At 71.7% G+C, this 44921-nt stretch carries 61 protein-coding genes and 1 pseudogene; 34 read left to right on the top strand and 28 right to left on the bottom strand.

The annotated features are described in order from the left end of the window. Window positions 1-139: 139 nt before the first annotated feature. The 17 genes from ABTZ17_RS17770 to ABTZ17_RS17690 form a co-directional block, all read right to left on the bottom strand. Window positions 140-568: a type II toxin-antitoxin system HicB family antitoxin gene (locus tag ABTZ17_RS17770; protein ID WP_352196565.1), complete on the bottom strand. Its 429-nt coding sequence runs from the start codon at window positions 566-568 to the stop codon at window positions 140-142. Then, complete coding sequence (locus tag ABTZ17_RS17765; RefSeq protein ID WP_352196564.1) at window positions 565-1764, bottom strand: recombinase family protein; 1200 nt, start codon at window positions 1762-1764, stop codon at window positions 565-567. Before ABTZ17_RS17765 ends, ABTZ17_RS17770 begins: the two co-directional genes overlap by 4 nt. Then, the gene (locus ABTZ17_RS17760; RefSeq protein WP_352196563.1) at window positions 1764-2258 is read right to left on the bottom strand and encodes a hypothetical protein; all 495 of its coding nucleotides are present in this window, start codon (window positions 2256-2258) and stop codon (window positions 1764-1766) included. Before ABTZ17_RS17760 ends, ABTZ17_RS17765 begins: the two co-directional genes overlap by 1 nt. Beyond that, window positions 2255-2443 (bottom strand): hypothetical protein, encoded by a 189-nt coding sequence (locus tag ABTZ17_RS17755; RefSeq protein ID WP_352196562.1) that lies wholly within the window; start codon window positions 2441-2443, stop codon window positions 2255-2257. The genes ABTZ17_RS17760 and ABTZ17_RS17755 overlap by 4 nt, the downstream gene beginning before the upstream one ends. Before the next feature lie 101 nt (window positions 2444-2544). Beyond that, window positions 2545-3354, bottom strand: coding sequence for a hypothetical protein (locus ABTZ17_RS17750; RefSeq protein WP_352196561.1), 810 nt, complete (start codon window positions 3352-3354; stop codon window positions 2545-2547). 84 nt (window positions 3355-3438) lie between these two features. Continuing rightward, complete coding sequence (locus ABTZ17_RS17745) at window positions 3439-4377, bottom strand: hypothetical protein (protein WP_352196560.1); 939 nt, start codon at window positions 4375-4377, stop codon at window positions 3439-3441. Window positions 4378-4552: 175 nt separating this feature from the next. Continuing rightward, window positions 4553-5278, bottom strand: coding sequence for a hypothetical protein (locus ABTZ17_RS17740; RefSeq protein WP_352196559.1), 726 nt, complete (start codon window positions 5276-5278; stop codon window positions 4553-4555). Between the two features lie 127 nt (window positions 5279-5405). Continuing rightward, window positions 5406-6467 carry a hypothetical protein gene (locus ABTZ17_RS17735; RefSeq protein ID WP_352196558.1) on the bottom strand — a complete coding sequence of 354 codons (1062 nt, stop codon included), beginning with the start codon at window positions 6465-6467 and terminating at the stop codon, window positions 5406-5408. A gap of 44 nt (window positions 6468-6511) precedes the next feature. Continuing rightward, on the bottom strand, window positions 6512-6805 hold the full coding sequence (locus ABTZ17_RS17730) for a hypothetical protein (RefSeq protein ID WP_352196557.1): 294 nt from the start codon (window positions 6803-6805) through the stop codon (window positions 6512-6514). 2 nt (window positions 6806-6807) lie between these two features. Then, complete coding sequence (locus ABTZ17_RS17725) at window positions 6808-7428, bottom strand: hypothetical protein (RefSeq protein WP_352196556.1); 621 nt, start codon at window positions 7426-7428, stop codon at window positions 6808-6810. Then, on the bottom strand, window positions 7415-7672 hold the full coding sequence (locus ABTZ17_RS17720) for a hypothetical protein (protein ID WP_352196555.1): 258 nt from the start codon (window positions 7670-7672) through the stop codon (window positions 7415-7417). Before ABTZ17_RS17720 ends, ABTZ17_RS17725 begins: the two co-directional genes overlap by 14 nt. A 139-nt stretch (window positions 7673-7811) precedes the next feature. Next, window positions 7812-8642 (bottom strand): hypothetical protein, encoded by an 831-nt coding sequence (locus ABTZ17_RS17715; protein ID WP_352196554.1) that lies wholly within the window; start codon window positions 8640-8642, stop codon window positions 7812-7814. Window positions 8643-8735: 93 nt separating this feature from the next. After that, the gene (locus tag ABTZ17_RS17710; RefSeq protein WP_352196553.1) at window positions 8736-9587 is read right to left on the bottom strand and encodes a hypothetical protein; all 852 of its coding nucleotides are present in this window, start codon (window positions 9585-9587) and stop codon (window positions 8736-8738) included. 88 nt (window positions 9588-9675) lie between these two features. Continuing rightward, on the bottom strand, window positions 9676-10464 hold the full coding sequence (locus tag ABTZ17_RS17705; protein ID WP_352196552.1) for a hypothetical protein: 789 nt from the start codon (window positions 10462-10464) through the stop codon (window positions 9676-9678). Between the two features lie 195 nt (window positions 10465-10659). Continuing rightward, window positions 10660-10815: a hypothetical protein gene (locus ABTZ17_RS17700; protein ID WP_352196551.1), complete on the bottom strand. Its 156-nt coding sequence runs from the start codon at window positions 10813-10815 to the stop codon at window positions 10660-10662. Between the two features lie 128 nt (window positions 10816-10943). Further along, the gene (locus ABTZ17_RS17695) at window positions 10944-11549 is read right to left on the bottom strand and encodes a hypothetical protein (RefSeq protein ID WP_352196550.1); all 606 of its coding nucleotides are present in this window, start codon (window positions 11547-11549) and stop codon (window positions 10944-10946) included. Window positions 11550-11767: 218 nt separating this feature from the next. Beyond that, window positions 11768-12457 carry a hypothetical protein gene (locus tag ABTZ17_RS17690; protein WP_352196549.1) on the bottom strand — a complete coding sequence of 230 codons (690 nt, stop codon included), beginning with the start codon at window positions 12455-12457 and terminating at the stop codon, window positions 11768-11770. 263 nt (window positions 12458-12720) lie between these two features. Here ABTZ17_RS17690 and ABTZ17_RS17685 point away from each other — a divergent pair, with 263 nt between their 5' ends. The 17 genes from ABTZ17_RS17685 (at window position 12721) to ABTZ17_RS17605 (ending at window position 23258) form a co-directional block, all read left to right on the top strand. After that, entirely contained in the window at window positions 12721-13074 is a 354-nt protein-coding gene (locus ABTZ17_RS17685; protein ID WP_352196548.1) for a hypothetical protein, read from the top strand. Between the two features lie 179 nt (window positions 13075-13253). Then, the gene (locus tag ABTZ17_RS17680) at window positions 13254-13604 is read left to right on the top strand and encodes a hypothetical protein (RefSeq protein ID WP_352196547.1); all 351 of its coding nucleotides are present in this window, start codon (window positions 13254-13256) and stop codon (window positions 13602-13604) included. Window positions 13605-13974: 370 nt separating this feature from the next. After that, window positions 13975-14598: a hypothetical protein gene (locus tag ABTZ17_RS17675; protein WP_352196546.1), complete on the top strand. Its 624-nt coding sequence runs from the start codon at window positions 13975-13977 to the stop codon at window positions 14596-14598. Window positions 14599-14718: 120 nt separating this feature from the next. Continuing rightward, window positions 14719-15237 (top strand): hypothetical protein, encoded by a 519-nt coding sequence (locus ABTZ17_RS17670; RefSeq protein WP_352196545.1) that lies wholly within the window; start codon window positions 14719-14721, stop codon window positions 15235-15237. Window positions 15238-15407: 170 nt separating this feature from the next. Then, window positions 15408-15659 (top strand): hypothetical protein, encoded by a 252-nt coding sequence (locus ABTZ17_RS17665; protein WP_352196544.1) that lies wholly within the window; start codon window positions 15408-15410, stop codon window positions 15657-15659. 134 nt (window positions 15660-15793) lie between these two features. Beyond that, window positions 15794-16858 carry a hypothetical protein gene (locus tag ABTZ17_RS17660; RefSeq protein ID WP_352196543.1) on the top strand — a complete coding sequence of 355 codons (1065 nt, stop codon included), beginning with the start codon at window positions 15794-15796 and terminating at the stop codon, window positions 16856-16858. Window positions 16859-16953: 95 nt separating this feature from the next. Continuing rightward, on the top strand, window positions 16954-17214 hold the full coding sequence (locus ABTZ17_RS17655) for a hypothetical protein (RefSeq protein WP_352196542.1): 261 nt from the start codon (window positions 16954-16956) through the stop codon (window positions 17212-17214). Further along, window positions 17211-17843 carry a hypothetical protein gene (locus tag ABTZ17_RS17650; protein ID WP_352196541.1) on the top strand — a complete coding sequence of 211 codons (633 nt, stop codon included), beginning with the start codon at window positions 17211-17213 and terminating at the stop codon, window positions 17841-17843. The genes ABTZ17_RS17655 and ABTZ17_RS17650 overlap by 4 nt, the downstream gene beginning before the upstream one ends. A gap of 841 nt (window positions 17844-18684) precedes the next feature. Continuing rightward, window positions 18685-19236, top strand: coding sequence for a hypothetical protein (locus tag ABTZ17_RS17645; RefSeq protein WP_352196540.1), 552 nt, complete (start codon window positions 18685-18687; stop codon window positions 19234-19236). A gap of 109 nt (window positions 19237-19345) precedes the next feature. Then, window positions 19346-19771, top strand: a complete 426-nt coding sequence (locus ABTZ17_RS17640) for a hypothetical protein (RefSeq protein ID WP_352196539.1) — start codon at window positions 19346-19348, stop codon at window positions 19769-19771. A 65-nt stretch (window positions 19772-19836) separates the two neighbouring features. Beyond that, window positions 19837-20292 carry a hypothetical protein gene (locus tag ABTZ17_RS17635; RefSeq protein WP_352196538.1) on the top strand — a complete coding sequence of 152 codons (456 nt, stop codon included), beginning with the start codon at window positions 19837-19839 and terminating at the stop codon, window positions 20290-20292. Window positions 20293-20343: 51 nt separating this feature from the next. Further along, window positions 20344-20847, top strand: a complete 504-nt coding sequence (locus ABTZ17_RS17630; protein WP_352196537.1) for a hypothetical protein — start codon at window positions 20344-20346, stop codon at window positions 20845-20847. 53 nt (window positions 20848-20900) lie between these two features. Beyond that, the gene (locus ABTZ17_RS17625) at window positions 20901-21158 is read left to right on the top strand and encodes a hypothetical protein (protein WP_352196536.1); all 258 of its coding nucleotides are present in this window, start codon (window positions 20901-20903) and stop codon (window positions 21156-21158) included. Window positions 21159-21213: 55 nt separating this feature from the next. Then, complete coding sequence (locus tag ABTZ17_RS17620) at window positions 21214-21756, top strand: hypothetical protein (protein WP_352196535.1); 543 nt, start codon at window positions 21214-21216, stop codon at window positions 21754-21756. Window positions 21757-21871: 115 nt separating this feature from the next. Beyond that, on the top strand, window positions 21872-22300 hold the full coding sequence (locus tag ABTZ17_RS17615) for a DUF4262 domain-containing protein (RefSeq protein ID WP_352196534.1): 429 nt from the start codon (window positions 21872-21874) through the stop codon (window positions 22298-22300). A 48-nt stretch (window positions 22301-22348) separates the two neighbouring features. Further along, window positions 22349-22747 carry a hypothetical protein gene (locus tag ABTZ17_RS17610; protein WP_352196533.1) on the top strand — a complete coding sequence of 133 codons (399 nt, stop codon included), beginning with the start codon at window positions 22349-22351 and terminating at the stop codon, window positions 22745-22747. Between the two features lie 94 nt (window positions 22748-22841). Beyond that, window positions 22842-23258 carry a hypothetical protein gene (locus tag ABTZ17_RS17605; protein WP_352196532.1) on the top strand — a complete coding sequence of 139 codons (417 nt, stop codon included), beginning with the start codon at window positions 22842-22844 and terminating at the stop codon, window positions 23256-23258. On the opposite strand, the gene ABTZ17_RS17600 is transcribed toward ABTZ17_RS17605, so the two are convergent. Both ABTZ17_RS17600 and ABTZ17_RS17595 read right to left on the bottom strand, forming a co-directional pair. Further along, on the bottom strand, window positions 23218-23610 hold the full coding sequence (locus ABTZ17_RS17600; RefSeq protein WP_352196531.1) for a DUF3307 domain-containing protein: 393 nt from the start codon (window positions 23608-23610) through the stop codon (window positions 23218-23220). The genes ABTZ17_RS17605 and ABTZ17_RS17600 overlap by 41 nt on opposite strands. A 439-nt stretch (window positions 23611-24049) precedes the next feature. Then, on the bottom strand, window positions 24050-24532 hold the full coding sequence (locus tag ABTZ17_RS17595; protein WP_352196530.1) for an XF1762 family protein: 483 nt from the start codon (window positions 24530-24532) through the stop codon (window positions 24050-24052). 156 nt (window positions 24533-24688) lie between these two features. Here ABTZ17_RS17595 and ABTZ17_RS17590 point away from each other — a divergent pair, with 156 nt between their 5' ends. From ABTZ17_RS17590 to ABTZ17_RS17560, 7 genes are all read left to right on the top strand, one after another. Then, window positions 24689-25720, top strand: coding sequence for a hypothetical protein (locus tag ABTZ17_RS17590; RefSeq protein WP_352196529.1), 1032 nt, complete (start codon window positions 24689-24691; stop codon window positions 25718-25720). 405 nt (window positions 25721-26125) lie between these two features. Continuing rightward, window positions 26126-26611, top strand: coding sequence for a hypothetical protein (locus ABTZ17_RS17585; RefSeq protein ID WP_352196528.1), 486 nt, complete (start codon window positions 26126-26128; stop codon window positions 26609-26611). Between the two features lie 115 nt (window positions 26612-26726). Further along, a complete protein-coding gene (locus ABTZ17_RS17580) occupies window positions 26727-27119 on the top strand; it encodes an HNH endonuclease (protein ID WP_352196527.1) in 393 nt (130 codons plus the stop codon). Then, a complete protein-coding gene (locus ABTZ17_RS17575) occupies window positions 27116-27571 on the top strand; it encodes a hypothetical protein (RefSeq protein WP_352196526.1) in 456 nt (151 codons plus the stop codon). Before ABTZ17_RS17580 ends, ABTZ17_RS17575 begins: the two co-directional genes overlap by 4 nt. Before the next feature lie 235 nt (window positions 27572-27806). Next, window positions 27807-28829, top strand: coding sequence for a hypothetical protein (locus ABTZ17_RS17570; RefSeq protein ID WP_352196525.1), 1023 nt, complete (start codon window positions 27807-27809; stop codon window positions 28827-28829). Window positions 28830-29077: 248 nt separating this feature from the next. After that, a complete protein-coding gene (locus ABTZ17_RS17565; RefSeq protein ID WP_352196524.1) occupies window positions 29078-29410 on the top strand; it encodes a hypothetical protein in 333 nt (110 codons plus the stop codon). A gap of 53 nt (window positions 29411-29463) precedes the next feature. After that, window positions 29464-31230: a hypothetical protein gene (locus tag ABTZ17_RS17560; protein WP_352196523.1), complete on the top strand. Its 1767-nt coding sequence runs from the start codon at window positions 29464-29466 to the stop codon at window positions 31228-31230. 9 nt (window positions 31231-31239) lie between these two features. Here the strand turns inward: ABTZ17_RS17560 and ABTZ17_RS17555 are convergent, their stop codons facing one another. Beyond that, window positions 31240-31413, bottom strand: coding sequence for a hypothetical protein (locus tag ABTZ17_RS17555; protein WP_352196522.1), 174 nt, complete (start codon window positions 31411-31413; stop codon window positions 31240-31242). Window positions 31414-31548: 135 nt separating this feature from the next. Between ABTZ17_RS17555 and ABTZ17_RS17550 the strand changes: the two genes are divergently transcribed. Both ABTZ17_RS17550 and ABTZ17_RS17545 read left to right on the top strand, forming a co-directional pair. Continuing rightward, window positions 31549-32154, top strand: a complete 606-nt coding sequence (locus ABTZ17_RS17550; RefSeq protein ID WP_352196521.1) for a hypothetical protein — start codon at window positions 31549-31551, stop codon at window positions 32152-32154. Between the two features lie 946 nt (window positions 32155-33100). After that, window positions 33101-33958 carry a site-specific integrase gene (locus tag ABTZ17_RS17545; RefSeq protein ID WP_352196520.1) on the top strand — a complete coding sequence of 286 codons (858 nt, stop codon included), beginning with the start codon at window positions 33101-33103 and terminating at the stop codon, window positions 33956-33958. 26 nt (window positions 33959-33984) lie between these two features. On the opposite strand, the gene ABTZ17_RS17540 is transcribed toward ABTZ17_RS17545, so the two are convergent. Both ABTZ17_RS17540 and ABTZ17_RS17535 read right to left on the bottom strand, forming a co-directional pair. After that, complete coding sequence (locus ABTZ17_RS17540; protein ID WP_352196519.1) at window positions 33985-34800, bottom strand: aminoglycoside phosphotransferase; 816 nt, start codon at window positions 34798-34800, stop codon at window positions 33985-33987. Window positions 34801-34811: 11 nt separating this feature from the next. Beyond that, window positions 34812-34961: a hypothetical protein gene (locus ABTZ17_RS17535; protein WP_352196518.1), complete on the bottom strand. Its 150-nt coding sequence runs from the start codon at window positions 34959-34961 to the stop codon at window positions 34812-34814. Window positions 34962-35199: 238 nt separating this feature from the next. Between ABTZ17_RS17535 and ABTZ17_RS17530 the strand changes: the two genes are divergently transcribed. Next, entirely contained in the window at window positions 35200-35763 is a 564-nt protein-coding gene (locus ABTZ17_RS17530; RefSeq protein WP_352196517.1) for a hypothetical protein, read from the top strand. A gap of 186 nt (window positions 35764-35949) precedes the next feature. On the opposite strand, the gene ABTZ17_RS17525 is transcribed toward ABTZ17_RS17530, so the two are convergent. Together ABTZ17_RS17525 and ABTZ17_RS17520 are read right to left on the bottom strand one after the other, a co-directional pair. Further along, window positions 35950-36174: a hypothetical protein gene (locus ABTZ17_RS17525; protein ID WP_352196516.1), complete on the bottom strand. Its 225-nt coding sequence runs from the start codon at window positions 36172-36174 to the stop codon at window positions 35950-35952. 36 nt (window positions 36175-36210) lie between these two features. Next, a complete protein-coding gene (locus tag ABTZ17_RS17520; RefSeq protein WP_352196515.1) occupies window positions 36211-36489 on the bottom strand; it encodes a hypothetical protein in 279 nt (92 codons plus the stop codon). Window positions 36490-36547: 58 nt separating this feature from the next. Here ABTZ17_RS17520 and ABTZ17_RS17515 point away from each other — a divergent pair, with 58 nt between their 5' ends. The 4 genes from ABTZ17_RS17515 to ABTZ17_RS17500 all read left to right on the top strand — a co-directional run bounded on the left by ABTZ17_RS17515 (window position 36548) and on the right by ABTZ17_RS17500 (window position 38541). Beyond that, window positions 36548-36883, top strand: coding sequence for a DUF8825 domain-containing protein (locus ABTZ17_RS17515; protein ID WP_352196514.1), 336 nt, complete (start codon window positions 36548-36550; stop codon window positions 36881-36883). A gap of 224 nt (window positions 36884-37107) precedes the next feature. Further along, window positions 37108-37290, top strand: a complete 183-nt coding sequence (locus tag ABTZ17_RS36940) for a DUF6233 domain-containing protein (protein WP_502994720.1) — start codon at window positions 37108-37110, stop codon at window positions 37288-37290. Between the two features lie 364 nt (window positions 37291-37654). Next, window positions 37655-38179 (top strand): hypothetical protein, encoded by a 525-nt coding sequence (locus ABTZ17_RS17505; RefSeq protein WP_352196512.1) that lies wholly within the window; start codon window positions 37655-37657, stop codon window positions 38177-38179. An 83-nt stretch (window positions 38180-38262) separates the two neighbouring features. Further along, window positions 38263-38541, top strand: a complete 279-nt coding sequence (locus ABTZ17_RS17500; RefSeq protein WP_352196511.1) for a hypothetical protein — start codon at window positions 38263-38265, stop codon at window positions 38539-38541. Window positions 38542-38599: 58 nt separating this feature from the next. On the opposite strand, the gene ABTZ17_RS17495 is transcribed toward ABTZ17_RS17500, so the two are convergent. Further along, window positions 38600-39013 carry a hypothetical protein gene (locus ABTZ17_RS17495; protein ID WP_352196510.1) on the bottom strand — a complete coding sequence of 138 codons (414 nt, stop codon included), beginning with the start codon at window positions 39011-39013 and terminating at the stop codon, window positions 38600-38602. Window positions 39014-39250: 237 nt separating this feature from the next. Between ABTZ17_RS17495 and ABTZ17_RS17490 the strand changes: the two genes are divergently transcribed. Next, on the top strand, window positions 39251-40597 hold the full coding sequence (locus ABTZ17_RS17490) for a hypothetical protein (RefSeq protein ID WP_352196509.1): 1347 nt from the start codon (window positions 39251-39253) through the stop codon (window positions 40595-40597). Here the strand turns inward: ABTZ17_RS17490 and ABTZ17_RS17485 are convergent. The 3 genes from ABTZ17_RS17485 to ABTZ17_RS17475 form a co-directional block, all read right to left on the bottom strand. Next, window positions 40594-41457, bottom strand: coding sequence for a GNAT family N-acetyltransferase (locus ABTZ17_RS17485; protein ID WP_352196508.1), 864 nt, complete (start codon window positions 41455-41457; stop codon window positions 40594-40596). The two genes, ABTZ17_RS17490 and ABTZ17_RS17485, sit on opposite strands and share 4 nt — an antisense overlap. A gap of 219 nt (window positions 41458-41676) precedes the next feature. After that, complete coding sequence (locus ABTZ17_RS17480; RefSeq protein ID WP_352196507.1) at window positions 41677-41934, bottom strand: hypothetical protein; 258 nt, start codon at window positions 41932-41934, stop codon at window positions 41677-41679. 913 nt (window positions 41935-42847) lie between these two features. Continuing rightward, window positions 42848-43288, bottom strand: coding sequence for a hypothetical protein (locus ABTZ17_RS17475; RefSeq protein ID WP_352196506.1), 441 nt, complete (start codon window positions 43286-43288; stop codon window positions 42848-42850). Window positions 43289-43562: 274 nt separating this feature from the next. On the opposite strand from ABTZ17_RS17475, the gene ABTZ17_RS17470 reads away from it, so the two are divergent. Together ABTZ17_RS17470 and ABTZ17_RS17465 are read left to right on the top strand one after the other, a co-directional pair. Continuing rightward, window positions 43563-44243: a hypothetical protein gene (locus ABTZ17_RS17470; protein WP_352196505.1), complete on the top strand. Its 681-nt coding sequence runs from the start codon at window positions 43563-43565 to the stop codon at window positions 44241-44243. Between the two features lie 52 nt (window positions 44244-44295). Continuing rightward, window positions 44296-44921, top strand: a pseudogene (locus ABTZ17_RS17465) (hypothetical protein); the annotation flags it as partial.

The raw sequence follows: 44921 nt of genomic DNA, 5'->3' as shown, positions 1-44921 counted from the left end.
GCGACGGGCCGGACAGGCGGGCGCTGCTGCTCGGCATGGGCGCGGCGGTCGGCGCCAATCGCCTTGGGGCCCCACGACTGCATGTCCGCCAGGGCGGTCAGCATCGGCACACCCATCCTACTCAGACCTGCACGAGTCCCTACGTCGCGCGATCCGGGCTCTCGCCATCCCCTTCACGGGTCTCACCTTGTTGCAGCACCGGCCCGGCGGCTTCCTCGCCCGCGCTCTGCTCGCTTTCGGCGAGGATCCGTTTGACGTTACTCCTGGTCGTTCCGGTCGCCGCGGCTATGTCCCCCATGTTCGCGTGCCTGAGCGCAAGGGCACGCACAGCCTCGGTCAATGCCTCGTCAACGACAACCCTTGCCGCGCGCAGTTTCTCCAGTTCCGCCGAAGTCGGCACGAGCTGAACATCACCGGGCACCCCGATCAGGTCCAGCGCCTCCAGCGCGTTCTCCCGAGCCCGCGCGAGGGTCCGCCCGTGGGCGTACACCCCGTGCTCGGGAATCCGTACGGTCCACGCGCGGCCACGCCTGTAGGCAGGGCAGCGGATGAGGTCGTTGTGGTTCACGCTTCCTCCAGGTCGTCGATGATCTGCTGTGCGAGCACGAACGGGATCGGATTGGGCAGGACGACGCGTCGGTTGCCGATGCGGTAGATCGTGTGGCGGTCGCCGGTCTCGACCACGTCGACCGCCAACCCCCGCTGCCTGGCAGCTGCCCGGATGCGTTTCAGCGGTCCCGCACTGACCCCTGGGCGGAGAGCGGCGGTGACCACCTGCGCCTGCTTCCACTCCTCCAAGGTCACCACCGCCGCGTGCACCGGCTCCGGCGACCACACCCACTCCGTGATGGGATTCCAAGACGCTTGACCGGGCTTGCCGGTACGCGTTGGTCTCCGGTTGTAGACCATGTATCCGGACAGCTTCGGGTTGGCGATCAGGCCCTCGATGAGGCCGTGCGTCCAGCGACCCGGGTACCGATCCGGTTCCGCTCGGAGGATCTGGAGGATCTCTCCGGACTTCAGGTGCTCCTCCCGCCGGAGCCTGCACAACTCCCGAGCCGCGGTGAATCGTCGCCCGTCCGGATGCGGGACCAGCTTCCGCTTCGGGCGCCTGTCGAAGCCCTTCGTGTTGACCGGCGCGTCCGGGTCGATGATCGTGGCGTAGGGGTACGGCGGGTACCCGTGGTTCCATCCCCGGCTCGCATGCTCCTTCTGGCCGCCCATGGACATCTCCCGCATCACCTCGCGGTAGAGCTCCGCATCGACCTGACCTTGGAGACGGACACGGCGGCGGCCGCTGTAGGTTCCGCCGGTCGGCTCGTTGGCGTACACCACCTCCACGCCCATGGCGTCCAAACGGTGCTCGAAAGTGAGGCTCGTGAGCATGGCGCGCGCCACGCGGTCGGACCGTTCGGCCAGTACGTGGGTGATCCCGAGGAACTCGACCTGTTCCAGAAGGTCCTGGAGGCCACCGTCCCGGCGGGTCGGCACCCCGAGTCCGGCGTACATCTCGTGAGTGCCTCGGCCTCGCAGTTCGGGGGGCAACATCCCGCTTTCGACATCCCAGAAGTACGCCGAGAACTCCTCGCCTTCCTCCAGGCGGGCCGACGCGAGAGTGACCTGCCGCGGGATGGACGTGGTCGGGTCTTGGTTGTCCTTGGTCGACACCCGACCGACGAACGCGGAGACCCGCGGCCGGGTGTCCACCCGCGCGAGGTTCTGCAACTCGCTGAGGTCGATCGGGGGCGGGTACATCGAGCGCATCAGCGCACCTTTCTCGGGGCCCGGCCGGGGACGGCCGGGAGGTGGATGGGGGGGCCTTCCGTTTTGGCGTGGGGGTGGCGGTCCTGCCAGGTCCAGGTGCGGCGGACGGGCCCGCGACCTGTGGCGAACTCTGCGGTCATCACCGCGTCGGTCTCGCACACCGACGGCAGACCGATCAGCTCTTGGGCGATGTGCTGGGCGAAGTCGGCCCGGAGGGCGGTTCGGGGGTCCTGCCCTCGGGCCGCCGCCCACGCCGCGCGGTCGACTTCGAGACGCCAGGCCGCCGCCATGTGCACGCGGCCGCCGGTGACCCGAAGCAAGGACTCGCCGTGTCCGTGGGCCCAGCCGTCGGCTTCGTTCAGGGCCTTGATGTCGTTGATCGACGCGGAGACGTACCAACTCAGCTCGCGTGGCACTTCCGCTTCGGCGCAGCCGCAGTCCGCTGCGAAGTTGTCCACGCCGACCGTCCACCACGTCTTCAGGTGAGCGATCACGTCTCGTCGTACTCTGCGGCGCAGTCCGCGCACGTGGTGGCCGGTTGCTCACTGTGTTCAGGGCACACCCCGAGGACGGTCAGGTTCGCATCGGGGTCCTGGGCGCGAAGTTCGACCGCCCAGTTACCGGCCTCAATGGCGCAGTCGGCCGTGAAGACGAAGCCCCCGGCGTCCTCGTCCCACACGCCGTACTCGGTACGGCGTGCGCAGTCGGGGAGTGGCAGGAATGGGGCATGGGCGCCGCGAAGGTCCGACAGCTGATGCCTGGGGCAGAGCTGGGGGGCGGTCACGTCGAGCTCCCGGCGGTGCTCGGCCGGGCGTAGCGGTGGCACTCGGCGTCGTGCCGCTGCCCGTGCCTGTCCTGCGAGTAGCAGTCGCAGTGCCGGGAGACCGGGGTCGTCAGCCACTCCGCGACCACCGCCGCGGCCTCGGCCGAGTCGGCCACGCAGTCCACCACGGTGGTGCCGTCCCCCGTGATGTGCACCGGACCACCTACGGGTTCACCGTGCTCGTCGTGCAGGATGATGCTCCAGCCGGTATGGGTGGACGGCATGTGCCGGAGGGAGCCGGCACGGTCGGCGAGGGTAAGCCGCCCGTGCGCCCAGCCGGTGAACGCAATGGGTACGCCGAGCCCGTCACTGTGGGTGCCGTAGGCGACGGTGAGGAGGCCGCTCTCGATGTCGATGCCGTACTCGGCGAGCGCGGCCAGGAGCACGGTCCCCGCGGTGTGTCCGGGCCGGTTCAGCCACTCCCCCACGGCCCGGCCGCAACGCGCGGATTCCTCGGCGAGTGTCCCCCCGGCGGACGACTGGAAGATGCGGGGCCCCACCTGAAAGGTGTCGGGATCGCCCTCCTCCGGGTACCACAGGGTGGCCGTGTACAGGCCGCGGTCCCCGGACGGGCGGGAAGGGGCGACCGTATGCCAGTCGATCAGGATGTGGGGGCCGTCAAGGGCCCGGTCCGGGGGCACGTGCGAGGGGTAGGCGAAAACGCACTCCTCCTCGCTGTCGAAGTGGGTGGCGACGCCCGCGGTGTGCAGCGCGGTGATGATCGCGGTGGCGGACGGCGGAACGCTGGTCGTGCTCGTGCTGGGCATGGGTGACTCCCGGTGGTGGAGCGGTGGGGTTGGGGGCCGCCGGCGCCCTGCCGGTGCCGGGCAACAGGCAGGGCGCAGGCTGGGCTACTGCTCGGCGCGGGCCGCAGCCGAGTAGCTCGCGATGGCACCGGCGATGTGCGCGCAGTCCTCGGCAAGGGTCGCTCCGGCCGGGGCGGCGTCCAGGGTGGTCACGTACTCGGCGTGGTCGTAGAGGGAGGCCCCCCACGGCTCGTCGTGGGCGTGGGCCGGACGGTCCGCGTGTTCCCCGGAGGAGATACGGAAGTGCAGTCCCCCGTGGGCCTCGTCCTCGCTGGCGCCCGGGTCGACGGGTACAACAAGCCAGGTGAAGCCGCGGTCGCCGTCGTCGTAGGCGGGAAAGCCGTGTACGGCGAGTGCGGCCCGCAGTGCTTCGCCCTCGGTGGCCGGGGGCGCGATGTCGGTGGGTTCCAGTTCCAGGCAAACCGAGGAGCGGGCGACGTAGAAGCGACCATGGCCGTCGCGCAACAGATGGGTGCCCGGCTGCCCGGCCCAGGCCGCGAGGATGGACCGGGCCCGGGACCGGTGCACGATCCCGTAGTCGTTTCTCCGCCACGGGGTGCCCGACTTCCACCAGCACCTCAACACGGTCACGGTGTACCAGGGGGCGTTCACTGCGGAGGCTCCGTGTCGGAGCACCTCCGCGCGGCAGGCGTCGGGCCCCGTCGCTTCGGGGAGGACGGTGTTCCGGGCGTGGTAGAGCGGAAGGATCTTGCCGGTGATGAGCCCGGCGAGTGCGGTGCCGTAGGCGTCGGCCGTGGGTTCGGTGGGGACGGCCTGGATGTCCAGGCGGGTGCCGTCGGGCAGGTGGCATTGTGCGACCAGGACGCCGGCCTTCGCGTCGATCCGGTCCACGTGCAGGCCGTGGTCAGCGAACCGCAGGGTGGCCCCGGCGACAACGAACCAGCCGGGTTCGAGTCGGTGGAGGGCGGCCCGCAGGATCTCCGATGTCGTGGGCTCGTTGCCGGTGTGCGGGGAAGAGGGCACGACTGTGCCTTTCGTTGGGGGCGTTGGTGTCGGTCCGGCTTGCTCGTGCCGTCCAACAAGGAAAACTGTACACCATGTCCGAGGGTGGGGGTGGGTCTGCGCCGAACACAAACCCGCCCCCACCCTGCGCGTCGAAACCGACCCGACATCTGCGCCGTTCAGACGGCGCTGACGGTCAGTCCGCGTTCACGATTCCCCCACCACGGCCCATCGCGTAGGCCGTCTGGAGCACGAACCGCACCGGCCACAGCGCGCGGACCGGGCGATGCCGGCGGCCGTCCTCGGGCCGGTGCACCAGGTACCGCGTACCCGGCCGCCACTCGTGGGAGCTCGGGAGGTCGAACAGTCCGGCACCGTCGTAGCGGCTGCTCGTCTCCACCAGGTAGACATCTCCCTGGCGGCGGACGCGACGCCCCATCTCCAAGGCATGCTTGACCGTCGCGGGGGTGAGGGCCTCCAGGCCCTCGGCGACCGTGGTGACGGTTCCGGGAAGGCGGACGGCCCACGGGCCGGAACCGGCGTCGTCGGAGCCCCAGAGGTAGCTGAGCGCCACCCAGCGGGCGGGAGACGACCGGCCGTAGGACCGCCATCCCTCTGCGTGAAGAACCACCATGCCCCCGGCGCGGTCGCTGATCTCCAGCGTGACGGGCCGCCCGGATCGGCCCTGGATCTCGATCTCCCCGCCGCGTGCGATCACCTCGTCGACGGCGCGGTCGCGGAGCCACTCCGCAAGGCGCTCATCGAGCTGGGGTACCGGCGTGACGGTGTTGCGGCAGGCGCGGCTGTCCCGCAGGCGGCGGATGTCCGTGCCGGACCTCTGACCGGGCATGTCGTGGTGGGAGAGGTGGGCGGCGAGGGAGAACGGGTCGATGGTGACGCGTTCGGGCAGGGTGGGGCGCATCTCGGGTCCTCGGGTGTCGAAGTGAGGTGGGAGCGGGCTTGCTCGGCCCGTCCCCATGGGTATGCCGGCGGGGGTGGGGCACCGCAGGGGCGGGGAACGGGCCCCTGCGGTGCCGCGGCCCCGGCTGCTACGGAAGGTGCTGCGGCGCGACGGCCTGCCAGGAGTCGTCCCCCCACCACGGGGAGACCGACCAGCCCGCGGCCCGGAGCACGTCCGGTACGCCGCTCAGGTCGGTGTCCCTGCCGATCGGGGTCACGGTCACCCCGCTGCTGCCGTTGTCGTCGGTCCAGGAGCCGGCCAGGAAGCCGTTCACCTCGGGCCAGAACCCGCCCTGGGCGATCGGCTCGCCGTATTCGACGGCCGTCAGCCCGGCCGCGAGCAGCAGTCCGACCACGGTGGCGACCAGCGGCCCCCCGTCGCCGGGGAAGTGCCCGATGGTCGGTGCGGTCGACTTCGGGATCCAGTGCACCTCGTCCGCGAGCGGCCCGACCTCAATCCGATAGGTGAGCTGGCGCCGCTCCGCGACGACATCGCGGCCCTGCCGCAGGGCGTTGGCCACGTCGACCAAGGCATCGAGACGGTCGTGTCGAACCGCCGGCTGGTACCTGCCGGAGTGCACCTCGCGCCGCCACCAGTGGACGCCGTTGCCCAGCAAGGCGTCCGCCCGGTCCAAGAACGGGACCAGGCGACGGTCGATGCCGCTCAGGTGGGCGTCGGCCAACACCGCGGCGTTCTCGAACCGGTGCGCCGTGCGCACGGCTTCCTCCTCGGTGGGCACGGCCGCCACGGGCACGCGCGTCCACCGGTCGCGGACCAGCCAGGCGGGCCCGGCTACGGGTATGTCGCTGGGGACGGTCTCGTACCGCCGACCGCTGGTGTCGTGCGGACGGTCGGCCACGAAGAACTCTCCAATGCCCGGCCGCGGCAACTCCGCAACCGCGTACCCGGCCCGCAGGACGGCGTCCCTCATGCCGGGGTAGGCACTCGCCTCGGGATCGGTGGTGCCGTCCGCGCGGTACCAGCGGACGAACATCCGGCGCGGCTCCTGCACGTCAAGGGATTCGACCCGGAACCCGCCCTGCTCCCCGGAGACGTACTCGGGGAACGTCCGGGCGAGGATCGTGGTCACCCGAGCGGCAACCGCCACAGAGCGGGGGGCGTACAGGGGCAGGGGCGTTGCTTCGGTCACGGCGCTCTCCTGATCGGTGGGTAAGAAGGTGGTCCGGGCCCGGGTCACGGCCCCTCCAGGTGGACCCGGCCGTCGGGGAAGGACTCCAGCAGGCTCAGCCGGTCGCGGTACTGCCGGGTGATCTCGGCGTCCGACAGCCGCGCCCCGCCGGCCGTGGCCATCTCGCGGGCGAGCAGGAACCGGTTGTGAAGCTCCCGCAGCCGGCTTTCCGGGGGCCACGCGCGGATGGGCCAGACCTGGGCCCAGTCGTGTCCGGCATCCGTCAGCGCGGTGGCGTACTCGCCGAACTCCCGCATGAGGATGTCGCCGAGGGCGTCGCGCTCCTTCACGGTCGACACGACTACGCCCCCTTCGAGGGCCCGCACGGCACGAAAACGTGCAGGCAGGTGGCGGGGGGATCCTCGGGGGTCTCGCCCGCCCGCACGTACTCCAGGTACAGACGCTCCCCGTCGTAGGCGACGCGGGCCCGCTCCTGCTCCTCGATGACGGTCGAGACGATGTCGAAGACGGTGTCCGGGGTGAGCGTGGCGGCCAGGCCGTACGCCAAGTCCTCGTCGTGCACGGCAACGAGATCCCGGACGGGCAGCAGTCGGTCACCGGAGCGAACGAACTGCGCCCAGGCCGAGCAACGGCGCAGGTGGTGGTCCAGGCCCTGCACACCGGTCCTGCGGGTCATCTGCATACCGGGCAGCCGGGCGCCCGGCGCCGCGGGCTCGAACCAGTAGGAGTGGTTCCACGTCTCCCGGGCGTACCGCAGTGCACGGCTTACCTGGTCGTCCGTCAGCCACCCGGAGCCGTCGTCGGGGACGGGGTGCCAATCGTCGGCGTGGCGTCGCCAGAGATCCGCGTTCGTCCACCCGTACCGGTCTCCGTCGCTGAACTGGGCGGGGACTCCGGGCGGCGGGAAGAAGCCCCCCGCGGGCACGCTCTGGGGCGGCACGGTGAGGTCAGCGGCCGCCATTGAAGATCACCGTCCCGCCCACCTCGACGCGCAGCGGCAGCGTCCCGTCCTCGTTCAGCAGCCCGGCGGGGATCCGCTCGGGGTCGAGGCTCACGGAGACGACCAGCTCACCGTCGAACATCCAGAAGGTGGCGACCTGCACGCCGAGGGTCTCGGTGCACGGCAGCGTGCCCGGCTTCCCCGCGGGGAAGTGGCGCATGGTCTTGTTGAGCTTCCGGGCCACGGACCCGGTCATGATCGTCATGGGGTGTCCATCCGTGAAGGTGGTGGGGAGGGTTCAGGGCACGGTGCGCCCTGCGCACGGCCGTGTCGGGCACGGTCGTGGGCGGGGAGCAGCGGGCCGCGGCCGGGACGGCGGACCGTCCCGGCACGGCGGGGGTCGGTCAGGCCCGGTAGATGGCCGTCATGGCCGCTTCCCATCCCCTGTCCCGGAGCCGGATCGGGAGGATGCGCGGCGGGCTGACGGTGCCGTCGGCATCGGTCCGGCGGACCGCGATGGACCAGAGCCCGTGGTCGCAGACGGGGCCGGGGCCGGGGCTCAGCACGTGGAAGTCGAAGGTGGCGGACCCGATGCGACGCGACCATTCCCACCCCTGTCGGGTGGGTGCCTGCCGTATGCCGACGACGAACAGACCCCAGGCGCGGGCGACCTCCGTCAAGGCGTCCCCCGCGGCATCCCGTGCCCCGTAGGCCATGGCATGGCGGTAGGCGTACTCGGCCGTCGTCGTCCGCCCGGTGATGACGGTGTCGCTGACGGTCTGTCCGGGGTGGATCCTGCGCTGAAGCGTCTCCCGGGCCTCGCCTACTGCGTGCCAGGCCACCTCCCATGCTCGGACGGCTGCCGGGTCGTCCGCGCCGAACCCGTGTCGGCAGGTGTCGTCAAGCCAGATCACGGCCTTCATGACCGGTTCGTCGTACGCGGCCACTCCGTCCCCGGGACCGTGGCGGACGAAGTCGTCCAGTGCGGTCTTGAACCCGGCGAGGAAGTCCCACCCCGCGTGGTCGGCGCTCTCCTCCAGTCGGCGCAGGGCAGTTCGGACCGCGGTCTGCGTACGGTCGTCCAGGTGCCGGGCGGGCAGTGTGCTCAGGGCCCCGTGCACGGCGCGCAGGGTGTCCGGGCTCTCCCGGGTCTCCATCGCTCGGAGCACGGCCTGTACGGCCCTGATGAGCCCGCGCATGCTCACGGCGTCGGGTTCCGGTACGGGGGTGGACATGGTTCTCCTCAAGAGGTGGGGGACGGCGCCCGGCGGGCCACGGGGATGCGGTGGGGGCCGGCCCCGGGGCGGCGGACCGCCCCGGGGCACGGCTCAGATGCGGAACAGGGCTTCGGTGACGGCCGTGCGGCGGTTCTCGTCGTCACCGAGGGGGGCGTACCGCACGTCACCGCGCGTACCGTCCTCACCGATCCGGACGACCGCGACCGACCCGTACGGAAACATCGCCTCGATGGCGAGCGGCGGCACGACTTCGAACATGTACGTCGCGGTGCCGATCCGGCGGGACCAGTCCCACCGGCCTTCCGGCAGCGGCTGACGCATCCCGATGACGAAGAGCCGGTAGGAGGCCGCGGCGGCGGTCAGGGCCTCGCGCGTCAGGTACAGCGCCTGGTAGGCGATGGCGCGACGGACGGCGGTCCGGAATCCGTCCATGGCCCTGTCCAGCGGGGGGTTGTCGGCGGCGTGACGCCCGCCCTCGAACACGGGCAGGTGCCGCAGCACCTCAAGGCTGAAGTGGTTGCCGCGGTCCCAGGCCCGACGTTCCGGCGAGCGCTTCCAACGCTTCGCCTCGGCGGGGTCCCCGGCCGGTGCCTTCAACCTTTCGGCGCACGTGAGGCCCAGAGAGCTGACCGTCGTCACGGCCGGGTGCTCGATGCCGATGTGCTCCCGTGTCTCTCGGAGGGCGGCAACCTCCCGTTCGGCGTCCGCGAGGAGCCCCCACTCCTCCGCGTCCTCCGCCAACGCAACCGCCCGCATGGCCCGGTGCAGGGACACTTCGGCGTAGGCGTCCAGGGGGTGGACGGGGAGCAGGCACAGGGCGCCGTCCAGGGCGGCAAGGCTCTGCGGGGAGGGGCTGTCCTCGACGGCCCGTACGGCGGTCTGTGCGGCCCTGATGAGCCCGTGCAGGTCCACGGGAGCGGTGGTGGGGTCGGTGGTGGGCATGGTTCTCCCTTGGGTCGGGTGTGGTCGTGAAGTGGGGCCCGGAGGAGCGGGCAGCGGCAGGGGCCCGGAAGGCCCCTGCCCGGGGGCGTCACACGGCGTGCGGGAGGGACCGGATGCGGTTCCACGGCGTACGGGCGGTCAGCGCGAACACGTGCCGCTCATCGCCGTTTCGGCGGACCGAGATCGCCCCGTGGGGGTACAGCGGGTTGGGCGGGATCAGCGCGAACCGGTGGATGGTGTGCCGAAGCCGCCGGGCCCAGGATTCGGGGCCGGTCCGCACGGGCAGGGACATCGACCAGTCCAGGTAGCGGAGCGCGTACGCCTCTGCCACGGACCCCGCCGCGCGGATCGCGGGGCCGGCCACGGCGTAGGTCAACAGATCGGCGAAGGTTCGAGCCGCCGCCTGCATCCCACGGTCGGCCGGGCGCAGGTCGGTGCGCCGCATCAGGATCGACAGCAGGTCGAGACCGGCCGCGGCGGCGCGCACCCACGGTTCGTCCTCATGGCCCTCGGGGTCGGGCTGCTCGGCGTAGCAACGGTGGATCAGGGCGTTCACGACGATGGTCAAGGGCATCGCCTGCACCGGGGTCCAGCTCGGCGGGTCCTCGGTGGCGACGGCCACGGCGCTCCGCAGCGTGGGCAGCACGTCGAACAGGGGGTCGCGCACGGCGTCCCACAGGATCCGGTCGGCACGCAGCTTGCTGTCTTCCATGTGCGAGCCCTCCTTGACCGGAACGGGCTTCACGGCGTCGTACAGGGCCTGAAGGTCCTCGGGCCCGATGTCGTACTGCGGGTCCTGCATCGCGGTCCGTGCGATGCGTATGGCCTCGCGCACCGTACGGACGACGGTGAGGTGGTCGGTGTCGGTGGTGGTCACGGCGAAGCACTCCAAGGGGAAGGACGAGAGTCCGGAAGGGCCGGAGGTACGGGGGCGCAGGATGACCCGCACAAAGTGGTTACGGCGCGCCCTGCACGGGGCCGTGACGGGCAAGGGCACGGGCCGGTGCGGGAGGCGGCGGAACGGCGGGGGAAGCTGCCCGGGAGCGGGAGAACCCGCCCCCGGGCAGCTCGATCAAAGGGGCAGAACCGCGTCGATTACCGCCGCCAACGCCAGCAGCATGACGAGAACGGAGAGGTAGCACAGGCGCTTCCTGATCTCCGCGAGCTCGGCGTGGGTGACGAACTGTTCGGCGGACTCTTCCGGTACGGGCGGTTCGGATTCGGGCATGGCTGTCTCCTCGGAGGTGGAGGGGTGGAAGGGCTCTGCGGCCGCAGACCCTGCCCGGGGTCCGTGCCCGGAGCACACCGGGCACGGACCCCAAGCGGGATGAACGGAACGCGGGGACGGGCAGGGGGTCACCCGTGCGGGTCGCGGCAGTGGTCCGACAGCCGGCCGACGTTCTCGTACGAGCAGTCCGGGTGGCAGCGCTCCCCGGGCGCTTCAAGGACCGTGTGGCAGTCGCACAGGCACCACCGGCACTCACAGCCGGCCGGGTGCGGGGTGAAGTCGTTGCAGGAGACCGCGTAGGGGCGCCCGTGGTGGGTGAGCGGCATTCCGCATCCGGGCGTCATGCACAGGGGGTTGTCGAGACTGCCCGGCCGGGGGTACCGGCTGTAGTCGTCACAGGCGGTGGGGTTGGGGTTGCCGTGCTCGCTCTCCCACTGGCCACACGTCCCGCACCGCTCGTGGGGGTTCGTCATCGGTAAGGCGATCCGGGCCGACCCCATCGGCCGGCCGGCCGAGACGGTGAAGGAGATCTCTCCGGTCAAGCCGTCCTGCGCCATCGCGCCGCCGCACTCCGCAGCGTTGATCAGCAGTGCACGCAGCAGCGCACGGGACACGGGGTGGGGGTTGGGACGGCCGTGCATCACGTCGGAGGCCGGAACGGTCGTCAGCACGTAGGCGGGGAACTGGGCGTCGGACGGGGCGCAGGGGTGGACGGACGGGTCGGCGAAGGACACAAGGACTCCCAGGGGCGGGGCAGAGGCAAGTGAGTGTTGCCACAGGTCACGACGACGGCGTCGACACGCGGGAAGGGCTGTGACCTGGGGAAAGGAACACCGGTGCAACTTTTGAGACCGTCCTACGCGTGCGCGCGGGCGGGAAGTCGCATGAGGTGGTGTGTCGGGCGCGGCGGGGCCGGCCGGGGCGCAGTGGTGTCGTGCGCCCCGACAGGGGTTCAGCGGGTGCGGACGCGGACGGTGATGCGGCCGCGCCGAGAGGTGCGGGGGCGGATGCGCCACAGGCCGTACCGGACGGCGAGGCGGTAGGCCGGGGTCAGCATGTCGTACTCCACGAGATCCCGGCCTGCCAGACGGATCAGGGCGGCGAGTGCGACGCGACGAGGGGATGCGTCAACGGGGGCGATGGCGTCTTCGATGTCGGGTTGAAGGTCGAAGTTGCACTGGATCATGAACGCCCAACCCGCCGGGGTTTTGTAGATGCTGTTGTCGGCGGCGTCGTCGAAGGCGAGTCCGAAGGTCCGGCCGGCGACGGTGCAGGTGTGAGCGTCGAAGTAGCCGGCGCGGATCATGTGGCTTTCCACGGTGCGCAGGAAGGTTCGGTGGCCGGCCGGGTCGGAGTGGAAGGCGTGGAAGGCGTGCTCCCCGTCGGCCCACTCGGAGCCTTTTGCAAAGCGGTAGTTGCTATCGATGCCGAGGTCGAGGATTTTCACGGCGTCGGTGGGTTCGCCGGTCCAGTTGTCGGGGTCGGGCAGTGCCCAGACCGTTGCGTTCGGGCCGGGCCTCCAGACGTCCTCCTCAAAGGGGAGTTCGTCGGTGAGCTCCAGACCGGAGATGTGGCCGTCCGCATCCTGCCTGACTGTCACGAAGGTGCAGTCGTCATGGGCCTTGCTGGTGTTCGCAGGCATGTGTGTCCCCTTGGAGGGTTGGGCGTTGGTGTCGGTGCGGCTCGCTCGTGCCGTCCAACGAGTAGAACTGTACACCACATCCGGGCCTGACGGTCAACGGCCTTCCCTCGAATTCGAATTCTGCTTTGGCGTGCATGGATTCCATATAGGGGCGGACATGGTTGACAGTTTTCGTGAATGGAGGTGTAGGGTGTGGAGCACACCGGCCGCCGGGACGAGCAACTCGGCCGGCCGATCAACGCTCCGAACCAAAGGGGATACCCGTGTCCGCTGCCGCTGCCCGCCGCCGTCTGCGCCGCACCGCCGCCGCCATCCTCCGCACCCGCCGCGCCGAGAACCGGGCGCACCGCATCGCCACCGGCCGCGTCAAGGTCAGTGACTTCCTGACCCACCTGGGAATGCCGGAGGAGGACATCGACCGCTTCGGCTCGTGGGCCGGCCGGCACATCGCTGCGGCCTACCGTGCGGCCACGGGTGGCCGCGACACCCCGCTCCGGGCCCGTAAGCGCACCGCCGCCGGGAAGTGGGTGCGGGTGTTCGTCTACCGGCTGGCAGACCCCGCCCTGTACACCGGCGCCCGCCAGTACGCCCGCACCGCCGCCTACCTCACGGCGTAGCCCGCACGGCGCCCCTGCGCCCCTCTGTGCGGGCCGGGCGGCCGGCCCCTCCCCCTCACCGGTCGCCCGGCCACCCTCTCCTGCCGTAACGCCTCGAAAGGCCCGTCATGCTCTGTGCCTGTTGCCTCGAAGACCGCGCCCATTGCTCCGCTCCTGCGCTGCGGCGGATCCTGCACATCGTGCACACCCCCCGGGCGCTCCCCGGGGGCACGCTGAACGGCCTGGTGGGCCGGTACTTCGCGGCGGTGTCCGTGGATGACGCGAACGTCTTCCGGGGGGCTGTTGGGTTCTGGCGGCTCGGAGACCCGTGTGCCGCGTGCGCGGTACCGCCGGCCGATCCGGCGCAGGTGGTCCGGGTGCCGTGTCGGAATCCGCGCGGGCATGCCCATGCGCAGGTGAAGGTGTGGCTCGCCAACCGTCACGGGGAAGGCGGGGCGCGGGTGTTGGCGCCGGTTGCTCCGACCCGTGAGGAAGCGCGGCGGCGCATCGTGGACATGTGCGAGCGGATCCGGGTCGTCGGGCATCTGTAGCCCCCTGCGTGGCTTGTGGCGTGCCCCTGCTTCGGTGTGGGGCACGTTCCGGGGGGTGTCGGTGGGCTGTGGTCGGTGGTGTCGTGGGTGTGTTCACTCCGACTGCCGGGACGGCCCCCGAACTCCCCGGACATGGTGTACAGTTTTCCTTGTTGGAAGGCACGAGCAAGCCGGACCGACATCAACGCCCCGAACGAAAGGCACGTTCATGAGCGAACCCTCCCCCACCACGCCGATACCCCTGCCCGATGTCACCGTGCAGCGCGCAGACCACAGGGGCGGGCCGTGGGAAGCCGGTTTCAAGGGCATCGTGGGACGTGGCCGCACGCAGCGTGAAGCCCGCGCGGCCCTCGGGGCCCAGCTTGTCGCCATGGCCGAGACGATCTCGGTGGCGCCCGCGTTCGCCCGGGACGGCTCCGGCACCGTGGCCATGGCCCTGGCACGACCCTGGGGACTTGAGCTGTACAGGATCAGCCCCCTGTTCGCCCGGCACGCCGGAATCGCCACGCCGCACCCGGAAGGGCCGGTCGCCTACCTGGGGAGCATCGCGCAGTACGTGCCCCTGCCCGAGAGTGCCGCCACCAACAGCGGTGACGGACCGGAGGAGGTCTACACCCGTGAGGAAGTCGCCGCGGCCCTGACGGCGGGTGTGGAGGCCGCCCAGGAGAACACCAACGACCACGCTTCGCTCAAGGTGGTCGAGGCCGCCACCCTGGCACGGCTGCGGAACCCGCTCGCCCAGGTACCGCCGCCGGACCCGTCGGTGACCGAAGAGGACGGCCACACCGTCACCGTGCACGTGCGGCTCTGGGGCCCGCGCGCCGGATGGTATTGCGAGTACTCCGCCCTTCCCGGGCGCCTGTTGGGCCCCTGGACGAGCGACACGGTCATCACGGACCTGATCGAGTCCGCAGGCATGGCGTACGAGGACGCGTACGCGCTCGTCGAAGGCAATGTCGACGGTACGCGCGTCACTGTGAACACCCGCCGCTGACTCCCGGCCCGGAGGGCACCCTTCCGCGCCCCGTCCGCCGTTCAGTCCGGCCCCGACCATCCAGCCGACCCCGGGGCGCGGCACGTCCGCCGCGCCCCGCCCACGAAGGGCCCTCCGTTCATGCGTATCCCCCGGTTCCATCCCCTCTCCGACATGCCGCTGTTCGAGTCGCAGCGCACGCTGCGCGGCCACGCGTTCTACCCCGGTGCGGAGGTCCTCCGCAGTCTCGTGCCCCGTACTCCCCGGCGCTCCGCCGAGGAAGCGCCGTGCATCGTCTTCCACTCCCCCTGGGGCCACATCGTCGTGACGGAGATCGACCCCGGGACGCTGTCCGGCTACGGCTGGACCTGCCTGTCCGGCGACCCCGGCGGAGCCGAGTGGGGAGACCTCGGATTCCTGGGGGAATTCGAGCGGAAGCGCGGCAAGCCGTGGGAGTGGTGGGAGCGGGATCTCCACTCCGGCGACGCGAACGCCGCCGCGGCGATCAGGCGCATCCTGGCCCGGTACGCCCCGCCCGTCCTGCCCGATGCCCAGGAGGAAACGGCGCCCGCCGGCCCGGCCGCGCCGCCCAAGGTCCCGCCGGCCGCGCCTGTGGCCCGCGTCCCCCGCACGTCGGGCGGAGCGCTGTCCCGCCGCTGACCACCGGCGTCCGGGGCGGCGGGGCGCGGCACCCGCGCTGCGCCCCGCCGCCCCGGGTTTTGCCGCCTCGCTCCTCCCCGTACGCCTCCGGGGGCCGCACGTTCCCTGCCGTGGCCCGTCCGGCCCCCTGACCTCTCCCCCCGTTCCGTGCCCCGAAGGGTTTCGCTGCCATGCCCGAGAACATCCCGCCGGTTCCCGCCGAGTTCGTTTTCACGGACGACAGAGGCAACGTCCTGCTGCGGGTCCCCGCCCCCGCCGATGGCGCCGTCACGATCGGGCTCGAACGGTCCGACGACCGCGGCCCGCAGATCGTCTCCGTGGACCTCTACGGCGACGGCAGTGCGCACGTCGGGCACCAGCCGGACCCCGATGGCGACTGGATCCCGCTGTTGGAGCGCGCCGGGGGGCGACTGCCCGCGTAGGCCGTCGTGCCCCGCCCCGCTCGCCCGTCCGCCGGGGCGCCGACTCTCTTCGGGGAGCGGTGCTGCGGCGGGCCCCGGGCCGGTACCTGCCGGCCCCTGCCACCCTCACCACCTCGCGGAAGGAATCACCTGTGATGACGACCATCCCGGCCCGACTCGACCCCCGACTGGTCACGGTCGAAGGAACCGCCTACGGGCCCTACGTCGGAATGCCGCTGTGCCCGCTCGCTGCGCCCGGTGAGCACCTGTGGTTCACCCGCGCCACGGCTGAGCAGATCGTCCGGGACCTGAACGTGCGGGATGCGGGGTGCGGGTTGAGTGGCGCGTTCTCCGGCGACGGAGCGCTGACGTTCACGTGGACGGCCGAGTACGGCGGCCGGCGGGGTGCCGGATCCGAGTCGTTTTCGCCGGACGCGCACGGCAGGTACCCGGTCGGTGGTCTGTGGATGTGGGACCTGTGGGACGAGACCGCAGTGCCGCACACCGCCGGGCAGGCCGCGTTCGCCCGGGGTGCGGCCGAGTTCCGGCGGGCCGACGGTTCCGCGTCGTATCCGGAACCGCTGGACGGCCTGTACCGGCAGGGTAGGGCCGAGGCCCTGTCGGTGTCACTGAACGCCCCTGCGCCGGACGCTGCGGCGCCCGGGGTGGACGTGCCGCTTCCCGGGGCCGAGATACACCCCGGCGGGCCGGGCGGGGTGTGGCGGGTGACGTGGGGCCGGCTGTCCGGCGTGGGGCCCGATCTGGAGGCGGCCAAGCGGCGCCTGATGGAGCAGGTGGAGGCGTCGGTCCGCGCGTCGCAGGAAGAGCCCGTGTTCGCCCGGACCGGGGACGGGCGCACGGCCGTCGCCATCGCCCGGGGCAACGGTGCGGACTACTACCAGAGCACCGAGCGTGCGTTCTGGCTGACGGCCCGGTTCGTGGACTACACCCCGGACGAGGTGGTGAAGGTGGACGCCGGGGCCGTCCCGATCCCGCCGCGACAGGGAGAGCCGCCGATCACGGATGAGGACATCGAAGGTCTCGTGACCGCGTTCGGGATCACCGAGGACGACTTGGACGAAGCCGTGCACGAACTTTTCGCGGAGCGGGCGAGCGACCTGAACAACGAGGGCCCGCACGCCCAGGTGAAGCACCTCGCCGCCCAGTGCCGGGACTACACCGAGCTGCGCTCCCTGCTGGACGACCTGATCTCCCGCTGACGTTGCCGTGCGCCCCGGGCTGCACCGGCCCGGGGCCCCGAACGAACCTGCTGCGCCCGGTCCGCCGGGCACGGCTCCACTGGAGAGGATCCGCCATGCCCCGTTTGACTCGTCGCCAGCACCGACAGCTGGACGACATCGAGCACTTCGCGAGAAAGGTCCTGGGACAGCTGTCCGCCGCCGGGACGGTCGTGACGATGCGCTCGCACGGCACCACGACGGCCGAGTTCTTCAACGAGCGGTCGGGCGAGTGGGTGACGCCGGTACGCCCGGCCTCCCTGGCCTACGTCGAACACATCCTTCAGCGGCTGGCGGACCTGCGGAGCGAGAGCGAGCAGAAGGGGGCCGTGCTGTGACCGCCGCGCCCTCGCTCACCCCGTACGCGATATCCCGCTCGCTCGATGCCCACCGGGCTGCGTACCTGCTGTGCAACGCCGACCGGGCCACGGCCGCGGTGCCGGTCTCGGGGGCCCTGCTGCGCTCCGTGCTGGCCGCTGCCCTGTTCTCCGGTGGTACGGCCGCCCTGGAGCCCGACGACGGGACGGTGGTGTTCACCTACGGGCAGAGCGCGAGCAGCGTGCCCGGGTGGCTCGGGCCGGTGTTCCGCGCCGTGCCCTGCGACCGGCCGCCGCACTCCCCGTGCTGCGCCCGGTGCGGGCACTGGCAGGGCGAGCACGACCATCCGGCCGTCCCGACCGCGTGCTCCCGGTTCCGGTTGCAGATCGGTCCGGCCCGGTGGGCGTTGGCGGAGTCGGGGGTGACGTACGCGTGGATGCGGCGGATGGGCCGGGTGCGGGTGCTGTTCGAGATCCGGGAGCCGAACCGGCTGCACCCCGGCGGGGTGCTGGTGGTTCACCGGTACCCGGATCCGGACGAGGGCCCGTACGAGTTCGTCACGCACTTCTGGCCGATCCCCCCGGGGCGGCGCAGCGCTCTCCTGCGCCGTGCGCGGGCCCGGGTGCACCCACAGCCGTGCCCGGCCTGATCCCCGCCCCCTGCGCCCCGCTCCCGTTCGCTCCTGGAAGGACTTGTTGATGCCCGGTCTGATGCTGCTTGCTCCCGGCGGGACCGCCGGCCACGTCACCGAGCACGGTGCGGTGCACCTGAAGAAGTTCGGGCGTGACGGTCGGGAGTTCGTCCGGGCGGCCGTGCCCGCCCGGGAGCCCGCCGGGGGCGGGGCGGACCGTGCGGCTCTGGCGACGCTGCGGCCGGCCGCGTACCCGTTCGCCGGGGCGTGGCTGGCCGCCCTCACGGCACACGCCCCGGCCGTGGCCGACCACCGGGATCCGGAGATGGCGCCGGAGTCGGTCCGGCTGCTGGCCCGGATGACGCGGACGCACGCAGGCGGGGTGCCCCGGGCGTCGGACGGGGCGGTGGGGTGGAGCGTGCCGGGGGCGTCCGCTCGGGTCTGGCCGGACGGGCGGGTGGAGGTGCGCAGTGACGGGGGTGTGGTCCTGGCGGTGCGGTTGGAGGGTTCGGGGTGGGACTCGTGGCGGGTGGCGGCCGTGGTGGACGCGGGGCTGCGGTTGCTGTGCGCGCCCGGGGCCCGGCACATGGTGCGGACCTCTCGGCCGCAGGGGTGGGCGCAGTCCTCTTTGTGGGCGGGGCGGTCGTATGACGGGGCGTCGGAGGCCGTGTGCTCGTGTGGGTGGCGGGTGATGGCGGGGTCGCGGTTGGGGGCGCGGGCGGCGGGGGCCGGGCATGTGCGTGATGTGGGTGATGGGGGTCTTCACTGAACTCCGGACGTGGTGTACAGTTTTCCTTGTTGGACGGCACGAGCAAGCCGCGCCAGCATCAACGCCCAAATCATCCCAAAGGGGACACCCGTGTCCGTCAATCCGAACACGCAGACGACCTCCGACACCACCGCCCCGGCCCCGCCGCAGCCCGAACCGCGCACCGCGACCGCGCACCTGCCGGCGCCCGCCGCCCCGGTCGTCCTGGACAAGCAGCCGTCGTCCTGGCACGTGCTGTGGCACACCGACTCCCCCCACACCGGCCAGCACTGGGCCGACCTGCCCGTCCATTCCGTGGTGGGCACCGCCGAGTTCCTCGCCGGCCGGGACCGGCGCGTTGCGGAACAGGAGCTCGCCGAACGGGGTCTGTCCCACTACGACATCCCCGACGCCGTGAGTGCCGGGGACGCCCTGGAACGGGCCCGCGCCCGCTGGGAGGCCGAGGGCCCGCACGCCGCGTGGTTCGCCTTCATCGCCGAAGACGCCGAGCTGATCGAATCCGTCCGGGCCCAGTTCCAGCCGACGCCGGAACAGGAACAGGCGGCCTTCGCGACCCTCCAGGCGGCCTTTGCCGCCTACCCGGCCCCGGCGGTGACGCTGACCCTGGAGGAGGCGGACGCCATCGTGAGCGGCCGGGACTGACCGCCCGACCACGGCGGGAGCGCGCGACGGTACGCGCTCCCGCCCCCCATCCTTCCCTGCCTCCGCCCGACGGCAGGCCCAGCCCTGTCGCGCCCCGAACGGATTCGCCATGCCCGCCACTGCCACCCGCGACCAGGCCGTCAACGACCTGACCGGACACCCGGTCATCGAGGAGATCGCCCGCGATCTCATGGGCGCCAACCCCGACATGATGGCCACCCTCACCAACAGCGCCGGCTACCCCAGCTACCGCCTGATGTCCCTCGCCTACGACCGGTTCACCGAACGCACCGGAAGCGGGCACGGACAACTCGACACCCGGGTGGCACAGGCCGTGCTGGACCGGCTCGCCGAGCTGCGCGCCGCCGCCATGCGCAGCCTCCTGGACGCCCTCCCGAGTGCCGTCACCGAAGCGCGCGCCGCAGAGCTGGAGGCCCGACAGGCCCTCCGCGACATGTGGCGCCATGGTTCCCGGGCCTGCCCGCTCACCCGCTACGCCCGAACCGCCGGGCGGCTCTCGGACCGCCTGTCCTGACTCGCATCCGCCGCCGCGCCCCGGGCCCGCGACCGGCCCGGGGCGCCCTCCGGAAGGCCCCACCCATGAGCACCGACTACATCGGTCAGATACACCCCTGGATCACCCGGTACGACGAGCACCGGACGGACAACTCCATCGACACCGACCTGTTCCTGGAAGACCTCGTTGCCCACCTGCGCGGACTGGTCGGCCCGCCGCTGCCCGGTACCGCGTTCACCCTCACGTTCGCCGGGCACGACGGCGAGAAGTCGTACCACTGGGTCGTCAACGGCTCCGACCTGCGCGACGCGGGCCGCACGCTGCTGCGCCTGCCGTCGTTCCGCCAGTGGTACGCCGAGCTGGGCCCCCACGACGACGGGACCACGCCGAGCGTGGCCTACGTCGGCGCGCACTCCCACCGGGGCCTGCCCGCCCACGACTTCTTCAACGACCTGCGCCGGGAACAGGCCGATACCCCGGCCGCGCCCGGTGACGCACCGGTCCTCCCGCCCGTGCCACCGCTCGCCCTCCTGGGCTGACACCCCCCGCCGCCCGGCCCCGCCGCCGGGCGGCTCCCGGAAGGAAGTTCCATGTCCGTCGCCTCCACCGACATCGCCACCGTCCTCCGTGGCCTGCTGAACGGTGCGTCCCAGCACGAGGACTCCGTGCTCCGGGAACGCGCTCTCCACTCCGGCCTGATGTGGCGGTGCCCCTGTGACGCCACGAACGCCTACGACGCGGACGCGTGCCACGAGTGCGCCGCCGAGCGGCTGTGGACCAACGACACCACCCCGCCCCGCTACCGCTACGGGCCCCTACTGGAAGACCTCCGTGGGGGCCTGAAGGAGTGGTTCGACGACCGGCCGCACATGCGTCGCCCGGCCGCAGTCGGCTTCCGCATCACCACCGAGTACGACGACGGCCCCGCGTGGGCCACAGGGGGTGCGACCGCCTACTTCACCGACTCCCCGCAGGGCCTGGAGGTCCCGCACGCCTTCGACCGCTCGTGCGTTGCTGACGCCCTGGTCGAGATCGGTGATCTCGACCAGCCGCAGACCGGCGACCGCCTCATCGTCCGTATCCCCGCCCTCTGACCACCCGGCCGCCCGGCCGCGTGCCGGGCGGCCCATCCCCAAGGGAATCCCCGATGGCCACCTTGCTCATCTGGACCGACGACGGCGAAACACTCACCGTCATCGGCTCCCACCAGGTCGCAGACGGCGACCAGACCGCCGTAGACGAACTCTTCGAGGACGCCGCAGAGCGCGACGGCGCCGACGTCGGGTGCGCGTTCGACGTGGACCGGCACAGCGCCGCCGTACAGCGCACGTACGAGGAGTTCGCCCGGCCCTTCGGCCTCGTGCTCGTGGACGCCGTCGAAGGCCACCAGCCCGAAACCCACTGATCCCCGCGCGGGCCGCGTACTCCGGCGGCCCGCGTCCCTCCCCGAAAGGAACCCCGTGAACATCCCCGGCGAAACCATCGAAGTCGGCGTGACCCGCACCGCGACCGCCGACACCACCCCCCTTCCTGCGCCCCGGCTGGACGCCGCCGCCTTCACCGACAGGGAGTCCCTGCTCCCCCAGGTCGGGCACTGGTCCAGGGACGACCTGTACGCCGTCGCCAACACCTTCCTGGCGGCCGGTGACCGGCTCCTGACGGCGGAACTCCTCGACCTCCTGCGATGGCTGTGCGGGCCCGCCATCGAGGCGGCGGCCGCAGCCGAGGAGCCGGCCGTCGTCGGAGTGGAGTTCGTGACCCGGACCACCGACGAAGGCGTGTTCTGGGCAGCGGACGACCTCGGGCTTCACCGGGCCGACGGCACGGTGAAGGACTACGAGTGGCCGAACGACGAAAACGCCGAGTGGCAGGCCAAGGCCGACCGGTACGAGGGCTTGCTCGCTGACTACTCCCGCTCCGACCCGCCCACCGAAGGCGCCCACCTCATCGTCACGCTCGCCACCGGGGAATTCACCGTGACCGCCAAGTGGTCGACGGTCTGACCCCGTTCTCTCCCGGGGCAGGACGATCCCTCACCCTGCCCCGGGAGGAGAGGTGTAACGGATCCGCGCCCCACTCCGTCTATACGGCGCCACACCTGCACCGGAGGTACGCCGCATGGCCTGGAGAAGCCCGTCCCTGACCCGCATCAGGGCGCCCCGCACCGTTCACTTCCTGTCCGACCCCGATGGCCGGACCCCGCCCGTGGCGTACTCCTCCGGCCTGGCCGCCCGGCCCGGCCACGCCTACGAGCTCGCCGTCACGGGCCTGCCCGGCCGTCTGTCGGTGACCGTCATCGACGGCGCCGAGGAACAGCTCGTGGACGACGGGCTTCACCCGGCCGAGGGCCTGGAGCTGGACGCGGTGCTGCAAGGCGGTTACACGGTCCGGCTTCGGCGCGTCACCGACACCACCAGGTGTGCGGAGGCTCGGGTCCTCGCCGGGCCCGACGTGGAGGTGTGGCAGATCCTCGTCCCCGACAAGTGGGGCCTGTTCCCCGGCGCCACTCACTACAGCGAGGACCCCGACGCGCAGCCGCTGCTGTAGCCCGGCCGCCCGCCCCTCTCCCGCCCGTTCCCGAAAGGCCCCTTCCCCGTGCAGTTCTCCCTCCCGACCGGTCGACGCATCACCGCACTGGCCGCCGCTCTGGCCGTGCTGGCCTCCCTTCTCGTCGCCCTGGTGGTAGTCGGTGTCGGCGTCCTCGTGGCCGGCCTGGTCAGTGACGACGAGCGTCCCGACTGCCGGGCCGTTCACAGCGGACAGCAGGACATCGTGGCCGGCGGTCCCCGTCCGTGCGTGCTCCACGGCCACGCCTCCGTGCACGGACCCGACAACGGGGCCGCACAAGGGTCGGTCCACGCGGGACAGCCGGGGGGCATAGCGGTGCCCCCGAAGGGCCCTGCGGCCCCGGCGCCGCCGAAGAACCTCACGCCGCCGAAGGCGCCTGCCCCGCCCGCGCCCCGGCCCGCCGCTCCCCTGGTCAAGGTCCGGTGACCTCTCACCTGATCGAGGGCTTCCCGCCCCGGACGGCCCACAGGCCGGACCGGGGCGGTTCTGCGTTGTCAGAGCAGCCTGCAACAGTGGGCCCATGGCCCAGGACACCGCGATGACGGTCCCCGCGGCCGGTACGGCAGCCGGCCTTGCAGCCGCGCTTCGCGTGCCTGTGTGGAACGCGCTCGCCGACCGTGCCGACGCACTTCGCCGCTCTCTCCCTCCGCGCCCCGAAGCAGCCGGTGATCGCTTCGCGTGGTGGCGGACCCTCACCCCGACGCAGGCCAGGGACGCGACGGCCCTGGAGCACCTTGACGCGCTCTGCGAGCACATCAAGGGCTCCGGCCGCCCGGCCCCTGGCTACGCCCCGGATGATCCCCTGCCCGAAGCGGCCCTCGAAGCCGCCGACGGGTTCACCAGCGCCGACGTGGCCGCCCGCATCGCCGACTACCGGGCGCTGCGGGATGCGCTGCTCACGCAGCGGCCGCCAGGGCGGCCAGCAGCAGCGCCGTGATGTGCGCGGTCTGGTCCACGAACGCGGCCCCGCCGCGCTCTGCGAACGCCGCGCTTCCGGTGCGCTTCATCCACCACAGGACCGGCCAACGCCGGTCGATGAAGCCATGGGACAGTCCCACCCAGGCCAGGACCCCGGCCGTGGTACCAGGGGCCAGCGGTAGGTCGAGGAACACGGCCCCCGCGCCCAGGGCGGCCGCGGACACGGCGACGTGACTGACCGCGTGGGTGAGGTTGGCGCACCACCCGGCCGCGGACGCCTGGGACTTCAGCTCGGCTTGCCGATCGGTCTGCAGTGCGTAGTCGACCACCAGGTGGGCGACGTACAGCAGGATGAACACGGTCGCGAACATGTCTTCTTCTCCTGATTCGACGGTACGAGGAAGGCCCGCGCGGGGGGTGTCCTCACCCTGTTCCGCGCGGGCCGTCGGTGGTGCGCCCGCGGCACACTGCGGGCGTGAGGCGGGTCTCCTTTCGTGATGTCGGGGCTGGTGTGGCCTCCGGGGCCCGGGAGGCCCAGGGAGGCCGCCAGGGGCGGCTCGTAGGCTGACGTGGTGTGCGATGACGCCTGCGGGGAGACGGAAGTGGACCGCCGGATCGTCTGGTCGGTCCAGATGGGGTTCGGCGGCCGGTGGCGGCCGGCTTCGGGCCCGCACCGTGACCGGGACGAAGCGGTCGCACGATTGGAGTGGTACCGGGCGCACGCCGCGCCTGCGGTGGCCTATCGCCTTGCACGGGAGACGACCCGGGTGACGACCGCCTTCGAAGACCTCTGACCGCCCCTCGGGGTGGCTACGGGGCCTCCCACAGCGTCCGCGCGACGTGATCGGCGCCGTGGGAGGTGCGGGGCCTGCTGGGGCAGTTCCATCCCGGGCGGGGTGCCCGTTGCGCGAGGACCCGCCATCCGGCCCCGCGCAGGCTCGCCCCGCTCTCCCCGTCCTGGGTGTAAGTGATCAACCGGGTGTAGCCGAGGGCCCGTGCCGCCCGCCACGCCGCCCCGTACAGGAGGCTGTTCGCGTTCGCGGTACCGTCCGCGGCGGTGCGGGTGACCTCCAAGGTCTGCCCGTTGTCGTACGAGCGGGCGACGGGCCGTCCCACCATCGCGACGGCCCGCAACACCCCTTCGTCGTCGGCCGCGCCCAGGCAGAAGACGGCACCGACCGGTGGACGGTGGTGCCGGTGCCAGGCGGCCACGAACGCCTTCGCGTCCTTCTGCCGGACCGGCACGACGTGCAGTCGTATCCGGTCCGAGCGACCGGAAGTCGGGTCGGGCACGGTGTCCTCCCGCGCGGCCGGGGGGCGCCTGGTGCGCCCGGAGGCAGCACCATGGACGGCTTCCGCCGGTACCGTCCCCGGCCGACCGACGGCGGAACGGGGCCGGGGTTCGCCACCCCAGGACACAAGCCGCACGGGTTGCCTACGTTCCGCGCCATGACGAACAGCACTTCGCCCAAGCCCGGCCGTCCTACTCTCCTGAGCCGCCAGACCTTCGACCAGCTCGTGCACGCCGCTGAGTCCGGCGAGACCCGCGCGGACATGGCCGCGCACATAGGCGTCTCGCTGCGGACCCTGCAGCAGTGGATCGGCAAGGGCCGCAAGGCCCGCGCCCAGGGGACGGTCCCCGACGGCCACACCATGGGCCGGAACGCGGTGGACTGGGACGGCCTGTCGTTGGAACACCGGACGCTGCTCCTGGTCGAAGCCCTTGATGCCGCCGGCCGTCGGCTTCGGGCCGCGGCCGAGGCGGAAGCGGCCGCCCGCAGGGTCCAGAAGACGATCGGGGCCCCGCCGTCCCTGACCGCCGATGTCCTGGAGGCCGTGGCCGCCGCGTGTGGGAACGAGGATCTGTCGGGCGCGGCCGCGGCGGCCGGGGTGGAGGTTCGCACGGTCTACCGGTGGATCGCCCGGGGCCGGGAGGTGCACGCGGCAGGAGGCTTCACCACCGAGTACGAGCGGCTGTGCCACCACCTGTACGTCAACGCCAGCGACACCTTCACCGACAGCAGTTGGCCGAACCAGTCCCGCCGGACGGCCCTGACCCCGGCGCGGCTGGAGCTCCTCGTCCGGGCGGTCGAGGGCGGGGCGAGCCAGATGGCGGCCGCCGCGCAGGCAGGGATCTCGCACCGGACCTTGATCCGCTGGATGGAACTGGGCGCCCAGATCGAGGCGGAGCGTGAGCGGCCGGTCGGGGCGCACGAGCGGCGGTGCGTCATCCTGCGGCGGCAGATCACGGCGGCCGAACGTGCAGTGGCCGCCCGCAAGGACGCGGCGCCGGCCGTGGTCGAGGAAGGCGTGGGCGGACCGGACGAGCCCGAGGCGGCCCGACCGGAGGGGGAACCCGTACGCGCGCTCCCTCCGCGGACGGCATCGGGCGTTCCTGAGCGCCCGCGGTCGGCGGCGTGGCTGCCACTGCTGGGGCGCGTGCTCACCAACCGGTTCGCGTTCCGGGCGCTGCGGGCCTGACCCGCGTACTGAACCCCCTGGACGCTCGGGCGCACAAGGCTTTCACGGCCCTCGGAAAACCCCTGTGCGCTCTGGCGCATGGGGGTTCTCGCGCCTTTGGAGAAAACCCCCATGCGCCAGAGCGCACAGGGGGTGTGCGCCACAGCGCACGGGCCCCATGCGCTGTGGCGCACGGAAACAAAAAGAAGGCAACCAGATGAAGCAACCAGATGAACATGCCCGTGGTCAGCCGCTCTCGGGGCAGCCGCGGGCTTCATCGAGCCCGGGGTGTCCTCGGCCACGAACGTGGCCTCGCCGGGACGCTAGCCACTTTGCTGCGCACCCTCACCGGTCGACACCCACCTCGTACCGGACGGTCCCGGACTTCTGACCGGCCTTCCGGCGCCCGCGACAAGGAGAGAACCCATGGAGCCCACCGTGACCAAGGCCCTCGGGAAGTGGCAGGAAGCACGGGACAAGGCTCGCGACCACGCTGTCCGGGCCCTGTGCCTGGCCCTGCCGGGACTGGCCCGGTCCGACAGGCTTGGTGTCTGCTGCCCCACGACCCTCACCATCGACAGCCCGGACACCCTCGCTCGGGGCAGGGTCTGCGTTGACGACGACGGCCGGGTCTCCATCGCTTTCGACGCCGTGCCGAACGCCGTTCTCACCGAAGGCATCGATGCCGTGTTCGGCGCCGCCTGGGGCGACGGCCCCCTCGTAGGTGCCGCACCCGGCACCTACTGCTGGGACAGCGAGGAACCGCACACCGAGTTCACGGTCGAGGTCGGCGCGGGGGCCAAGCCCGGCTCCCTCGATGTCGGCTACCTGCCCGTCGACTGGGCCGGAGAGATCCTGGACGCCCTCACCGCGGCCCGCGACCGGCAGGAACGAGAAGCCGTCACCGGGTGACGGCCCGGCCTGGGACGGTAGACGGCCGCGCCGTGCATGGTCCCGTCCTCGCTCCCGCCGCCCTCCGCGGCCGCCCTCCGGCCCGGCGCCGGGAGCAGGACGGAGAACCCCCACCGTGCCCTCCCGACGCCGCACAGGCCCCACCGACGCCGTCCGGGCCCTGGTCCACCAGCGCGACGGCGGACGATGCGTCCGCTGCGACAGCCCCGGCGACCTCACCATCCACCACCGCGTCAACCGCGGCATGGGCTCCTCCCGAGAGGAGTGGATCAACCAGCCGCACAACCTGCTCCTGGCCTGCACCCGCTGCAACTCCTGGTTCGAGGACCACCCCCGCCAGTCCTACGGCTCCGGCTGGAAGGTCCGCCGGCCCCTGCGCCCCGACGAGGTGAACGTCCTCTACCCCGACGGAGCCGAGTACGGCCTCCGGGCCGACGGCACCCGCACCCGAATCCTCCGGACCCCGCCCACCCCCCGCCGCCACGCCGGGGCCGGAGGCGCCCGATGAAGGTGCGCACCATCCCCCTCACCCACCGCTGGCACCTGATGGCCTGGCGCGGCGGATCCCGGCTCGCCATCGGACCCGTCCGCACCCACGACGCGGGCCGCGCCCGCACCATCGGCGCCACCCTGTCCCTGGCCCGCCTCACCGTCGGCCTGCTGTGCCAGACCCGCGAGGAGTCCCGCACCACGACGGACCGACACTGGTACCGCGACTACGGCCGTTTCAGCATCGGCGGCTGGCACAACTCCGAACGCACCATCCCGGTCAGCACCGGATGGATGACCGTCGGCGTCGGCCGCCGCGCCGGGGCCTCCCTCACCATGGCCTCCCACACCTTCTACGTGGTGCGGATGTTCACCCGCGCCGAGTACCGGACGTACCGCCGCGAGCGAGACCTGTACGGCCGCATCCTGCGCCCCTACGACGGGCGGGGCCGAAAGAGGCGCAGCGGATGACCCACACCGGCCCGCCGACGCCCCGCACCATCCCCCCGCGGGTCCGGTTCGACACCGATCCGGCCTTCGGGCCCGGCGGTGACGAGCTCCTCCTCCTGGTCGCCCGCGAGGCCTCGCGCACCGGCCGGGAACACTCCGATCCGGACGCGGTGTACAGTTTCGATAGAAGGAAGCACGGTTAGGGGAGGCCCCTGCCACCAGCGCCCCAGGGCGCGCGCCCGGGAACGGGAATCCGATGAGCAGCACTGACTTCGACAAGATCAGAGCCGACGCCACCGCCGAGGTCGAACGCGAGCTTCAAGGGGTCGACGACCCCTTCCAGCGTCGCGTGAACGCCGAGGAACTGCGCAGCCAGGCCAACATGGAGATGGCCGCGCTCAGGCCCGAACGCGACCGGCTCCTGGCCGCGGCAGCGCTCTACCGATACGAACGCGGCATCCCTGCCCGATTCGGGATCACGAACCTCCAACTCCGCAGGATCACCGCCGCAGCCCTGGGCACCCTTGAAGACGTCGACAACCCGCCGCCGTACCCCCTCCCCATGCTCCGGACCACGGTGGCCGAGAAAGCCGGCCTGCCCAACCCCGATGACCTCATGGACCAAGCGGTCGACGTCGCCGTCCGCTACGAGGCCGCCGAAGCCCGCCGCGACGCCGCCCTCCACCACGTCGACGCAGCACACGAAGCCGTGCGCACCGCGGGCGGCCGCGTGAAGGTCGGCCCCGTGGAACGCCCCGACTTCGACCGCGTGCGCCAGGACGCCGCCGACGCGGTCCGGGAGTACTTCGACCGGCTCGACGTCCCTCTCGAAGAGAAGCTCCGCCAGGCGGCCGCGGTCGCAGACCAGGCGGAGGAAGAACTTGCCGCACTCCTCCCCGAGCGCGACGAAGCCCTCCTGAGCCTCGCCTTCTACACCACGGCCCGCGGCATCTACGAGTCCGCGGGCATCAGTCGGCCCGGCGTCACCCGAGTCCAGCAGAAGGCCCTCGGCCTGCCCCGCGACGCCAACGTCCCCGTCCGAGCCAAGCAGCCCGATGCGGCCCGCGCCGCCGGGGTGCCGTTCCTCAAGGACGCCGCGTCGGAACTCCCCGCCGCGGCCCGAGCCTGCGAAGCGGCGCGGGCCCGTCAATCCGCGGCCATCGAGATCCGCGACAGCATCGTCCGACAGCTCGCCGCGGCACCGCACAACTGGAGCATCGAACGGCTTGCCGTGGCCATCGACCGGGACAACGCGATCATCCGCCGAGCCCTCGCCTGAGACCCCGCAGGGCCAAGATCACCACGTCCTGAGATTTCTTCCCGGCGTCGTGTAACAAACCGCGGCCCCACTCCGTCTATAGGGGCGAAGGCCGCACCGCGAGGTGAGTTCGGATGTGGCACCGGGCCTTCACCCCCTGCGGGGCGGCCCCGTCGAGGCCGCCCCGCCCCCTACCGGCCCCCGCGGGCTCGGCCCGCTTCCGGCGCGGGCCCGAGCCGGCGGGGGCCGACCGACATCCCAGGACGCCCATGAACACCACCCTCGAACGCCCCACGATCCGGCACGTCCACGGCCGCCGGATGCAGTGCAAGGACATACCCGACGAGATCCTGTGCGACGCCGTACGCCACACCGCCCCGCCCTGGCCCCTACAGCCGGGTGACGCCCGCTGGCGCATGTCCTGGGACGTCCACGACGCCCTGGAGACGGTCATGGGCCCCATACCCGAACGTCTCTTCCGCGCCAAGATCAAACGCCTCTTCGCCAAAGGCCTCCTCGGCGGCTGCGACTGCGGATGCCGCGGTGACTTCCACCTCACCGAGGAGTGCAAGGCCGGCGCCTACCTCTGCGGCTACTGCTGAACCGACGAAACCGCCCGGGACCTTAAAGGCGCCTGCTTCGCACGCTGCGCCCCATGGACACCCCGACCCCCTTCACCCCCGTCGTAACAGCCGCCCACGCCTCCAAGGAACAGCGGCAGGGCGTGCGTTCCTCCGACGCCGCCAGCACCGCCGACCTGTTGCTGCGTGCCCCGGTCCCCGCACGCCGGGCCGCCATCAAGACCCTCTCCCCGGCCGAGCTGACCCACGTCCTCACCGAGGTCGAGCGGGAGACCGGATCCCTCTACGGCCTGTGGCACGACACCCCCAGCGGCTTCATCGAGGACTGCTTGGGAGAATCCATATGGTCGAAGCAGCGCGAGATCGTGGACGCCATCCCCTTCAACAAGCGGGTGGCGTGCCCTGCGGGATTCGGCGTCGGGAAGACCTGGATAGCCGGACGCGTCGTCGCCTGGGCCGGGGCCGTCAACCCCCCCGGCACCATGGTCATCGTCACCACCGCGACCCGCTTCCGGCAGGTCCGCAACCAGCTCTGGCCACACATCCGCAAGACCGTCGCCCGCGCAGGCCTGCCCGGACGGTGCGACACCACCCAGTGGAAGGTGCCCGACGCCTACGGCAACGACGTGACCGTCGCCTACGGATTCACCGCCCCCGAAGGCGACGAGGCCGCCATGCAGGGCATCCACGGAACCCCCAAGCTCTTGATCATCGTGGACGAGGCCGGAGGCATCGCCCGCGCCATCGGCGCCGGCACCAACAACCTCCTGACCGGCGACGCGAGAATGCTCGCCATCGGCAACCCCCCGTCCGACGACCCACGAAGCTGGTTCGAGACCCTGTGCGAGGAAGGCGACAACCCCGAGAAACCCGGCACCGTCACCGTGCCCATCGCCACCTTCGACTCCCCCGCGATCAGCGGCGAGTACGTCCCCTACTGCAACGACTGCCCCGCGGGCGTCCCCCGCCACTCCCTCGCGATCCACCTCCCGGACATGGACTGGGTCGACCGCACGATCCGCGAGTACGGCGAGGACCACCCCTACGTCCAGTCCAAGGTCTACGCCCGCTTCCCCAAGGGCGGCGGCGGCAAGACCATTCCCATCACCTGGGTCGAGGACGCCCAGAAGAACACCGACCCCACCGGGCCCGGCTGGATACGCCTGTGCGACCTCGGGCTCGAAGGCGAGACCGCCACCCACACCGTCCGCCGCGGCTCCTGGGTCCGCCTCGGCGTGGACGTCGCCGCGGACGGCGGCGACGAATTCACGATCTACCGCGTGGTCGGCGATGCCGTCGAACACCGCCACCACTCCAGCGGCGCCGCCAACGACAACCAGGTCACCGTCGCCAAGAAGGTCCTGGAGGAAATCCACGCCGCCGAGCGCCTGGCACAGGCCCTCGGCTCCACCGCCAAGGTCCACGTCAAAGTGGACAAGAACGGGCTCGGCCACGGCGCGGTCAGCATGCTCACCGTCTGGGGCGACAACGGCCGCCACCACTCCGAGGTCATCGGCGTCATGGTCTCCGAGTCACCCGAACGGGACGACCCCGGCGCCGTGATGCGCCCCTACCGCAAGCGGGACGAGATGTGGATCGCCGGCCGGGCCCTCCTCCAGCCGGACCCCGCCACCGGCACCGGCCGCCTACGCCTGCGCGTCGACCGGGCCGCCGGAATCCAACTCACCACCCCCAACCTCGGCCAGAACGCAGGCGGCTACGCCGTGGTGGAGTCCAAGAAGCAGATGAAGGCCCGCGGCATGAAGAGCCCCGACCGCGCCGAGGGCATCCTCCTGGCCCTCTACGAGCCGCACGTCCGCCGCCGCGGCCTCATCGCCTGACGCCCGGACTCAGTGCGACAGGCAGAAGCAGAAGCAGCCCATGCAGGTGTAGGAGCTGGGCTTTCCATAGCAGCGCCGGCACCGGGTGGTCTGGGAGCAGTAGATCGGCTCCTCCTCCACCTCGGTGCCGGCGCTCGGCTCGTCGTCGCGGTCCTGGGGGATCTGGCCGGTCGTCATCGTCATGACGCAGAAGTCTGTCACCGATCCGCGGCTTCGCGTGCAACACGGTGGCGTCCACCGGCGCCAGGTCGCGGTCTTCTGCCGGGATGTCCGGGGCCACCTGGGTGGTGTGCGACGGCGACCGGGGATGATGGGGCGGTGAGCGACTACACCCACCTCGTGGCCGCCGCGGCGCACGCCGCCGGCCCCTGCCCCGAAGGGCAGGAGGCCGCTTGGCAGGCCCGCGTCCGCGACCTCGCCGTCGAGCTGGCCTTCACCGCGCGCGAGGTCGACCAGGCCATGAAGACCCTGGACGGGACCCACTCCTTCTCGGCCTACCTGGAGAGCATCGAGATCGAGCCCACCAGCCGCCGCGGCCTGCTCACCCTGCGCCCGCCCGGCGGCGGCATCGAGACGATCCGCACCGAGCAGCAGGACACCGGCCGCGGGGCGGCGATGATCGCGCGGGCCGAGGAACTCGTGGGCCGCTGGGTGCTGGTCTACCGGTACAACGAGCCGACGGCCGCCAGCCGACAGCACCGCGGTGGGTTCAACAATGTGCGGATGGTCGCCCGACTCGTGGATCTCGGCGAAGGCGCGCTGGCGTTCTCCGTCGCGAGGGAGATCGTCACCGCGGACGCCGGCGGCGACGCCGGGCTCGCCGCGCGCCTGTGGCGGGAGGCCGGACTTCCCGAGCGCGGCATGGTCCCCGTGGCCGACCTGGAGCACGTCCGTCAACGGGCCCGCGCGGCAGCGAACCGGTAGCCGGTGACGGGGGCGGCCCGATAGGGTGGGTGCCGGATTGCTGCTCCCTGTCGGTCTTCGGGGATGGTCCTGTCCACATCGTTTTCTTGCTGGATGAGGGCTGTTGCTCCCCGCGCACGCGGGTATGGTCCGCCTGCCAGACGTGTCTGGAGCGCGGCTCTTGGTCCCCGCGGTTGCGGGGATGGCCCTGTGGCCCCCAGTTCGATTCCGGTCCTGTCCCCGCCGCTGCGGGGGTGTACGGACGGAGCGTGCAGGCGGAATGGCCGCCGAAGCATCGACCCTGCGACTGCGGGGAACCTCCCGGCGCCGTCGGGGCCCCCGGGCTCCGACGGCGCTTCCGTATGCCACGGCCCGGCAGTGGTGAATCAGGGGCCGGATGCCCTGTCGCTGAAACGGGATTCCCGCAGGGTGTAACACCTGGAGGGCCCACTCCGTCTATAGAGGGGAGGCGCCCGCCGGCCAGTCACACGGCGGCCGCCCCACACCCCCGACAGCAGGAGCCGGATCGTTGGTTACAGCGGAAAGCACCTCGGGCGAGAAGCGGGCTCGTGGCCCCCTGCGGGCCGCCCTGGGTTCGTGTCGAACCGTATCGGACCGAGACGTACCAAGCCGATCCGACACGGACCACACGACCAGCGGCGGCCGAACGGGAGGCGGGCCTCCGGGCTGCTTTCCGCTGTAACCATCCCCTGGAGAGAGCGCGCCTGCGGCGCGCAAAGCGGGGCGGCCGACCGGCACGGGGCCCGGGGACCTCCCTCCGGCCCACGGCTGACCCGCCCCCGGGGCGGGCGCAGGGCCCCGTACCGCTCAACCGCGCTGCATCCCTTCACACCCCCCAACCCCACGGCCGCAGTCCGCGGACCGTGGACACCCCACACGGACGCGCTCCGCGCGGCAACCGGAACAGGCCCCCGGCCTCCGCCGGGCAGTGCGTACCCTGACGGGCGTGACCACCGCCCTCGACGCCATCAAGGCATTCCTCGACCACCTGGACGAGCGCCGGTTCGCCATCGGTACCCGGCGCCTGCGCGGCGGGTACCTCACGGAGTACCTGGAGCACGCGCTCAACACCGAGGGCACACCGGCCGGCCTCACCGCCGCCGAGCTCATGGAACTCCCCCGCGCCGACGCCTGGCTCGAAGACGCCGCCGCCGGCCGCACCCGCCAGCGCAACACCCTCCGCGGCCCCGACACCCCCTCCGCCGACGCCACCGAACGCTCGCGGATCATCACCTACAACGTCTTCGCCGAGTTCCTCGGCACCCCCTGGCGCCTGGAGGTGCCCCCGAACACCTCCGGCGAGTACCTCGACCCCGACGAAACACAGAAGATCCTTCACACCCTCGCCGTCAAGCGGCCCACCGGCTACAACGCCGCCACGGCCGTCCGCACCGCGGCGCTGGCCGCCCTCGTCGCGGCCACCGGCCGCCCCGTACGCGACCTCGCCCGGCTGCGCCTGGCAGACCTCCAACTCGACCACCGGCCACCGCGACTCCTGCTCGAAGACGGGCCCGTCGAACTCGACACAGCCACCCAAAACATCGTCCGCCGCTGGCTACGGCAGCGCGCCGGCATCACCGCCGCCCTCGAAGGCTCCGACCCCGGACACCTGTGGATCGCCACCAAGCCCGGCGGACCCCACGCCGGACAGGCGCCTCCCCCGCCCGGCCTCAACCCCGCCGAGATCCGCACCCTCCACGATGCCCACCGACGGCTCGTCCTCGGCGTCCTCGGCGTCCCTCTACGCCCCGGCGCCCTCCGCCGCAGCGACCCGCCCCCGGCCACCGCGCCCCGTCCGTCCTGACGAAAGTCCACTTCGCGGCCCGGCCGTCACACAGGCGGAGCCGCCCAGAACGCCGCCCAGGCCCGCGCGGCCGCGACCGTTCGCTCCAACTCGGTCGTCCCGCTCGCCTGCCAGTCCTCCCACGACCGGGCCTCCGCCTCGGTCAGGACCGCGACCGCCCGCCGTGGCGCCGCCGCGAACGCCGGCACCTTCGCCGCCCACCCGGCGGCCTGCTCCACGCTCTGCCGTCCGTCCATGACCAGCCGGAACCCCCACAGCGCGGTGTCCAGCCACGCCGGGCCCCGCATCGCCCACGCCCAGTCGATCAGGTGGACCCGGCCGGAGGACTCCGTCATGAAGTTGGTGCTGGCCGGGTCGGAGTGCGCGAGCCGGTCACCGACCAAAAGGGGTTCGTCGGCCGGGTCGCAGTACCGGCCCCACCGGTCCCACGGGGTGCGCGTGACCACCTCGGGCGCCGGGGTCCGGCTCAGCTCCTCCAGGACGGCCGCGACCGCGCCCAGGTGCGCGCTGTCCTTCCCGAACCCCGTCCACAGGGAGGCTTGCAGGCCCTCGAAGCAGAGCAGCAGCCAGCCGCCCGCCTCCTCCTGCCACAGCAGGCGCGGGGCGCAGTCGGGGAGAAAGGGGTTCACCGCCGCTTCGGCGCGCAGCTCGCCGATGCGCTCATGGTCCAGGGGCAGGCCCTTGACGAAGACCATGGAGCTGCCGGGCTTGGGCCAGAACCAGTTCGCCAGGGCAGCGCTGTCGCCCTGGTCCACGGGGATGCCGGGGTGGTCGTTGCCGACCCGGGCGGCGAGGGCCGCCCGGACCGGTTCGGGCAGGTCCTCGTACGGGACCCGGGCCACGCGCACGACCGTCAGGTCCCGGGCTTCTTCGGCGGGTTCTGCGGGTCGTTCGGCGGCATGGGCGGATTCTTGTCCGGGCCCGTGGAGCTCGGGGGGCGACCCACGGGCGCCTTCGAGGGCGGACGGGTCGTCTTGCCGGCCTCCGGCAGCGTCATCGTCATGCCGAGGACGGTACGGCCCCCTGCGGGCGCCTGCAGGAGAACGAGCCTTCCCGGCCGAAGGCCGTACCCGGCGGGACCGGTTCCGGGCACAAAGGTGGTTCGATAAGGTGACAGGGCGGGCTGCCGGGCCCGCCGGTGGCCCCGCGTGAGCGGGGATGCAAGGCCCGTACCGGCGTGGGCCAACCTCACCGCGCCCGGAACCGGTGCGCGGGACCACTTGCATCCCGAAGGGCCCCCCGTGGACATCCTGAGCATCGACGTTTCCGACCATCACGCCCCCGGCGCCGCCCTGCACTTCGCCGAGACCGAGCACGGCGTGGCCGTGTGGGGCCACGACCTCTTCGACGTGAAGGAGGGGCACGGTGACCGGACGATGTGCCAGACGGGCACCTGGCACACGGCCGAAGCCGTTCGCCTCCACACGTTCCTCAGCGGGATCGCGGACCGCCGCCCGGGACTGGTGGTGCCCGAGCCGCGCCGGGCGCAGTTCCTGAAGTTGAAGGTTGGGGCCCAGGGCTGGGACAACGACCCCTTCTTCAGTCGGCACGATGTCCGGCTCACGATCGAAGGCCGGCCCGCGCGGCCACAGGACGATGGCCCGGAGATGATCTGGGAGCACGTCAGGAGCGATCGGCCGGCCCGGGGCGTCATGCTCCAGGGCGGATTCTGGGCCCATCGCCTGCCCGACAGTGTCCTGGGCGGCGCCCACATCGGGGACCTGCCCAAAACGCTTCAGTGGCTGGAGCGTCTGCTCGTCAAGCGGGGCCTGCTCCCCCGTCAGGAGGCGGGACCGGCGGCCTGAGCACCCGGGTCCCCGATCTCGTCCGGGCCTGCGGCCCCGGGTACGTCTTCGTTGGGGTCAGGGCCACAGTCGGTGCAGGCCGGGACGCCGCACGCCCAGCACGGGTCGGGGCGGCCGAACAACGGGCGGGCAGGCCCCGGCGGCGGCGGGCGGCCTTGGACCAGCCGGAGGCCGGGACGGGTCCGGTCACAGGATGCCGGTGCGGCTGAGGTGCGTCGCGGGCCCGGCGACGTGGCGGCCGTCGGGGGTCACGGTGACCACGGACGGGCAAGCCGGGCACGAGTACAGGCTCAGGGCGGCGAGCCAGCGCCACCCGGCGTCCCAGAGCGGGGCGTGGTCGCGGTTCTCGGGGACCGGCGCGGCGGCGCCGCAGTGGGTGCAGGTGACGGTATCGGGGGTGGGGTCGGTCATCGGTGTGGCCGTTCGTCCGGTGGCGGGCAGCTCAGGCTAGCGGCTCCCGGACCCGTGGTCGGGCGGTCGGGAATGCGCGGGACGGGAGCGGATGCCGTCGGGGCCGTCGGCCGCGGCGCGGTCCAGCGCCACAAGTTCCGCCAGGGTGGGCCGGCGCCCTTTCCAGTAGGGGTGACGGCGTGCATCCAGGCCATACAGGGCAAGCTCCCCGGACGCCTCCACGGCAAGCCGGGGATCGTCCAGCATCCTGTTGTAGAGCCTGGTCGCGGCCCTGCGGAGGGCGATCAGGTCGTCCGGGAAGGCCGTCATGATCACCCTTTCGTGGTCGCGTGGCGTCGATTTTGAGCCAATCGAACGGATGTACGATGGCGGGGTGAGTTACGACTACCCCAAGAAGCTCGTGCAGCTCCAGCTCGCGATGGCCGCGCTCCAGGCCGAGTACGCCCGCTTCGTCGCGGACCTGCCGCGGTCCGTGGTCCCCCTCGACGCTCATGAAGGCCGCGAGGGCCTCTGGACTGCCCGGGACCCCTCCCCCGGCTACACCGAGGAGCAGAAGGCCCGGCGGACCGCCTACGAAGCCGACCTGCGGGAGCTGTCCGCGCAGGTGTCCGCCCACCCGTACTGGGCCTCCCTGCCGCCGGAGGACCGGGTCGCGGCCCGCCAGGGCCTGAAGAAGGTCGAGCCCGGCGACGAGCAGGCCGGGGAGTAGCCGTGCCCGCGGGCCCGGATCTCCCCCGGCTGCCTCCGGACCCGCCGCTGCCGGAGGACCCCGAGATACTCCGCCTGCTGTTGCGCTGGTGCGAGATCCAGAGCGAGGCGATCCGCGTGCGCCTGGCCGCGATTGAGGACCGGCAACGCGCGGCCGCGGCGAAACCCGCAGGGGCCGGAGCCGGGCCGGGCCGGGGGCCGAAGGAGCTGTCCGAGCAGTGGATCGTGCAGTACACGATCGGCGCCCCTCGGAAGCCGATGCTCGTGCACACCCCGGACTGCGGCCTGACCACCGGCCACACCCGCCCGATCACTCGCGCCCAGGCCCTCGAACTCCTGACGGGACACACCGTGGAGGCGTGCGGGATCTGCGGGGCCGAGCGGCACCTTGGGGTCGGCTCGCCGTAGCCTGCGGCTGCCGGGCAAGCCAAGGGCCCCTCCCGACGGGAGGGGCCCGGCTGTTTCTGCGGGCAGCGGGGTGAGGCTACGCGGTGACACCCCAGCTTGAGTCCTCGCCCGAGGCGCCCCAGCCGACATCCTCGCGGTGCACGTTCCAACTGCTGTCCGACATTGGTTCCCTCCCCGTGTGCTGATGTTCGTGCCCTCACGCTACCCGGTGGCCACGACGACCGTGCGGCTTCCCGGTGAGGCTGACGCCGCACTGCTCGCACCCTGTCTTACGGGTCGTTACAGACCGGAGCAAGTGCCCGGTTTCGCCGGCGTGCCCGTGGAAGACTGGCGGTGCCGCGGAATCCAGGTGAAGGGCCCCCGCATGACCGACGAACCCACCGTGTACGAGCTGCTGGACGGCACGAGCGCGGAGAAGAACCTCGCCGAGGACCTTGCCGGGGTGATCGACCACCTGAGCCGCGTCCTGAGTGGTGTCGAGGACGGCAACTGGCGCTACGCCAATGACAGGGCCGACGACCTGCGGGACAGCATCGCGCGGTTCCAACGACGCCTCACGGACACGATCCCCGACGGGCACGGCGACGTTCAGCGCGACGAGGACGGCCTGGCGATTCGCCGCTTCGCCCCGCCGGAGGCGAACGGCGAGCGGGTCACACAGGCCGTCACCGCGTTCGTCCAGGACTACGCGGCCGGCCGCGCCCTGTTCCCCCTCGACAACCTGACCGGACCCGTAAAGGACCGGCTCGTCAAGGACCTGAAACGGAACGCCGAGATTCAGGCCGCGCTGGACAATGGCGATGCCGCAGCCCTCTCCCGCCTCACCGGCCGCCAGGTCACCATCAGCGGCCCCCAGGTGACCCTCACCGACCCGGGGGACACGCAGTGAGCCCCCACGACCCAGGCGACGATGTGCTCCACGTTGTACGGGCCCGAAAGGCACTTGAAAAGGCACTCTCCGGAGTCACGGCGATGGCCGCGGAGGTAGAGGACTTCGCCGCCCTGGGCACCGACGAGCGGGGCGGGGCCGTCGCGGCGTTGGCGTCCTCCGAGTACGTCGACGAGGTCGGGGCCCGCCGGGTTTCACGGGCGTTCACCGCGGGCCTGCCGGACCTGCTGCCACTGGGGGAAGGCGCCCTGGCCTTCGGCGGCGCGGTGTTCATGATGCGAGGCGCGCTCCACGAGCTCGATGAGGCCCTGTCGACCCTCCGGCCGGACCCGACCGAGCCCGGCGGCACCTTCTCGCGCTGAAGCCCTGTAGGGGGCGACGGAACCGTCCGTCGCCCCCCACAGGCGCGTGCCTGCGCTGTTAGGCGACCGGGTACGACCCGGTCACCGTGACGATCTCCGCAGCTGCAGCACCCTCGGAGTCGCCGTAGAAGCCGCCGATGTTCTGGAGCGACCCCGCGTTGGTGGTGCCGGGGGTCGTCAGCCGGTCGATCTTCGTGCCGTCCGACCCCGCGTAGACGATCGCGGTGCCGCTCCAGGTGCCGTTGTCGGCGTCGCGGCCGTCCAGGTTGAGCTGGAACACGTAGCGGACTCCGCTGGCCGCCCGGACCGGGAGTGTCAGCCCGAAGCCGGCCGCCGTCGCGGCCTCCGTCGCCTTGTTGGCCACGATCATCGCGGTGAACGTGCAGATCCCGCCCGAGACGGAGTAGCGGCCGGCCGTGCTCGTGCCGTCGTCGCCCTTCACGTTGGTGAGCGCCGGAGTGAACTTGGGCATGTGGTGATCCCTTCCTTGGAGATGTCCGCCGGGTGCGACGGACTTCGGAAGGTTGCGGCGCTGCGGGGTCTTGTGTCCCCGGCAGCCGGGCACGAGGAGCACCGCAAAGGGTCTGCCGACGGAGACCTGGGGCCGTGTGGCAACGCAAGGGGTGCGAGGGCCGGAATACTCAGTGCGGAGGTCGACGGCCGCGGAGGGCATCAGGGCCCGTGGTGGCGGATGGAGGGGTTTTGCGGCATGGCGGGCAAGACGCGGGTGTTGGAGATCTGGCAGGCCCTCAACGACCGCCAGCAGGGCGTTCTGGCCGTCATCTACGAACTGGACCAGGCCAAGGAGAAGGGGCGGCCCCGCTGGGACGACACCCCGGCGGCTGTGTGGCGGCGGATCGACTTCGCCCTCGACCACTCGTTGTCGCAGGCACCCCCCACGACGGCGATGCAGGACCGTCTTGCGGCCGGGGGCTGGCACAACCAGGGCAACGGCTCCACCATCAGCGCCCTCGCCAACCGGGGCTTGGTCACCCGCGGCTACCGGTCCACCCCCATGGGCACCATGATCACAGTGGCGATGACCCGAGAAGGCCGCGCCGTCGCACGTGCCGCGCTTTCGCTGCCCGCCGGCAGCGGGGCCGCGCTCAGTGTGCGCTCCTGGGAAGTCCTCGTCCTGTTGTGGGTGGCGCACCGCAACGGCACCACCCTGGCATGGGGGCACTCCACGACCATCGAGAAGGTCCTCATCGGCCGGCACGTTCCCCCGCTCGCCTGCCGGGTCGTCGGGGGCCGTGGGTACGAGATCACCGACCGGGGCCTGCAGTTCTACCGCGAACATCACGCCGCCCACGCCGCGGCCCACCCCGGCGTCCGCGCCCCGCATCCTGACGGTGCCGCGGCCGAACCCTGGCCGCGGCGGGCCGACACCCTCCTCGCCGCCCACCGCACCCGCTACGAGGCGCTCGCTGACGCGTGGACGATGGCGTGTGCGGACCGGGACGCCGCCGAGACCGAAGCCGCACAGGAGGCCCCGGAGCCCCCGGCCGGGCTCCCGACCGAGCTGGCGGAGCAGATCGAGGCCCGGCACCGGCTGTGGGTCGGTACCGCCCGCGAGCGGGCCGAGGAGGCCGCCGCACACGTCGCCGAGCTGGCCGACCACACCGAGCACGCCGCCCGAGCCTTCGCGGCCGCGGCCCTGACCGCGCATCGCGCCGCCGTCCGGCGCACCGATCCCCTTGAACGCCTCACCGGCCCGTCCCCCGTCGGAGACACCTGGGACGAACCCCCGCTCGACCCGCCCGCCCCGACCGGGATCCACGTCATCGACGCCGAAGCCGCCAAGCTCCACGCCGCCGCCGTCGGCCGGCCGTACCGCCGCCGCGGCCCCGCCCCCAAACAGCCACGACGCCGAGGCACCACACGCCATACCGCCCCACCGCCGCCCGGCAGCGACTGTGCCGCCCTCGGCCGCTTCCTGAGCGAACACCTCGCCGGCGGCACCCTGACCCGCCGCCTCCACCCCGACGCCTACAAGACCGCCCCCCAGAGCGCCACGACGCCAGAAGGACCCGCTGCAGCCTCGGGCGGGCGCTAGCCGCGGGCGCGGCCCCGCTGCCTCTTCTCCCGCTTTCGGTCGGCCTTCGACGGCTTCGTGCGGGGCAGGGCGGGGCCCAACTGCGGCCAGGGTTGATCGAAGACACCGTCGATCGCGGGGACACCCGTGGGATCCATGACGAGCTTGAGGTCCGGGTGGAGCGGGGCCACGCAGGCCCGCAGGTCTCCGTTCAGCTCCCGGAAGCTGGCCGGCTGTCGTTCGCTGTCGAGGAAGGTGATCGGCCGACCGACAGGCCACTCGGGGCACAGTGAGCGGTGCCAGTCGCCGAAGCCACGGTTCTCGTGGAAGAACCACACTGCCATTCGCCAACCCCGGGCCCGTTCGCTGTCGAGGTTGAGAAGGGCGTCGATCAGCTGTCCTCCGAGCCCTTGGCGTCGCGCGCCGGGCAGTACGGCGATGTCCGAGATCTCGACGACCCGGTCGCGCATCTGATGCACCATCGGTGCGGGCAGTCGGGTGACAGCATGATGTGACCACTTCCCAGGCGGCCCGGCGTTCACCAGGCCGACGACCTGCCCGGTGGCGGTCTCCTCGGCTACGAGCGTCACCATCGCGTCCGACAGAGGATTCTCGCCGTCGGCAGTCCTCTCGCGCAGCTTCCGGTAGGCATCGTCTGCGGTGAGGACGCCACCGGAGAGATTCGCCAGTTCCCGAGACATCGAGCGGAGCCCCTCCTCGGTGGGCCCTGACCCGGCCGAGGCGGTTGCCATCTCCAGAAGGTGTCTGGTTGCCTCCAACTCCTGCTCGTCGTAGTCGGGGTTGGCCAGTGACATCAGGGTGAGGGCCGTGTCGATGTCGGGGGCCCGGAGCCCACGAATGCTGTAGCGGGACGAGGTCATCCGTACAGGCTAGGGCCAGGCCATGGCCTATGTGCCGGCATGGGTGCTGTATGAGCATGGACGGCCTGCCGGTAGGCGAACCGAACGGATCGCCCGCTGATGCCGGGTAGGTGCTCGCCCGGCCGCGACGGCGGGCCGCACGGCCCGTGGCCGACGGGGGCCCTCACCACGCAGGGTGTGGCGAGGGCCCTCGACATGTCCGGGGCCCTTGGACGGGCGTCAGGCAGGGAACGTTGGGCGTCGCAGGAGACTGGCGCGCAAGTCGGCTTCCATCGCCTGCTCGTCGAGGAGCAGCAGTCGTCCCTCCGGGCAGGCGGGGCTGGCAACGACCGTGAACAGGCCCGCGGCGTCGTACTTCTTGACGACGGCCCGCACCTCGTCGGCCAGGTTCGGTGGGCAGACGAGCGTCCGCCTGGCGTCCAGGAGTACCTGATCGTGGAAGCGGATGCTCGTCAGCATCTGGTCCAGGCGACTCATGACGCCTCCTTCGGGCGGGGTTCCAGTGTGACGGCTCATGTGACCCGCATGTGTTTCATGCGGGTCACATGACAGGTGGCGTACAGCGTTTCGGCGGCAATGGTCAGGGTGGGGGCTTATATCAGAAGAGCTCCCCGAATTCCCGGCCTTCGATTAAGTCGCCCGTATATCGAATTCATGCGGGTACGGTCGAAGCTCCGATCTTCCTTGCGCGTTCCCTCATGCTGCCCGGCGTGGGAATTTCGACCAACATGGCCGGAACTCCCACGCTGGGCGCCCTGTGTGGGCGCAGAAAGGAAGACTGGAATGGGAGAAAACGGACGCCGCTTGTGGTGGTGTCGCTGTAGGGCCTGGCTGAGGCTCGTGGATCACTGGCTTCACGCACATCCGGTGTATCTGCAGACGGCATTGGTGATCTGGTGCCTGCACCGCGGGGAGGTGCCGCCTGTCTCCTAGGCCTTACGAACACGGTTCGGACCCGACGTAGACGGGTCCGAACCGTGGTCTCGGGGTCGAGGCCCGCCCTGCCGTCAGTGGGGCGGGCCTTCGTTTTTTCACGTGGAAGTGGGGTTGGTGATTTCAGTGTACGGACGCGCACGTTGGATTGCACGTGCTCGCCGAAACTTAATCGCGACAATCAAGTTGTGGTCGAGTGTGAGTGAAGTCGCCTGGGGTCATTTACGAATCCTTCGGGGGTGACTCGCATGTCGCAGTGCTGATCGGTTCGGGCCCCGGACGCCTCGGGGGAACCGTCCCACCTACGAGTTCTGGTAGGTGAGCAGCGCGGGATGGATACGGTCGGGGCCCGACGGGTACACGGTCCGTCCTGCCCTGCCGGGGAACGCCGCCACCCACGTGTGCAGCGGGTCTCGGTGGCGAGGTCGGTCTCGCCCTGCGCCGGATCGGTGGGTGGTCAGGCCGGGGTGTCGGGGTCGCGGAGGAGGGGGGTGAGGGCTTGGCGGAAGGCGTCGAGGGCGTCGTCGTGGATCTTGTAGCCCTGGACGGGGCCGTAGCCGGGGCCGATGCCGAGGACGGGTGGTTGGATGGTGTGGGGCCAGAGGCCGGCGGCGGCGCCGTTGGTGAGGGCGGTCTTGAGGGGGCCGGCGTGGCCGCGCAGGCCCTTGCCGTCGTCGGTGCGGAGTGTGTCGGCGGTGACGGTGCCGCCGTGGCGGACGGCTTCGAGGAGGATCCTCTTGGCGCGCTCGGGGACCTTGTCGTAGTAGGTGCGGGCGCGTTCGGGGGTCCATGCGTTGTCGACCCGGACGACGTGGGCGTGTCGGGTGAGGAAGGCGTCGATGTCGGCCATGGCCTCGGGGGTCGGGTCCTTGATGGTCACCGACACGGTGATCTCCACGGAGGTCTCCCTTACAACAGACGTGGATAGAGGTGGATCTAACGAGTGGTCATCACCGTACCGGCCGACCCCTCGTCTTGTCCGCGTTTCTTCCACGTTTGACAGACCAGTCCCCCGTGACTCTCCTCGACTCGCCGCCCCCGCGCGGAACTTAGGGCACCCTTACCGGTTATTCTCTCCAGAATAACCGGTACCGCCGGGGAGCAGGGTCCGCGTCAGGGCCCGATCCCTGCTCCCGTGCGTCCCGGCACCCCCTGCCCATGAGGAGAGCGCGTTGCACGAGAACCCGGACTCAGCCCGCGGCACCGAACAGCGGATCACCGACGAGGGGGGAACGGACAAGTTCGGCTTCACCTGGCAGCACGCCCGTCAGGCCGTTGCCCGACTCCGACCGCAGGCATCCCCTCAGGACGTGGCCGACCTTGTCGAAGCACTCGCGCTCGAACTCGGGATCGAGCCGTACCAGTTCGCGCAGATCGACAACGAGGCGACCCTTCGGGAGCTTGAGCAGCGGGACGGCCTGAACACCGGCCGGGCGAGCGAGTGGGAGCACCCGCCGGCGGACCGGCGCCCGGCCGAGCCCGAGCAGCGCGAGGGACGGATCGCGAGGCAGGATCAACCCGTGATCCCGGGCATGAGCCGCCTGTGCCACGTCGAACACCCCCAGCAGATGTACACGATCATGAGGCCGGTGCCCGCCAGTCTGCCGGTTCCGGAGGACGCGGACGCATGGATCGGGGCCTTCGGCCGGGGCCGGGTCACCGGGATTCTGCCCGGTGGCGACGGGAAGACCAGCGCGGCCGTGAGCTGGGGCACCGACTCACAGGGCAACGCGGTCGTGCTCACGCCGCTCGGCGGCCCCGGACTCGACCTGTGCGGCACCTGCCACACCCCCGTCGGCGAGCCCTCCCCAGGGTGCACCGAGACCTCCAACCATCGGGAGCGGCAGGTGTGAACGGCCGCGGACACTCCTGAACAGCCGGCACTCGCCAAGAACGGGCAGCACAGTGGACACCGATCCGATCGATCAGCTCAACCGGCACCCCCTGGCCGAACGGCCCCTGCCGCGGGACCCCGCCGGCTTCGGCGCGCCCCTGGCCTACCCTCCCGTCACCAACGGGCTCGACTTCCTGGTCGGCGTCATCGACCACCTCGCCACCGACGAGCAGGGGAACAGGCCCGGACCGCGCGGCCTCAAGTACGCCGTGGTCCACCTGGAGGCGGCCGCCGAAGTACTCCTCAAGGCCGGCTTGGAGCGGGAGCATTGGAGTCTCGTCGCAGAGAAGATCACCGAGCGCCGGGTCGGCCGGGCCAAATTCGAACAGGGTGACTTCGCCGGCATCACCCCGGCAGAGGCCGTACGACGGATCCGCGACATCGTCGGCTTCCCCATCACGCCGGACGAGGAGAAGGCCCTGGATGCGCTGACGAAGAAGCGCAATGCCCTCCAGCACTACGGCCTGACGGCCACCTACGAGGAGATCGAGGCGCTCACCGCCCGGGTGCTCGACTTCCTCATCCGCTTCCTGGACGAGTCCCTCTTCCCGGACCTGTCCGTGCTCGTGGCCGACGACGAACACCTTCAGGACATCGGCTACGTCCGCGACGGCGCCAACCGCCTGCACGCCTACGT

This window comes from Streptomyces sp. NPDC097619 (assembly GCF_040302735.1).
Taxonomy (GTDB): Bacteria; Actinomycetota; Actinomycetes; order Streptomycetales; family Streptomycetaceae; genus Streptomyces.
This window is presented reverse-complemented; position numbering and strand designations above follow the sequence as displayed.

Coding starts and splice junctions, on each gene's coding strand:
- ABTZ17_RS17765 (WP_352196564.1), bottom strand. CDS start 1,764: ATGCGCTCGATGTACCCGCCCCCGATCGACCTCAGCGAGTTGCAGAAC.
- ABTZ17_RS17750 (WP_352196561.1), bottom strand. CDS start 3,354: ATGCCCAGCACGAGCACGACCAGCGTTCCGCCGTCCGCCACCGCGATC.
- ABTZ17_RS17740 (WP_352196559.1), bottom strand. CDS start 5,278: ATGCGCCCCACCCTGCCCGAACGCGTCACCATCGACCCGTTCTCCCTC.
- ABTZ17_RS17725 (WP_352196556.1), bottom strand. CDS start 7,428: ATGGCGGCCGCTGACCTCACCGTGCCGCCCCAGAGCGTGCCCGCGGGG.
- ABTZ17_RS17720 (WP_352196555.1), bottom strand. CDS start 7,672: ATGACGATCATGACCGGGTCCGTGGCCCGGAAGCTCAACAAGACCATG.
- ABTZ17_RS17715 (WP_352196554.1), bottom strand. CDS start 8,642: ATGTCCACCCCCGTACCGGAACCCGACGCCGTGAGCATGCGCGGGCTC.
- ABTZ17_RS17710 (WP_352196553.1), bottom strand. CDS start 9,587: ATGCCCACCACCGACCCCACCACCGCTCCCGTGGACCTGCACGGGCTC.
- ABTZ17_RS17700 (WP_352196551.1), bottom strand. CDS start 10,815: ATGCCCGAATCCGAACCGCCCGTACCGGAAGAGTCCGCCGAACAGTTC.
- ABTZ17_RS17690 (WP_352196549.1), bottom strand. CDS start 12,457: ATGCCTGCGAACACCAGCAAGGCCCATGACGACTGCACCTTCGTGACA.
- ABTZ17_RS17675 (WP_352196546.1), top strand. CDS start 13,975: ATGGCCGAGACGATCTCGGTGGCGCCCGCGTTCGCCCGGGACGGCTCC.
- ABTZ17_RS17670 (WP_352196545.1), top strand. CDS start 14,719: ATGCGTATCCCCCGGTTCCATCCCCTCTCCGACATGCCGCTGTTCGAG.
- ABTZ17_RS17665 (WP_352196544.1), top strand. CDS start 15,408: ATGCCCGAGAACATCCCGCCGGTTCCCGCCGAGTTCGTTTTCACGGAC.
- ABTZ17_RS17660 (WP_352196543.1), top strand. CDS start 15,794: ATGACGACCATCCCGGCCCGACTCGACCCCCGACTGGTCACGGTCGAA.
- ABTZ17_RS17655 (WP_352196542.1), top strand. CDS start 16,954: ATGCCCCGTTTGACTCGTCGCCAGCACCGACAGCTGGACGACATCGAG.
- ABTZ17_RS17640 (WP_352196539.1), top strand. CDS start 19,346: ATGCCCGCCACTGCCACCCGCGACCAGGCCGTCAACGACCTGACCGGA.
- ABTZ17_RS17635 (WP_352196538.1), top strand. CDS start 19,837: ATGAGCACCGACTACATCGGTCAGATACACCCCTGGATCACCCGGTAC.
- ABTZ17_RS17630 (WP_352196537.1), top strand. CDS start 20,344: ATGTCCGTCGCCTCCACCGACATCGCCACCGTCCTCCGTGGCCTGCTG.
- ABTZ17_RS17625 (WP_352196536.1), top strand. CDS start 20,901: ATGGCCACCTTGCTCATCTGGACCGACGACGGCGAAACACTCACCGTC.
- ABTZ17_RS17615 (WP_352196534.1), top strand. CDS start 21,872: ATGGCCTGGAGAAGCCCGTCCCTGACCCGCATCAGGGCGCCCCGCACC.
- ABTZ17_RS17605 (WP_352196532.1), top strand. CDS start 22,842: ATGGCCCAGGACACCGCGATGACGGTCCCCGCGGCCGGTACGGCAGCC.
- ABTZ17_RS17600 (WP_352196531.1), bottom strand. CDS start 23,610: ATGTTCGCGACCGTGTTCATCCTGCTGTACGTCGCCCACCTGGTGGTC.
- ABTZ17_RS17590 (WP_352196529.1), top strand. CDS start 24,689: ATGACGAACAGCACTTCGCCCAAGCCCGGCCGTCCTACTCTCCTGAGC.
- ABTZ17_RS17585 (WP_352196528.1), top strand. CDS start 26,126: ATGGAGCCCACCGTGACCAAGGCCCTCGGGAAGTGGCAGGAAGCACGG.
- ABTZ17_RS17575 (WP_352196526.1), top strand. CDS start 27,116: ATGAAGGTGCGCACCATCCCCCTCACCCACCGCTGGCACCTGATGGCC.
- ABTZ17_RS17570 (WP_352196525.1), top strand. CDS start 27,807: ATGAGCAGCACTGACTTCGACAAGATCAGAGCCGACGCCACCGCCGAG.
- ABTZ17_RS17565 (WP_352196524.1), top strand. CDS start 29,078: ATGAACACCACCCTCGAACGCCCCACGATCCGGCACGTCCACGGCCGC.
- ABTZ17_RS17560 (WP_352196523.1), top strand. CDS start 29,464: ATGGACACCCCGACCCCCTTCACCCCCGTCGTAACAGCCGCCCACGCC.
- ABTZ17_RS17555 (WP_352196522.1), bottom strand. CDS start 31,413: ATGACGATGACGACCGGCCAGATCCCCCAGGACCGCGACGACGAGCCG.
- ABTZ17_RS17535 (WP_352196518.1), bottom strand. CDS start 34,961: ATGACGATGACGCTGCCGGAGGCCGGCAAGACGACCCGTCCGCCCTCG.
- ABTZ17_RS17525 (WP_352196516.1), bottom strand. CDS start 36,174: ATGACCGACCCCACCCCCGATACCGTCACCTGCACCCACTGCGGCGCC.
- ABTZ17_RS17505 (WP_352196512.1), top strand. CDS start 37,655: ATGACCGACGAACCCACCGTGTACGAGCTGCTGGACGGCACGAGCGCG.
- ABTZ17_RS17500 (WP_352196511.1), top strand. CDS start 38,263: ATGGCCGCGGAGGTAGAGGACTTCGCCGCCCTGGGCACCGACGAGCGG.
- ABTZ17_RS17495 (WP_352196510.1), bottom strand. CDS start 39,013: ATGCCCAAGTTCACTCCGGCGCTCACCAACGTGAAGGGCGACGACGGC.
- ABTZ17_RS17490 (WP_352196509.1), top strand. CDS start 39,251: ATGGCGGGCAAGACGCGGGTGTTGGAGATCTGGCAGGCCCTCAACGAC.
- ABTZ17_RS17485 (WP_352196508.1), bottom strand. CDS start 41,457: ATGACCTCGTCCCGCTACAGCATTCGTGGGCTCCGGGCCCCCGACATC.
- ABTZ17_RS17480 (WP_352196507.1), bottom strand. CDS start 41,934: ATGAGTCGCCTGGACCAGATGCTGACGAGCATCCGCTTCCACGATCAG.